Source organism: Pseudomonas sp. TE24901 (genome assembly GCF_054058375.1).
This window is the reverse complement of the sequence record NZ_JBSSAF010000004.1, coordinates 1-55,052: the sequence shown is the minus strand read 5'-3', so window position 1 is coordinate 55,052 and position 55,052 is coordinate 1. Positions and strand designations below refer to the sequence as shown.

The 55,052-nt window shown below is 61.2% G+C and carries 52 protein-coding genes and 4 tRNA genes (1 of these 56 running past the window's edge); 22 read left to right on the top strand and 34 right to left on the bottom strand.

The genetic code is table 11. The features are described 5' to 3' along the window. Positions 1–805: the 5' portion of a recombination-associated protein RdgC gene (gene rdgC, locus ACVWVP_RS08915; RefSeq protein WP_010211632.1), read on the bottom strand. 116 nt of this gene lie to the left of the window's left edge; the window shows 805 of its 921 coding nt (coding positions 1–805); its start codon is at positions 803–805; its stop codon lies off the left edge, out of view. Positions 806–964: 159 nt separating this feature from the next. Between rdgC and ACVWVP_RS08910 the strand changes: the two genes are divergently transcribed. The 4 genes from ACVWVP_RS08910 (at position 965) to ACVWVP_RS08895 (ending at position 1,484) form a co-directional block, all read left to right on the top strand. Further along, positions 965–1,040 (top strand) — tRNA-Val (locus tag ACVWVP_RS08910). A gap of 19 nt (positions 1,041–1,059) precedes the next feature. Further along, positions 1,060–1,136: transfer RNA gene (locus ACVWVP_RS08905), tRNA-Asp, on the top strand. 176 nt (positions 1,137–1,312) lie between these two features. Next, positions 1,313–1,388, top strand: a tRNA-Val gene (locus ACVWVP_RS08900). 19 nt (positions 1,389–1,407) lie between these two features. Continuing rightward, positions 1,408–1,484: transfer RNA gene (locus ACVWVP_RS08895), tRNA-Asp, on the top strand. Positions 1,485–1,997: 513 nt separating this feature from the next. Here the strand turns inward: ACVWVP_RS08895 and ACVWVP_RS08890 are convergent. Together ACVWVP_RS08890 and ACVWVP_RS08885 are read right to left on the bottom strand one after the other, a co-directional pair. After that, positions 1,998–3,161, bottom strand: a complete 1,164-nt coding sequence (locus ACVWVP_RS08890; protein ID WP_178922116.1) for a catalase family protein — start codon at positions 3,159–3,161, stop codon at positions 1,998–2,000. Next, on the bottom strand, positions 3,158–4,969 hold the full coding sequence (locus tag ACVWVP_RS08885; protein WP_457405332.1) for a di-heme-cytochrome C peroxidase: 1,812 nt from the start codon (positions 4,967–4,969) through the stop codon (positions 3,158–3,160). The genes ACVWVP_RS08890 and ACVWVP_RS08885 overlap by 4 nt, the downstream gene beginning before the upstream one ends. 247 nt (positions 4,970–5,216) lie before the next feature. On the opposite strand from ACVWVP_RS08885, the gene ACVWVP_RS08880 reads away from it, so the two are divergent. The 4 genes from ACVWVP_RS08880 (at position 5,217) to ACVWVP_RS08865 (ending at position 7,620) form a co-directional block, all read left to right on the top strand. Then, entirely contained in the window at positions 5,217–5,957 is a 741-nt protein-coding gene (locus ACVWVP_RS08880) for an FKBP-type peptidyl-prolyl cis-trans isomerase (protein WP_176996429.1), read from the top strand. A gap of 404 nt (positions 5,958–6,361) precedes the next feature. Further along, positions 6,362–6,817 carry a YkvA family protein gene (locus ACVWVP_RS08875; RefSeq protein WP_178922112.1) on the top strand — a complete coding sequence of 152 codons (456 nt, stop codon included), beginning with the start codon at positions 6,362–6,364 and terminating at the stop codon, positions 6,815–6,817. 96 nt (positions 6,818–6,913) lie between these two features. After that, entirely contained in the window at positions 6,914–7,252 is a 339-nt protein-coding gene (locus ACVWVP_RS08870) for a helix-turn-helix domain-containing protein (RefSeq protein ID WP_457405330.1), read from the top strand. After that, on the top strand, positions 7,249–7,620 hold the full coding sequence (locus ACVWVP_RS08865) for a hypothetical protein (RefSeq protein ID WP_005786715.1): 372 nt from the start codon (positions 7,249–7,251) through the stop codon (positions 7,618–7,620). The genes ACVWVP_RS08870 and ACVWVP_RS08865 overlap by 4 nt, the downstream gene beginning before the upstream one ends. Here the strand turns inward: ACVWVP_RS08865 and ACVWVP_RS08860 are convergent. Both ACVWVP_RS08860 and ACVWVP_RS08855 read right to left on the bottom strand, forming a co-directional pair. Then, positions 7,617–9,386, bottom strand: coding sequence for a bifunctional diguanylate cyclase/phosphodiesterase (locus ACVWVP_RS08860; protein ID WP_457405328.1), 1,770 nt, complete (start codon positions 9,384–9,386; stop codon positions 7,617–7,619). The genes ACVWVP_RS08865 and ACVWVP_RS08860 overlap by 4 nt on opposite strands. A 118-nt stretch (positions 9,387–9,504) precedes the next feature. Further along, positions 9,505–11,586 carry a carboxy terminal-processing peptidase gene (locus ACVWVP_RS08855; protein WP_178922106.1) on the bottom strand — a complete coding sequence of 694 codons (2,082 nt, stop codon included), beginning with the start codon at positions 11,584–11,586 and terminating at the stop codon, positions 9,505–9,507. 138 nt (positions 11,587–11,724) lie between these two features. On the opposite strand from ACVWVP_RS08855, the gene ACVWVP_RS08850 reads away from it, so the two are divergent. Next, the gene (locus tag ACVWVP_RS08850; protein ID WP_178922104.1) at positions 11,725–12,687 is read left to right on the top strand and encodes a zinc-binding dehydrogenase; all 963 of its coding nucleotides are present in this window, start codon (positions 11,725–11,727) and stop codon (positions 12,685–12,687) included. Positions 12,688–12,831: 144 nt separating this feature from the next. Here ACVWVP_RS08850 and ACVWVP_RS08845 read toward each other — a convergent pair whose 3' ends face one another. The 6 genes from ACVWVP_RS08845 to ACVWVP_RS08820 all read right to left on the bottom strand — a co-directional run bounded on the left by ACVWVP_RS08845 (position 12,832) and on the right by ACVWVP_RS08820 (position 18,183). Further along, positions 12,832–13,485 (bottom strand): HAD family hydrolase, encoded by a 654-nt coding sequence (locus tag ACVWVP_RS08845; RefSeq protein ID WP_178922100.1) that lies wholly within the window; start codon positions 13,483–13,485, stop codon positions 12,832–12,834. A gap of 29 nt (positions 13,486–13,514) precedes the next feature. Then, positions 13,515–14,504 carry an ABC transporter ATP-binding protein gene (locus ACVWVP_RS08840; RefSeq protein WP_178922098.1) on the bottom strand — a complete coding sequence of 330 codons (990 nt, stop codon included), beginning with the start codon at positions 14,502–14,504 and terminating at the stop codon, positions 13,515–13,517. Then, on the bottom strand, positions 14,501–15,301 hold the full coding sequence (locus ACVWVP_RS08835; protein WP_259173207.1) for an ABC transporter permease: 801 nt from the start codon (positions 15,299–15,301) through the stop codon (positions 14,501–14,503). Before ACVWVP_RS08835 ends, ACVWVP_RS08840 begins: the two co-directional genes overlap by 4 nt. Next, positions 15,288–16,124, bottom strand: a complete 837-nt coding sequence (locus ACVWVP_RS08830) for an ABC transporter permease (RefSeq protein ID WP_371319350.1) — start codon at positions 16,122–16,124, stop codon at positions 15,288–15,290. The genes ACVWVP_RS08835 and ACVWVP_RS08830 overlap by 14 nt, the downstream gene beginning before the upstream one ends. Beyond that, a complete protein-coding gene (locus ACVWVP_RS08825; RefSeq protein ID WP_457405322.1) occupies positions 16,121–16,927 on the bottom strand; it encodes an alkaline phosphatase family protein in 807 nt (268 codons plus the stop codon). The genes ACVWVP_RS08830 and ACVWVP_RS08825 overlap by 4 nt, the downstream gene beginning before the upstream one ends. Before the next feature lie 179 nt (positions 16,928–17,106). After that, positions 17,107–18,183, bottom strand: coding sequence for an ABC transporter substrate-binding protein (locus ACVWVP_RS08820; RefSeq protein WP_178920134.1), 1,077 nt, complete (start codon positions 18,181–18,183; stop codon positions 17,107–17,109). Positions 18,184–18,798: 615 nt separating this feature from the next. On the opposite strand from ACVWVP_RS08820, the gene ACVWVP_RS08815 reads away from it, so the two are divergent. Next, positions 18,799–19,512, top strand: coding sequence for a UTRA domain-containing protein (locus ACVWVP_RS08815; protein WP_176996418.1), 714 nt, complete (start codon positions 18,799–18,801; stop codon positions 19,510–19,512). 135 nt (positions 19,513–19,647) lie between these two features. Here ACVWVP_RS08815 and ACVWVP_RS08810 read toward each other — a convergent pair whose 3' ends face one another. The 8 genes from ACVWVP_RS08810 to ACVWVP_RS08775 are packed head-to-tail and all read right to left on the bottom strand — an operon-like array spanning position 19,648 to position 25,756. After that, on the bottom strand, positions 19,648–20,562 hold the full coding sequence (locus ACVWVP_RS08810) for a metal ABC transporter substrate-binding protein (protein ID WP_457405320.1): 915 nt from the start codon (positions 20,560–20,562) through the stop codon (positions 19,648–19,650). Further along, a complete protein-coding gene (locus ACVWVP_RS08805; RefSeq protein WP_178920132.1) occupies positions 20,562–21,461 on the bottom strand; it encodes a metal ABC transporter permease in 900 nt (299 codons plus the stop codon). The genes ACVWVP_RS08810 and ACVWVP_RS08805 overlap by 1 nt, the downstream gene beginning before the upstream one ends. Then, positions 21,458–22,204, bottom strand: a complete 747-nt coding sequence (locus tag ACVWVP_RS08800) for a metal ABC transporter ATP-binding protein (RefSeq protein ID WP_259173202.1) — start codon at positions 22,202–22,204, stop codon at positions 21,458–21,460. The genes ACVWVP_RS08805 and ACVWVP_RS08800 overlap by 4 nt, the downstream gene beginning before the upstream one ends. Beyond that, complete coding sequence (locus ACVWVP_RS08795; RefSeq protein ID WP_176996414.1) at positions 22,201–23,121, bottom strand: metal ABC transporter substrate-binding protein; 921 nt, start codon at positions 23,119–23,121, stop codon at positions 22,201–22,203. The genes ACVWVP_RS08800 and ACVWVP_RS08795 overlap by 4 nt, the downstream gene beginning before the upstream one ends. 19 nt (positions 23,122–23,140) lie before the next feature. Next, on the bottom strand, positions 23,141–23,701 hold the full coding sequence (locus ACVWVP_RS08790; RefSeq protein WP_457405317.1) for a DUF6162 family protein: 561 nt from the start codon (positions 23,699–23,701) through the stop codon (positions 23,141–23,143). Continuing rightward, a complete protein-coding gene (locus ACVWVP_RS08785) occupies positions 23,698–24,021 on the bottom strand; it encodes a hypothetical protein (protein WP_178920128.1) in 324 nt (107 codons plus the stop codon). The genes ACVWVP_RS08790 and ACVWVP_RS08785 overlap by 4 nt, the downstream gene beginning before the upstream one ends. After that, positions 24,018–24,557: a thiamine pyrophosphate-binding protein gene (locus ACVWVP_RS08780; RefSeq protein ID WP_178920127.1), complete on the bottom strand. Its 540-nt coding sequence runs from the start codon at positions 24,555–24,557 to the stop codon at positions 24,018–24,020. Before ACVWVP_RS08780 ends, ACVWVP_RS08785 begins: the two co-directional genes overlap by 4 nt. Further along, complete coding sequence (locus tag ACVWVP_RS08775; protein ID WP_178920126.1) at positions 24,557–25,756, bottom strand: PepSY-associated TM helix domain-containing protein; 1,200 nt, start codon at positions 25,754–25,756, stop codon at positions 24,557–24,559. The genes ACVWVP_RS08780 and ACVWVP_RS08775 overlap by 1 nt, the downstream gene beginning before the upstream one ends. 288 nt (positions 25,757–26,044) lie before the next feature. Here ACVWVP_RS08775 and leuC point away from each other — a divergent pair, with 288 nt between their 5' ends. Both leuC and leuD read left to right on the top strand, forming a co-directional pair. Then, positions 26,045–27,463: a 3-isopropylmalate dehydratase large subunit gene (leuC, locus tag ACVWVP_RS08770; protein WP_178920125.1), complete on the top strand. Its 1,419-nt coding sequence runs from the start codon at positions 26,045–26,047 to the stop codon at positions 27,461–27,463. Next, the gene (gene leuD, locus ACVWVP_RS08765; protein ID WP_457405313.1) at positions 27,460–28,074 is read left to right on the top strand and encodes a 3-isopropylmalate dehydratase small subunit; all 615 of its coding nucleotides are present in this window, start codon (positions 27,460–27,462) and stop codon (positions 28,072–28,074) included. Before leuC ends, leuD begins: the two co-directional genes overlap by 4 nt. Before the next feature lie 134 nt (positions 28,075–28,208). Here leuD and ACVWVP_RS08760 read toward each other — a convergent pair whose 3' ends face one another. From ACVWVP_RS08760 to ACVWVP_RS08745, 4 genes are all read right to left on the bottom strand, one after another. Continuing rightward, on the bottom strand, positions 28,209–29,123 hold the full coding sequence (locus tag ACVWVP_RS08760) for a LysR substrate-binding domain-containing protein (protein ID WP_457405311.1): 915 nt from the start codon (positions 29,121–29,123) through the stop codon (positions 28,209–28,211). Positions 29,124–29,201: 78 nt separating this feature from the next. Next, on the bottom strand, positions 29,202–30,506 hold the full coding sequence (locus ACVWVP_RS08755; RefSeq protein WP_178920122.1) for a dicarboxylate/amino acid:cation symporter: 1,305 nt from the start codon (positions 30,504–30,506) through the stop codon (positions 29,202–29,204). A 94-nt stretch (positions 30,507–30,600) separates the two neighbouring features. Further along, a complete protein-coding gene (locus tag ACVWVP_RS08750) occupies positions 30,601–31,476 on the bottom strand; it encodes an alpha/beta fold hydrolase (RefSeq protein WP_178920121.1) in 876 nt (291 codons plus the stop codon). A gap of 256 nt (positions 31,477–31,732) precedes the next feature. Further along, entirely contained in the window at positions 31,733–32,191 is a 459-nt protein-coding gene (locus ACVWVP_RS08745) for a VOC family protein (RefSeq protein WP_178920120.1), read from the bottom strand. 225 nt (positions 32,192–32,416) lie between these two features. On the opposite strand from ACVWVP_RS08745, the gene ACVWVP_RS08740 reads away from it, so the two are divergent. Genes ACVWVP_RS08740 through ACVWVP_RS08730 form a run of 3 tightly spaced genes read left to right on the top strand, consistent with a single transcriptional unit; the run spans position 32,417 to position 35,111 of the window. After that, entirely contained in the window at positions 32,417–33,640 is a 1,224-nt protein-coding gene (locus ACVWVP_RS08740) for an SfnB family sulfur acquisition oxidoreductase (RefSeq protein ID WP_457405308.1), read from the top strand. 3 nt (positions 33,641–33,643) lie between these two features. After that, positions 33,644–34,309: a methionine ABC transporter permease gene (locus ACVWVP_RS08735; protein ID WP_176996402.1), complete on the top strand. Its 666-nt coding sequence runs from the start codon at positions 33,644–33,646 to the stop codon at positions 34,307–34,309. 31 nt (positions 34,310–34,340) lie between these two features. Continuing rightward, complete coding sequence (locus ACVWVP_RS08730) at positions 34,341–35,111, top strand: MetQ/NlpA family ABC transporter substrate-binding protein (protein WP_178920118.1); 771 nt, start codon at positions 34,341–34,343, stop codon at positions 35,109–35,111. 101 nt (positions 35,112–35,212) lie between these two features. Here the strand turns inward: ACVWVP_RS08730 and soxR are convergent, their stop codons facing one another. Then, entirely contained in the window at positions 35,213–35,662 is a 450-nt protein-coding gene (soxR, locus tag ACVWVP_RS08725; RefSeq protein ID WP_178920117.1) for a redox-sensitive transcriptional activator SoxR, read from the bottom strand. Positions 35,663–35,762: 100 nt separating this feature from the next. On the opposite strand from soxR, the gene ACVWVP_RS08720 reads away from it, so the two are divergent. Then, positions 35,763–36,128: an antibiotic biosynthesis monooxygenase gene (locus tag ACVWVP_RS08720; RefSeq protein ID WP_178920116.1), complete on the top strand. Its 366-nt coding sequence runs from the start codon at positions 35,763–35,765 to the stop codon at positions 36,126–36,128. Here the strand turns inward: ACVWVP_RS08720 and ACVWVP_RS08715 are convergent. From ACVWVP_RS08715 to msuE, 4 genes are all read right to left on the bottom strand, one after another. Then, on the bottom strand, positions 36,117–37,220 hold the full coding sequence (locus ACVWVP_RS08715) for a sigma-54 interaction domain-containing protein (protein ID WP_176996398.1): 1,104 nt from the start codon (positions 37,218–37,220) through the stop codon (positions 36,117–36,119). The genes ACVWVP_RS08720 and ACVWVP_RS08715 overlap by 12 nt on opposite strands. 11 nt (positions 37,221–37,231) lie before the next feature. Then, positions 37,232–38,419: an acyl-CoA dehydrogenase family protein gene (locus ACVWVP_RS08710; protein ID WP_178920115.1), complete on the bottom strand. Its 1,188-nt coding sequence runs from the start codon at positions 38,417–38,419 to the stop codon at positions 37,232–37,234. Between the two features lie 87 nt (positions 38,420–38,506). Then, positions 38,507–39,649, bottom strand: coding sequence for an FMNH2-dependent alkanesulfonate monooxygenase (gene ssuD, locus ACVWVP_RS08705; RefSeq protein ID WP_178920114.1), 1,143 nt, complete (start codon positions 39,647–39,649; stop codon positions 38,507–38,509). Positions 39,650–39,658: 9 nt separating this feature from the next. Beyond that, positions 39,659–40,222 (bottom strand): FMN reductase, encoded by a 564-nt coding sequence (gene msuE / locus ACVWVP_RS08700; RefSeq protein ID WP_178920113.1) that lies wholly within the window; start codon positions 40,220–40,222, stop codon positions 39,659–39,661. 399 nt (positions 40,223–40,621) lie between these two features. Here msuE and ACVWVP_RS08695 point away from each other — a divergent pair, with 399 nt between their 5' ends. The 5 genes from ACVWVP_RS08695 to ACVWVP_RS08675 all read left to right on the top strand — a co-directional run bounded on the left by ACVWVP_RS08695 (position 40,622) and on the right by ACVWVP_RS08675 (position 49,996). Then, the gene (locus ACVWVP_RS08695; protein WP_457405302.1) at positions 40,622–40,891 is read left to right on the top strand and encodes a hypothetical protein; all 270 of its coding nucleotides are present in this window, start codon (positions 40,622–40,624) and stop codon (positions 40,889–40,891) included. 314 nt (positions 40,892–41,205) lie between these two features. Beyond that, a complete protein-coding gene (locus ACVWVP_RS08690; RefSeq protein WP_457405301.1) occupies positions 41,206–45,351 on the top strand; it encodes a DUF1592 domain-containing protein in 4,146 nt (1,381 codons plus the stop codon). Positions 45,352–45,401: 50 nt separating this feature from the next. Beyond that, on the top strand, positions 45,402–46,724 hold the full coding sequence (locus tag ACVWVP_RS08685) for a DUF1552 domain-containing protein (protein WP_457405299.1): 1,323 nt from the start codon (positions 45,402–45,404) through the stop codon (positions 46,722–46,724). 253 nt (positions 46,725–46,977) lie between these two features. After that, entirely contained in the window at positions 46,978–48,138 is a 1,161-nt protein-coding gene (locus ACVWVP_RS08680; protein ID WP_178920109.1) for a cysteine desulfurase family protein, read from the top strand. A gap of 49 nt (positions 48,139–48,187) precedes the next feature. Beyond that, positions 48,188–49,996, top strand: a complete 1,809-nt coding sequence (locus tag ACVWVP_RS08675; protein WP_457405296.1) for an aminopeptidase P family protein — start codon at positions 48,188–48,190, stop codon at positions 49,994–49,996. Here the strand turns inward: ACVWVP_RS08675 and ACVWVP_RS08670 are convergent. Then, entirely contained in the window at positions 49,989–50,897 is a 909-nt protein-coding gene (locus tag ACVWVP_RS08670; protein WP_457405293.1) for a LysR family transcriptional regulator, read from the bottom strand. The two genes, ACVWVP_RS08675 and ACVWVP_RS08670, sit on opposite strands and share 8 nt — an antisense overlap. 114 nt (positions 50,898–51,011) lie before the next feature. On the opposite strand from ACVWVP_RS08670, the gene ACVWVP_RS08665 reads away from it, so the two are divergent. Then, positions 51,012–52,007 (top strand): zinc-dependent alcohol dehydrogenase family protein, encoded by a 996-nt coding sequence (locus ACVWVP_RS08665; protein ID WP_457405291.1) that lies wholly within the window; start codon positions 51,012–51,014, stop codon positions 52,005–52,007. On the opposite strand, the gene ACVWVP_RS08660 is transcribed toward ACVWVP_RS08665, so the two are convergent. The 5 genes from ACVWVP_RS08660 to ACVWVP_RS08640 form a co-directional block, all read right to left on the bottom strand. Then, positions 52,004–52,594 (bottom strand): DsbA family protein, encoded by a 591-nt coding sequence (locus tag ACVWVP_RS08660; protein WP_457405288.1) that lies wholly within the window; start codon positions 52,592–52,594, stop codon positions 52,004–52,006. The two genes, ACVWVP_RS08665 and ACVWVP_RS08660, sit on opposite strands and share 4 nt — an antisense overlap. Positions 52,595–52,627: 33 nt before the next feature. Continuing rightward, positions 52,628–53,359, bottom strand: a complete 732-nt coding sequence (locus tag ACVWVP_RS08655; RefSeq protein WP_259173190.1) for an SDR family oxidoreductase — start codon at positions 53,357–53,359, stop codon at positions 52,628–52,630. A gap of 111 nt (positions 53,360–53,470) precedes the next feature. After that, positions 53,471–53,752, bottom strand: coding sequence for a hypothetical protein (locus ACVWVP_RS08650; RefSeq protein ID WP_176996385.1), 282 nt, complete (start codon positions 53,750–53,752; stop codon positions 53,471–53,473). Positions 53,753–53,919: 167 nt separating this feature from the next. Further along, entirely contained in the window at positions 53,920–54,807 is an 888-nt protein-coding gene (gene rhtA / locus ACVWVP_RS08645; protein WP_178920103.1) for a threonine/homoserine exporter RhtA, read from the bottom strand. Continuing rightward, a partial coding sequence (locus ACVWVP_RS08640; RefSeq protein ID WP_457405284.1) for a hypothetical protein occupies positions 54,804–55,052 on the bottom strand: 249 nt, incomplete at its 5' end. The genes rhtA and ACVWVP_RS08640, both read right to left, overlap by 4 nt.

The window sequence follows — 55,052 nt, the reverse complement described above, 5'->3', positions numbered from 1 at the left end:
CGCCGCCGTCCTGTTCGGCCTGGTCTTGCAGCAGGTCTTCGAACTTCAGGCGCTTGACGGTCATCTTGTCGTCGAGCATGAAGGACAGCTTGTCCTGCCACGCCAGGGACAGCTGGGTCACGACCTTGCCGGTGGTCAGGTGCAGCTGGATCTCTTCGCCGGTCAGGTCCTGGCGCTTGCAGCGCACGATGCCGCCGTCTTCGTGGGTGTCGCGCAGTTCGCATTCGTCGAGGACGAAGAAGTCATCGGCCGGCTTCTGGGTGGTGACCCAGTCGGTCATGATCGCGGTTGGCGCGGTTTTGACGGTGAGTGGGCGAACCGGCAGGGTGCCGATTACTTCACGCAGGGTCGACAGCAGGTCTTCGGCGCGCTTGGGGCTGGCCGAGTTCACCAGGATCAGGCCCTGTTTCGGCGCGATGGCGGCGAAGGTTGACGAGCGACGGATAAAGGCGCGCGGCAGGAAGGCCTGGATGATCTCGTCCTTGATCTGGTCGCGTTCCTTCTTGTAGACCTTGCGCATCTGCTCGGCCTCGATTTCTTCGACTTTCTCTTTCAGTGCATCACGCACCACGCTACCCGGCAGGATGCGTTCTTCCTTGCGGGCGGCGATCAGCAGGAAGTCACCGCTGACGTGAACCAGGGGAGCGTCTTCACCTTTACCAAACGGTGCGACGAAACCGTAAGTGGTCAACTCCTGGCTGGCACAGGGGCGCGCCAGCTTGGTGGCCATGGCCGCTTCCAACGCCTCGGCATCAACAGGCAGATCTTGGGTCAGGCGATAGATAAGCAGGTTCTTGAACCACATGGGGTGAGTCTCTCCTTTATACAAAGGAGGGCATTATTCTCTTGATAGCGCCCCAGGCCAACCCTGCCTAAGCCATTGGAAGGCCTCAAAAAAAAGATTTAAGAAAGTGCTTGCCAGACCCAAGGTCGCTCCGTAGAATGCGCGCCACACCGAAACGAAGGGTGATTAGCTCAGCTGGGAGAGCATCTGCCTTACAAGCAGAGGGTCGGCGGTTCGATCCCGTCATCACCCACCATTCGCTTCATGTGTTACGCGCAGCGGTAGTTCAGTCGGTTAGAATACCGGCCTGTCACGCCGGGGGTCGCGGGTTCGAGTCCCGTCCGCTGCGCCATATTCGGTAACCTGGAACACTGAACGCCAGGTCACCACAGAAAGCCCGCTTAATCGCGGGCTTTTCTTTGTCCGAAATATGGCAAAAAATCGCGATTTAAACTTTTTTTAAATAAATTGCATTTAAATCAAGACATTACGATTTTTTGGTGTATGATGCGCCCACACCGAAACGAAGGGTGATTAGCTCAGCTGGGAGAGCATCTGCCTTACAAGCAGAGGGTCGGCGGTTCGATCCCGTCATCACCCACCATTCGCTTCACGTGTTACGCGCAGCGGTAGTTCAGTCGGTTAGAATACCGGCCTGTCACGCCGGGGGTCGCGGGTTCGAGTCCCGTCCGCTGCGCCATATTCGGCAACCTGGAACACTGAACGCCAGGTCGCTACAAGAAGCCCGCTCATTGAGCGGGCTTTTTTTTGCCCGGATTTTCTGCCTACGGGGCCGCCTCCCGTTTCCGTTGCACCTGCACCATGCGCACCCACACTTCCCGGTGCCCGGGTATCCCTTTGAAAGCTGGGGTTGTGCAGATTGGAACGGTCCGCTTATTTGCTCTTCTTTTTCTTTTCGGCGCGCGTGGCCAGGTGCTCGAAGCAAAATGCGGCGGTGCCGAAGAGCGCAATCATTGTCAGGACGACCATGCCTAAAGTTGAACTTTCCACGATGATTTCCTACGGGTGTTGGGGTAGGAAGTGACGGTAGAGTGCGCGGGCTGGGTTGCTCAAGCGAGACGACGTAATCGTTATGCGAGTGGAGCGATCCATACGCATTCTTTACGGGATGAGCGCAGACGGCCTGTGTAGGCGCTGGTTTGCCAGCGATGGCGGTGTCTCTGACTGACCGCCATCGCCGGCAAACCGGCTCCTACAGATTACGGCTGTGACGGTAGTCGCTGACCGCTTCGTAGACCGCTTTACGCAGGCGGTTGATCCCGCCGATGGGGCGGTGCGCTTGCAGGCCAAACCACGGGTTGAACGACTGGTTGTCACACGCCAGGTTCAGCGCTGGCGTATCAAAATCCTGCGGCGGGATCTTCACCTTGGCCACGGTTTCATACGCCGCGTCGCTTTCCTTCCATTCGATGCTGGTGTCTTCGATCGGCATGAATTTCTGCGGATTCTGCCGTTGGATCTGCAGCACGAAACACGCCGGCACGCGGTCGGTGGAAAGCTGTTGATTCAGGGCGCTGCGCAGGAAGTTCGGCAGATCCTGGTTCTGTTTGGGCAGGACGTACTCCGGGCAGCTTTGTGGGTCGGGCGCGACACGGAACTTGGCATTGGCCGTGCCGAACTTGTAGGGCGAAACCGAAAAGTACGTGGTCTGCGTCGGGCTGGCCGGCGCGGGGGCCAGGGTTGCCAAGGCGATGAACAAGTGCCGCACCTGCCAGCTGCGTGGATCGAGCTTGGGGAAGAACGCCAAGACCTTCTTGCCGTCGGCCTGGGCGCCGATGTTTTGCGCGTACTCCGCCACGTCGCTGACAAAGAAGTTCGGGTGGCTGAACATCACGAAGTCCTGCTCCGTGCGCGCTTGCTGGTCGGCCATCAGTTGTTTGCCCGGTACATCGAGCAACTTGATCGCCATGCCCCGTGCATCGCGGATGCTGTCGAATTGCGGGTAGGCGTTACCGTTGGACAGCCGCATCATCGCTTGCCAGGTCTTGCCTGGCTCGGCGAACACACCCTGGCGCAATGCGGGGTCGAGGTCTGCCAGCACACTGACTTCTGCCTTCACGCAACCATGGGCCTTGGCGTGGGCATCACGCAGGTAGCGCGTGCCCTCGCGGTGCTGGTCGACGATGCGCACAGCGGTCTGGATGATGCCTTGGGTCATCGCCGCTTCGCCGGCCGGGATCTGCTCGTTGGGCGACACCGGGCCGCTGTGTTGCCAGGCAAACCAGGCCGTGGCGGCCAGCCAGCCAAGCAACCCGAGGCCGACCAGCCACAGCAGGGTTTTACCGAGAAACCGGCCCAGGCGCAGCCAGAGGCGGGCCAGAAGAGAGCGTTCGTTGTATTGCGATCGGATAATCATGGCAGTTGTTGCTCCAGCGGGCCGCCCAGCACTTTGAGGTATTCCAGCAGCGCCCAGCGCTCCTGCGGTAGCAGGCCACGGCCGATGACGCCGTTGCCCCGTTGGCCGGCGCGGAATTCATGGCCGCTGTTGTGGTTGCCGGTGATTTTGGTGTCGAACAGGAAGGCGTTCTTGAACGCGGCGGTCTGGAAGCCCAGGTGGCGCGGGTCGTAGTCGAACGTGCCTTTATAGAAGGTGGTGCTGCGCTCGTCCTGGGGCGAGAGCAATTGGTAGATCGTCGGCACCGAACCGTTGTGCAGGAACGGCGGGGTCGCCCAGACACCCGCCAACGGGCGGGCCTTGTAGGCGCGCAGTTCACGCACGCCGATGGGCAGGCCATAGCCGTCCAGGCGCGGGCGTTCGGCCGGGGTCACGCCGGCGGCGCGGTAGGCGTGGTCTTCGACGAACGCGGTGACGTAGGCGAGGCCCTTGGCCACCGACATTTTCTTCAGGTCCAACGGCTCGGTCGGGGTGGGGTGCAGCTCGACATTGAGCTTGGCCAATTCGGCCGGGTCCCACTGCAATGCGCTCAGGTCATAGCGTTGGTCGGCAATGTTGCTGGCGGTGCCGGGGTCGGTGCCGATGTAGTCCACTGGCAGCATTTTCAGTTGCTGCACCGGGCGGCCATTTTCCTGGGTAACGGTAGGCACGTGGCAACCGGCGCAGTTCTCGGCGAACAGGGCGCGACCCTGAGCGGCCAGCGGCTTGTCGATGGCACCGAACAAGTCTTCGGGCCAGGTCGGCGGCTTGAGGCGTTGCAGGGTTTCTTCGATCAGGTTGAGGTCACGTACCCGAACGCTGGAGGGGTAGCGCGCATCGCCTTGCAACGGTTGGCCGGCGCCGTCGAAGAACTGCAGCGTGGCGCCCACGCCGAGGGCTTCACCGATATTGCGCGCCATGGGCTGCTGGGCCGAGCCGTTCCACTGCACCCAGTCGAAGGTCCAGATGTCCCACAAATGCGGGTAGTCCACTGGCGCGTTGGCGACACGGTAGTTGTCCGGGGAAATGGCGTCGCCGAAGCTGGCGTTGGCGATGCGGCCAAACGCGTCGGTGCGGCCCGGGCCTTCTTCGGTGGGGTACAGGCCGCGGTGGGTGTCGTTCCAGGCGACTTTGAGGAACTGGTTCAGCGATTGCTTGAAGTCCTGGCGCAGCTGTTTTTTGCTGTCATCGTCGTAACCTGCGCCGAGCACCGTGCGTGCAAAACGCTCGAACTTCCACGGGTTGTAATAGGTGGCTGCAAGGCTGGCCACCAGCGCCTGGCCAAAACTGCCGCCGCGCAGGGTCGGCACGCTGGAAGGCAGCACATGCTGGGCCGAGCCGCCGTCGATGCGCAGGGCCTGGTCTTTGTAGTGCAGCTCACCGGTATGGCAGGCGGCGCAGGTGATATCAAGGTACTCGGCGGGGCTGCCGGCGTTCTGGTGCCGGGCGAAGCCGACGGGCAGGTTGCCGGGGTTCTGCGTGGTAGGGACTTGCTTGGGGTCGACCAAAAAACCGAAGCGTGCGAGGTATTCCGGCGTGGCAAAACGCGCGTCGGAAAACGGCAGTTCGAGGGCGGTGAACCAGTCGTAATGCAGGCCTTTTACCTGGGTGCCCTGGGGCGTGAAGTAGTAGGTCTGGCGGTCGGCGGCGCTCCATTGATCCTGGTAGTGCACCTGCTTCACGGGCACGTAGTCGGGGAGCCTGGGGTTCACGGTGTAATAGAGCACCACGGCCAGGGCGATGCCCACCAGGATGAATATCAGGAGTAAAACACGGGAAAAAATGCGCAAGATAACTATCCTTGTCGAGTTGTAGCGTTGTTATGCCATCACGTCACAGGTGCGGCAAGTGGCCATGAGCCTGGTGGCGTGTGGTCCCGCGATCCGTCGCGGGCCTCCATAATGAATGAAAATGCTTTTAAACACGTGAACTTATCGGAAGTTTCCTGCTCACATGCCGGTAGCCATTGGTCGTGGCCGCCTGATAAGCTCGCGACTTTATTCGAATGCCCTATTGGCGCATGAACAAGGAAATAGCATGAAACAGCATCGGTTGGCGGCGGCGGTGGCCCTGGTTAGCCTGGTACTTGCGGGTTGTGATTCGCAGACCAGCGTAGAGCTGAAAACCCCGGCGCAGAAAGCTTCCTACGGCATCGGCCTGAACATGGGCAAAAGCCTTGCTCAAGAAGGCATGGATGACCTGGACTCCAAAGCGGTAGCCCAAGGCATCGAAGATGCCGTCGGCAAGAAAGAACAGAAGCTGAAAGACGAAGAACTGGTTGAAGCGTTTGCCGCACTGCAAAAGCGTGCTGAAGAACGCATGACCAAGATGAGCGAAGAGTCGGCAGCGGCCGGCAAGAAATTCCTCGAAGACAACGCCAAGAAAGACGGCGTCGTCACCACTGCTTCCGGTCTGCAGTACAAGATCGTGAAGAAATCCGATGGCGCGCAGCCTAAGCCAACCGACGTCGTGACTGTTCACTACACCGGCAAGCTCACCAACGGCACCACCTTTGACAGCTCCGAAGACCGTGGCAGCCCGATTGACCTGCCGGTCAGCGGTGTGATCCCAGGTTGGGTCGAAGGCCTGCAATTGATGCACGTTGGTGAAGAAGCCGAACTGTACATCCCGTCTGACCTGGCCTACGGTGCCCAGAGCCCGAGCCCGGCGATCCCTGCCAACTCGGTACTGGTGTTCAACCTGAAGCTGCTGGCCATCAAGGACCCAGCCAAGGCTGACGCTCCTGAAGCACCTGCTGCCCCGGCCGCCAAGAAGTAATAGGCGCCTTGAGCACCCGCAACGCCCCGTTTCGACGGGGCGTTGTCGTTTCTGTAGTGAGCGGGCTTGCCCCGCGCCAGAGGCGACTCTGCCCTAATGTGACCGCCGCGGTGCAGTCCCTGGATTTGGATCGGAGTCGCCCCTGGCGCGGGGCAAGCCCGCTCACTACAGATCCAAACGAACGTCCGTGGCCGGTAACAGTCTGATATAAGACTCGAGCACGGGTAGTCGTAGATCAGCGCCAAGTCAATGAAATCTTGGGTTTTTTTATGTGCGCAAAAAATGCCCGATCTGACTGCAAGCCTTGTAGATCGTGGCTTTCAGCCGAAAAAACCGGCTCTGTTCACAAGGTTATCCACAATTTGTGTGGATAACATTTTATGTCGCCTGGAACGGGAGTGACGATGAAAGCACCCTTCAATTTCACCCGCTTTTTGCCCATGGCCGCGCGCCTGCTCGGGCGTGGGCGTCTGCCGACCCTGCTGTTCGCGGTCGCCGCCAAAGGCTCAAGCCAGGGTAACCGGCTGGGCAAGCTCAAGGACGATCTCAAGCTGCTCCAGGCCTTGTGCCTGGCCTACTGGCGCGGCGAGTACCGGGCGATCAGCCCCAAGGCGCTGATCTCGGTGGTGGCGGCGCTGATGTATTTCTTGAGCCCGATTGATGCGATCCCGGACTTCATCCCGGTGTTCGGCATGCTCGACGACATCGCGGTGCTGGCCTGGGTCATGAAGACCCTGGACGGCGAACTGAGCGCGTTTCGCGCCTGGCGCGATGCCCTGCGTCCGGAAAAACTGGCGGTGGTTGAACGCTTGCCGGCGACCCCGGCACTGCTGGCAAAGGAGAACCCGCAAAAAAACTGACAACGCGGCTATCCCCCTGCGACCTTTGTGGCTGTTAGGATTACACTTCTAAGGAAAGAACTTACTTAGTAAGTGTTGTTATCCTACGGGGCAGTCATGGATATTCAGATAATTTCACGCAATGGCGAACCCGAATACGCGGTGTTGCCATGGGATCAGTACCAGGCGCTACTAAAAGCCGCCGGTCAACCGATACCCACCCAGGCTTCTTCCCCCGCTGTAACCCCCGCTCCCGACAGGGATTTGCGCCCGCTCGCAGACCTGCGCGGCCTGCGTGAAGCCAAGGGGCTGGCCATCGAAGCCTTGGCCCGTACCGTGGGCATCAGCCCCTCCTATCTAGGATTGATTGAAAGTGGTGAGCGCCAGCCGGATGCCGCTATTCGCCGCAGCCTGGCCTGGGAATTGGGCGTTGCAGGTTGGAGGGATGAATCTTGAGCCTACGTATCAGCCGTCAACACTGGGATGGGCTACTCAACGAACTGGACCAGGCGCGCCGCCAGCGCCATCTGCTGACCTACCGTGCACTGCTGGAGCGCCTGCAATTTCCCACGCCGGCCATGCAAACCCTGGCGGCCGCCCTGGAGCATCTGGCGGCGCTGGATGCCAAGGCCGAGCAGCCGCTGCGCAGCTCGCTGGTGATCAGCCAGGGCGCCAGCCGCCTGCCGCGTACTGGCTTCTTTGAGTGTGTGGAGCGCCTGGGGCGCTTCAGCGGGCCTTCCGATGGCGTGGCCGCTGCGTCCTGGCACGCCTCGGAGGTGGTGCGGGTGTTCGAGTACGAGTATCCGGAATCGGCCGAGGCTTAAAGTGCCTGGGGCAGCATGTTCAGGCTGTCGATCACATGGATGCTGTAGCCGGCCACGTCCTTGGCATGGTGCTTGGCCTGGGAGGCCAACTCCGCCAATTGGCTGGCATCAAGTTGTCCACAGGCCTGTGGATAGAGGTGCACCACGCCAATCGATAGCGACAACAGGGCAAACTCCTGCCGCACGCCCTGGCGGTTCAATGCCACGAAGCAACCGGCATCGAGGTGTTCGGCGCGGTAGAACCGCCGGCATTGGGTGTGGAAGTCATCCAGCAACTGGTTGAGTCGCTTACGCCAGTCCTGCGGGCCCAGCACCAGCAGAAAGTCATCACCGCCAATGTGCCCGACAAAGTCGCGGCTGGGGTCTACCCGGTCGTTCAGGCACTGCGCCAGGCACAGCAACACTTCATCCCCACGCCCATAGCCGTAGATATCGTTGAACGGCTTGAAGCTGTCGATATCCACGTAGCAGATCACCGACTCGCGCTGTTGTTGCAGCAAACGCGTGAGGCATTGTTGGATCGGTACGTTGCCGGGCAACAAGGTCAGCGGGTTGGCGTAGCGCGCCTGCTGGATCTTCAGTTCGGTGATCAGCTTGAGCACGTCAATCACCCGGCCCAGGCCCAGGTAATCGCCGTTCAAGGTGATGATGAAGTCTTCTTCGATGCGTTGCCGTGCACGGCTGGTGAGCAGGCGGCTGACTTGTTGCAGCGACTGGCTCAACTCCACGGCAAGAAAGTCATCGCTCATCAGGCGGCTGATCGGCTTGCGCGCGAACAGGTCGGTGGCAAAAGGCTTGAGCAGGGCGTCAGACAGCGAATGGCGGTGCACGATACCTACGGGGTGGCCACGCCCATCCAGCACCGCCAGCGAGTTTAGGTTGGCCTGGCGGCGGAACGATTCCAGTACCTGGGCGGTGGCGGTGTCCTGGTCAACCGCCGGTTGCTCGTTGAGCAGGGCGCTGAGGTCGCTGCCTTCTTCGCTGAGGGCGATGTTGGCGTTATCCGGCTTGGGCAGCATCGCCCGCACTTCCTGCGGAGGGTGTTCCTGGGGACGGCAGAGCAAGTAGCCCTGAACGAGGTCGACGCCCATTTCCGTCAACACCGCCAACTCCTCCGGCAACTCGATACCCTCGGCAATCACCTGGGCGCGAGACGCCTTGGCGATCTGCAGGATAGAGCCGACAAACTCGCGCTTGAGCGCATCCTGATGGATGCCGTCGATAAAGTGCCGGTCGATCTTCACGTAATCCGGGCGCAGTTCCGACCACAAGCGCAGGCTGGAATACCCGGCGCCCAAGTCATCCAGTGCGATCGCAAAGCCCATGTCACGGTAGTGGTGCAGGGCGGTCTGCAGCAGCTCGAAATCGTCGGTCGGTGTCTGTTCGGTGAGCTCGATCACCACCTGGCTGGGTGGAATGCCGAAGTCACGCAGCAATTGCAGCGTGCGGCCCGGTTGATGGGCCGTTTCCATCAGGGATTCCGGCGAGATGTTCAAGAACAGCTTGCCCGGCAGTTTCTGCTCGCTGAAGCGTCGACACGCGCTCTCGCGGCAGGCGATTTCCAGCTCGCTGAGGCGCCCGGCATGGCTGGCCACGGAGAACAGCGCGACGGGGGAGTGCAGTGGGCTGTTGGACGGGCCACGGCTCAAGGCTTCGTAGCCGAGGATGCGCCGTTCGGACAGGCAGATGATCGGTTGGAACAGGCTGTGCAAACTGCCTTGAGCCAGGATTGAGCTCAGGGCCTTCAGCTGTTCGGTCATGGTCATGGCGATCTCGATCGAAAAAAAAGGACCGCAGGCTTAACGCCTGCGGTCCTTCATTTCACGACAGAATGATGTCTATATGATGACACTCCGGGGAGCGTTCACATTAAATTGCCATCATTTACTGCTTGGCAACCTGCTTGGAGATTTTGAGGTAGTCCAGCAGGATGCGACCGGTCTCCGCCAGGTAGGCGTCATCTTCCGGCTTGGTTTTTTCCGGCTCGGCCGGCAGTGCATCTTCGTCTTCTTTCTTCAGCTCTTTGAGCGGGTCTTCACCCTTGGCCTTGCGGCGGGTGTTTTCCAGCACAAGCTGCTGATTCTCGATGGAGGTGTGCTGCGCACGACGGTCCGCTTCGTTGAGGCTGACGGTTTTCTCTTCCATCAGCTTTTTGGCCAGCGCCAGTTTGTCGCGGATAAACACGAACTCGGCATCCTTGGCGGAGCGCGCATCATGGTCAGCCTTCAACTGCGCCAGGAACGGTTTGAACGGGTCCGACGCCGGCTTGATCGCAGGACGGATAGTGTCCCACGGCATGGCTTCGGGCAGGGCGCTCTCGCCGATTTCCTTGGTGTCGATGATCGACGGGAAGTCGATGTCCGGCAGTACGCCCTGATGCTGGGTGCTCTGCCCGGAAACGCGGTAGAACTTGGCCAGTGTCAGCTTGAGCTCGCCATGGTTCAGCGGCTGGATGGTCTGCACGGTGCCTTTGCCGAAGGTCTGGCCACCGATGATCAGCGCACGGTGATAGTCCTGCATGGCGCCGGCGAAAATCTCCGAGGCCGAGGCCGAAAGGCGGTTGACCAGCAACGCCATCGGCCCTTTGTAGAAGGCGCCCGGGTTCTCGTCTTCGAGCACGTCGACACGGCCGTCAGCATTGCGTACCAACACGGTCGGGCCCTTGTCGATAAACAGGCTGGTCAGCTCGGTGGCTTCTTGCAGGGAACCGCCGCCGTTGTTGCGCAGGTCGATGACCACGCCGTCGACTTTTTCCTTCTGCAGCTCAGTCAGGATTTTCTTCACGTCGCGGGTGGTGGACTTGTAGTCCGGGTCGCCAGCGCGGAAGGCCTTGAAGTCCAGGTAGAAGGCCGGGATTTCAATCACGCCCAGCTTGTAGTCCTTGCCATCCTGCTTGAGGTTGAGGACTTTCTTCTGCACGGCCTGGTCTTCGAGCTTCACCGCTTCACGGGTGATCGACACGATCTTGCTGGTCTGGTCGTTCGGCGCATTGGTGTGCGGAATCACTTCCAGGCGCACCACGCTGCCTTTCGGCCCACGGATCAGCTTGACCACTTCGTCCAGGCGCCAGCCGACCACGTCGACCATCTCTTTGTCGGCCTGGGCCACGCCGATGATCTTGTCAGCCGGCGCGACTTGCTTGGTCTTGTCTGCCGGACCTGCCGGCACCAGGCGCACAATCTTCACTTGGTCGTTGTCGCTTTGCAGGACGGCACCGATGCCTTCCAGCGACAGACTCATATTGATATCGAAATTTTCCGCGTTATCTGGCGACAGATAATTGGTGTGCGGGTCGTAGGACATCGCGAAGGTGTTGATGTAGGCCTGGAAGATGTCTTCGGCACGGGTCTGGTCCAGGCGCGCCAGCTGGTTCTTGTAGCGCTTGGTCAGCAGTTCCTGGATGGCCTTGGGCTCTTTGCCGGCGATCTTCAGGCGCAGCACTTCGTCCTTGACGCGTTTGCGCCACAGGTCGTCGAGGGCGGCGGTGCTGGTCAGCCAGGGGGCGTCCTTGCGGTCCACCAGAAGGGTTTCCTTCTGGGTGAAGTCGAGCTTGTCGACGCCTTTGTCCAGCTCGGCCAGCGCGAAGTCCAGACGCGCTTTCACGCGGTCCAGGTAGCGCTTGTAGATGGTAAAGCCGGGCTGCAGGTCGCCGCTCTTGAGGAAGTCGTCGAACTGCGTCTTCCACTTGTCGAACTCAGCGATATCGCTGGCCAGGAAGTAGCTGCGCGACGGGTCCAGCAGCTTGAGGTAGCTGTCGTAGATGATCACCGAGCGAGCGTCGTCCAGCGGCGGCTTGCTGTAGTGATGGCGCTTGAGCAACTCGACGACGTTAAGGCTGGCAATCACCTCATCGCGATCCGGCTGAAGGTTGTCCCAGCTGTTGGCTGCGAACGTATTGGTCGACATCGACGCGAAGCCGAGACCAATGAAAAGAGCGAGGGCGGTGCTTGGGAACAAATGCTTCATGCTGATTCGACGCGGGGGCAATTGATAACGCATATTAGGCCGTCTTTGAGGGAGCCGGTTCCATATGGTCCGGTCGCATAATGCAAAAAGCCCGGCGCTACAGCTACGGGCTCAGTCCAGACTCACTATGGAGGCACTGTGAAAGCATTGCAAGGCGTTGACGGTCACGTGGAGTGGTTGGATGAACCCCGTCCTACCTGCGATGTAGGCCAAGTTCGCATTCGTGTGGCGGCTGCGGGCCTCAATCGCGCCGATTTATTACAGCGTGCGGGGCTCTATCCGCCGCCCCCGGGCGCGAGCCACGTGTTGGGCCTGGAGTGTTCCGGGGTGATCAGCGAAGTCGGCCCGGGTTCGTCCTGGCAGGTCGGCGACCGCGTGTGCGCGCTGTTGGCGGGGGGTGGCATGGCCGAAGAGGTGGTGGTGGACGCACGCCACGTACTGCCGGTGCCGGAGGGCTTGTCGCTGGTCGAAGCGGCGGCGCTGCCTGAGGTGTATAGCACCGCGTGGCTCAACCTGTTCCAGCTGGCGGGGCTCAAGCCTGGTGAGAAGGTGTTGTTGCATGCCGGCGCCAGTGGCGTGGGTTCGGCGGCGATCCAGCTGTGCAAGGTGTTTGGCAGCCCGTGCTGGGTCAGTGTCGGCTCGGCAGACCGGCTGGCTTACTGCGAAGCGCTGGGCGCCCAGGGCGGTGTGGTGCGTACCGACGGCATCGAAAGTTTGCGGGATTTCGGGCCGTTCGATGTGATCCTCGACCCGGTCGGCGGTGACTATGCGGCGCTGGACCTCAAGCTGCTGGCCCTCGACGGTCGTTGGGTGCTGATCGGCCTGATGGGCGGCCGCGAGGCCAAGCTGGACCTGGCCCAGGTGCTGGGCAAGCGTGTGCAACTGCTGGGCTCGACCCTGCGCAGCCGCAGCGATCAGTTCAAGGCCGACTTGTTCAGTGACCTCAGCCAGCACGTGTGGCCGCTGTTTGTCGAAGGACGCCTGAGCCCGCAATTGGCCAAGACCTTCCCGATCAAGGACGCCGAGGCGGCGTTTGCGGAGCTGGCGACCAACCAGATTTCAGGGAAACTGGTGTTGGTGATCGATGAGACGCTGACCTGATCTTTAAATTGGAATGCGATCAATGTGGGAGCTGGCTTGCCCGCGATAGCGGTCTGTCAGATGAAGAATTCTTCACTGATAGACCGCTATCGCGGGCAAGCCAGCTCCCACAGTTGATTGGGTTTTCAATTCAGCAGGGTGTGATCAGATCCAGTGGTGGATTGGCCAGCCTTCTTGTTCGGCATGGGCACGCAGTACCGGATCCGGGTTCACCACCTGTGGGTACTCCACCTTGCTCAGCAATGGCAGGTCATTGCGCGAATCCGAATAGAAATACGCGCCCTCCAACGTCTCACCTTCCTGTTCCAGCCATTCCAGCAAGCGGGTGATCTTGCCTTCACGGTAAGTCAGCACGCCCACGGTCTGGCCGCTGTACACGCCATGGCTTATTTCCAGGTCAATCCCCAGTACTTCATCGATGCCGATGCGCGCGGCAATCGGCTTGACCAAATGCGTGCCCGACGCCGAAATCACCAGGATCCGGTCGCCATTGGCCCGGTGGCGGGCGATGGTCTTGGTGGCGTCGCTGTAGATCAGCGGCTCGATCACGTCCTCGACCCACGGCTCCACCAGGTGTTCGATTTCTTCCGGTGTGCGGCCAATCATCGGCTCCAGGCTGAAGGTCATGAAATCTTCCATCAGCAGCTTGCCCTGGCTGTAGGCGTCCATCAGTTCGTTGTTCTTGCGCATGAACGACTCGCGGTCGACCCAGCCCAGGCGGCCCATCTGCTCGCTCCACAGGGTGGCGCAGTCACCGTGGATGAGGGTGTCGTCCAGATCAAAAATTACCAATGCCATCGGTCACGCTCTCTCAATCAATCGTTGCATCAGGCTACTTCACACAGGGCACTTGGGTCGATGGACAGTGCCAGGCGTTGCCCGTCCGGGTGCAGGTCGTCGGCCGAACGGTTGAGCACGTCCACCACCAGTTCCACGCCGCGTGCCTCGATGCGGTAGCGGATCACGTTGCCCAGCAGGCTGTGGCTGCGCACCAGCGCGTCGAGTTCGCCGCTGCGGCTCAGCTCGATGGCTTCCGGGCGAATGGCGATGCGGCTGTTGATCGGGCGTTGCAGCAGTTGGGTGGCCTTGTCGGCGTCCAGCAGGTTGTAGTTGCCGATAAAGCCCGCCGCGAACACATCGACCGGCGCGGTGTAGAGGGTTTCGGCGTCGCCGCTCTGCACGATCTTGCCCTGGTTCATCAGGAAGATGCGGTCGGACATGGTCAGGGCTTCTTCCTGGTCATGGGTCACGAAGATGGTGGTCAGCCCCAGCTCGCGCTGGATGTGGCGGATCTGTTCGCGCAGGTGCTTGCGAATCCGTGCATCGAGTGCCGACAGTGGTTCATCGAGCAGCAGCAGGCGTGGGCGGGTGACCAGCGAGCGGGCCAGGGCCACGCGCTGGCATTGGCCACCGGACATCTGGTGCGGGTAGCGGCCGGCCAGGTCCTTGAGTTCGACCAGTTGCAGCACTTCCTGCACGCGCTTGTGGCTGTCGTCGGCGTTGACCTTCTGCATGCGCAGGCCGAAGGCGACGTTCTGTTCCACGGTCATGTTGGGGAACAGCGCGTAGCTCTGGAACACCATGCCGATGTGTCGTTTCTGCGGGCTCAGCGGGACGATGTCCTGGCCATCCAGCAGGATTTTGCCGCTGTCCACCGGCGTGAGGCCGGCGATGCAGCGCAGCAGGGTGGACTTGCCGCAACCGGACGGGCCGAGCAGCGTGACGAATTCGCCCTTGCCGATTTCGCAGTTGATGTCGCTGAACACCGGGGTGCCGGCGTAGCCTTTTTGCAAATGTTGGACGCTGACGAAGCTCATTGGCTTTTGTCCTTGTTCAAGATATTGGCGGCCCAGGTCAGCACCAGCACAAAGAAGAAATAGGAAATGACGACGGCACTGGTGAAGTGGCCGCTGCTGTTGCGCATGTTGTTGAGGTACACCTGCAGGGTTTCGTAGCGGGTGCCTACCAGGATGTTGGCGAACACGAACTCGCCGAACAGGAACGAGAATGAGAGCAGCAGTGCAACCATCAGGCCTTTGCGCAGGTTCGGCAGTACCACCAGGATCGCGGCCTGCCAGGTGCTAGCGCCGAGCAGTTGGGAGGCGTCCATCAGGTCGCGCAGGTTGATGGCTTGCAGGTTGTTGGTGATCGCGCGGTACATGAACGGCAGTGCCACGGTGAAGTAGCAACCGATCAATATCCACGGCGTGCCCACCATCGCCAGTGGCCCGGAGCCGTAGAGTTGCAGCAGGCCTACCGACGACACCACCGGCGGCACCGCGAAGGGCAGCAGGATCAGGATGTTCATCAGGGCGTCGAGCCGGGGGAAGTGGTAATGCACCACGAACAGCAACGGCAGGATCAGCACCACCGACAGGATCAGCGCGCCGACGCACACCAGCAGAGACTGGCCGAAGGCGGCCAGGAAGCGCGGGTCGCTCCACAGTTGCACATACCATTTCACGGTAAAGCCGGCCGGCAGCACGGTGGCCGACCAACTGCTGGCAATGGAGTAAACGAAGGTACCCAACAGCGGCAGTACCAGGATCAGGAACAACAGATACACCACTACCCGATGGTAGAGGGTGGCCGGGCCGGCTTCAGCGCGAGACATGGTAGCTCCTCTTGAGCAGCAGTTGATGGACCACGGTGACCACGGTCATCAGCGCCACCAGCACCACGGCCAGGGCGCTGGCCATGTTCGGGTCAAGGGACACGTCGCCGGAGACCAGGCCCGCGATGCGGATCGGCAGTACGTTGAAATTGCCGGTGGTCAGTGCATACACCGTGGCGTAGGCGCCCAGCGCGTTGGCCAGCAGGATCACGAAGGTGCCCAGCAGCGCCGGCGTGAGCACCGGCAAGCCGATATGCCGCCAGAACTGCCAGCCATTGGCACCCAGCAGGGCAGCCGACTCGCGCCAGTCTTCACGCAGTGCGTCGAAGGCGGGGTAGAGCAGCAGCACGCCGAGGGGAATCTGGAAATAGGTGTAGAGGATGATCAATCCGGTTTTGGAATACAGGTTGAAGTCCTGGATGATCCCGGCCTGCTTGAGCATCAGGGTGATGCTGCCGTTGAAACCCAGCAGGATGATGAACGCAAACGCCAAGGGCACGCCGGCAAAGTTGCTGGTCATGTTGGCGAAGGCGGTGACGAAATTGCGCAGCGGCGAATCCACCCGACGCAAGGAGTAGCTGCCCAGCGTGGCGATGATGATGCCGAAGACGCTGGAGTAGAAGCTGATCTCCAGGCTGAACTGGATGGCTTGCAGGTAGAACTTCGAGCTGAAGATACGCGTGAAGTTTTCCAGGCCCCAACCGGCTTCCTCGGTTTGCAGGCTGTTGATCAGCACCCACACCAGCGGGGCAATTTCGAACACGATGAAGAACAGCGCGAACGGCACCAGGCACAGCAGTGCCAGCCATTTACCACGGGTCATTTCAACAGCTCCCGGCATACAGGTTTGTCGTGGGGCACACCCAGCAGTTCGCAGACGGTGCCGCACAACTCGGTCTGTTTGGGCGCGGCATTCGCATCCAGACTGAAGGCATCGCCAAGGAGGAACAACGGCACTTCGCGCTCTTCCGGCAGCAGGCCGTTGTGGGAGCGGTCGTTGTTCATGCCGTGGTCGGCCGTCACCAGCACCTGGTAGCCGGCGTCGAGCCAGCCTTGCAGGTAGTCGGCCAGGATGATGTCGGCCGAGCGTGCGCTGTTGCGGTACTGCGGTGTGTCGAGGCCGTGCTTGTGCCCGGCGTCGTCGATGTTCATCGGGTGCACCACCAGAAAGTTCGGCGCGTGTTTGAGGCGCAGGCTTTCGGCGTCGGCGAACAGGTGGGAATCGGGGTAGTGGTCATTCCAGTAGAAATGCCCGTGCTGGATCGCCAGCGTCTTGTCGTCGGTATGACGATCACGGGCGGCGATAAAGGGCGTGCGGTTATACAACTCGCTGACCCAGTGGTAAGCCGCGGCCGCTGTGGTGAGGCCGGCGTCGGTGGCGTAATGGAAAATGCTGCGTTGGTTGGACAGGCGCGAAACATGGTTGTGCACGATACCGCTCTGGATCGGTGGTACGCCGGTCAGGATGCATTCATACAACGGGCGGGACAGGGCGGGCAGTTCACATTCCAGCTTGTAGAGCGCTGCGCGTCCTGCGCCGACATAGGCCTGCAAGTGCCCCATGGCGTGCCGCGCAACCTCGAAGTTCAGGCCGTCGAGCACGACAAGGATGACATTGTGCTTCATGGGGGCTGGAGCTCCGCAACAGGTGGTTTGACTCAAATTCTCTGGCGTAACCGGGTCAAAATGTGGGGGCTGGCTTGCCTGCGATAGCGGAGTATCAGTCGACATAGAGGCTGAATGTCATACCGCTATCGCAGGCAAGCCAGCTCCCACACCGGCCGCATTTCAGGCAGTGAGCCCGATTACTTCATTTCTACGATGACTTGCTCGTTCCACAGCTGAGGCAGCTTCTTGGAAGTCGCTTCCCAGGCATCGGCATCTTTGATTGGCTGCGGATTGGCCTTGGTGTACTGCTCGCCCGGGATCAGGTTCTTGGCGATATCGGCCGGCAGTTTCAGGTCGGTTTCAGCACGGATTGGACGCGCATTGCCTTTTGCCAGGTTGAGTTGGCCGGCATCGCTGAAGATGTATTCGCGGGTCAGCTTGGCGGCGTTCGGGTGCTTGGCGTATTTGTTGATGATGGTGGTGTAGCCGGATTTCACCGAACCGTCCGATGGGATCAGCACCACGTAGTCATCCGGGTTGGCCATCTTGGCCTTGTAGCTCAGGCCGTTGAAGTCCCAGACCACGCCCACTTCGACTTCGCCTTTTTCCATGGTGGCGATGGTCGGGTTGGACAGCGAAAGACGGCCTTGCTGGGCGATCTTGGTGAAGAACTGCAGGCCAGGGGCGATGTTCTTTTCGTCGCCTTTATTGGCGATGGCGGCGGCCAGTACGCCGTTGGCCGCCTGGGCCGCGGTGCTCACGTCACCGATGGAGACCTTGTACTTGCCTTTTTGCAGGTCAGCCCAGCTGGTGGGCACTTCCGAGCCGTGCAGCAGCTTCTTGTTGACGATAAAGGCGATGGTACCGGTGTAGGCCAGCGCCCAGTGACCGTCCTTGTCTTTTGCCCAATCCGGCACCTGGGCCCAGGTGGACGGTTTGTACGGCTGGGTGACTTCCTGCTTCACCGCAATCGGACCGAACGCTGCGCCCACGTCGCCGATGTCGGCGCTGGCGTTGTCTTTCTCGGCCTTGAACTTGGCGATTTCCTGGGCCGAGCTCATGTCGGTGTCGATGTGCTTGAGGCCGTAGGTCTTGGCCAGGTCTTCCCAGGTGCCTTTCCAGTTGGCCCAGTCATCGGGCATGCCGACGCTGTTGACGGCGCCTTCCGCTTTCGCGGCAGCTTCCAGGGTTTTCAAATCGGTATCAGCAGCCATGGCGGCGGTGCACATGGCAATGGTCGAGCCTAACAGTGATGCCAGGAAAAGCTGTTTCATCCGAAGCTCCTTTGGGCGTGTTCAACGCTGCGTTTTTATGAACGATTGCGGGGGGCGATTCATCACTGATTTCTTGGGGCGCGTTGCGCCTGAAAGCCGGCCAGGCAAGGCGCAGTCCGCAGGTAAGGGTTGTTTCCTTGCCAAGGACTGCAACACAGCATGGCCGGCTTTCAGGCACAACCCGAAGGGCCGGGCCTGATTTTGCGCAGGGCTGCGTTTCTCGTCGCTTATTTGGAACAACCAAACCACGCTCCTCGCGCCTTGCCCTGCACAAAATCAGGTCCGGCGCGCCCCAATAAATCAGTGATGAATCGCCCCAGTTGGTCTAGGTCAGCAATACCTGAGCCAATCTAGGCGTGCCTGATGACAGTTTCATGTCGATGTCGTTTTTAAATCGCGGATGTCGCTGGTCGCAGAGTGAGCGTAGACCATGCCCAAATGCCCGCAGGCGTTCGACTTGGCCGATGTATTGCAGAGTGTGGGGCAGGGGCGTGAGAGGGGCTGTCATCTGTCGGTCATCTGTAATGCCTAGGCTGGCAGGCAACAGCTCAAGCCCTGATAGAGCGCGGTTTGTGCACCGAAGCGGTGCTGGTCTAGTCCAGATAGGTAACATTGATGCGTGATGAGGCAATCAAGGCGGTGACATCCATCGGCCTGGCGCTGCAAGAGCAGATCGACCACGGCCTGTTGCCGCCTGCGAGTAAATTGCCCGCCGAGCGCAAGCTCAGCGAGTTGTTTGGTACCACTCGCATTACGGTGCGGGAAGCCTTGTTACAACTGGAGGCCCAGGGGCAGATCTATCGCGAGGAGCGTCGCGGCTGGTTTGTCTCGCCACCCCGGCTGGCCTACAACCTGATGCAGCGCAGCCACTTTCACGCGATGGTCAGCGACCAGGGGCGGGTACCTTCCACCGAGGTGATTTCCGCGCGGCTGCAGCCGGCGTCGGCGGCGGTGTGTGCGTGGTTGCAGTTGCCGGCCTTGTCCAGTGTGATCCAGGTGTGCCGAGGCCGGCGCATTGACGGGCGCCTGGTGTTGTACGTGGAGCATTACCTGAACCCGCAGTATTTCCCGGGGATCCTGGAGTGTGACCTGAATCAGTCGATGACCGAGCTGTATGCCCGTCAATATGACTTGCACTATGGGCGGGTGCGTTTTGAAATTGTGCCGACTTCATTGCCTGTGGAAGCCGCCGCCGCGTTGCGCGTGTCGGTGGGCAGCCCGGGCTTGCGCATTGCCCGGGTCAATTACGATCAGCATCAGCGCTTGATCGACTGCGACCTGGAGTTCTGGCGACACGACGCCATCCACGTCGGCGTCGATGTCGCCTGACACCCACGTCCGCTGTAGAGCCCACTTGTTGTGGCGAGGGAGCTTGCTCCCGTTCGACAGCGTAGCTGGAGCCTGCTTTTTGGGGGCGCTTCGCCCCCCAGCGGGAGCAAGCTCCCTCGCCACAAAAGCCGGCTCCTACAGGGTCAGGGCTTTGATCAGTGAATCCGTGTTGGTGGTGAGCTCTGCCACCGGATCCGCACTGTCCACCTCCAGCACCAGCAGTTGCGAGCCGCCTGCCGCGATGGCCGCTTTCACCGCCTCACTCGGCTGACGATGGTGCAACACCACCGCCACGTCGTTCTCCTTCAATTCGGCACTGAGTTTCTGTAAGGCCTCGGGCGTCCAGTCGGCGTCCGGTCGTGCATCTGTGCTCACTACTTCCAGGTTCAGGCTGCTGACCAGGTAGGCGAAGTGATCGCTCAAACTGACCACCGTGAGGTTGTCCGCCTTGGCCAGCCGCGCTTCGCTGTCGGCGGTGAGCTTGAGCAGGCGTTGCTTGAGGGCGGCGAGGTTGGCGTCGATTGTGGGCTTGGCGTCCGGCGCCAGGCGGCTCAGGTCGGCGGCGAGCACGTCGGCCATGCGCCCGAGGTTGTTGCTCGATTGCCACGGCTGACTGTTCAGGCCATCGGTGCTGCCGGGTTGCACGGCAATGCCGGGCAAACCGCCGTCCACCGGGCGTGCGGCATCCACTTCGACGATGCGGATATTGCTACGCCGCGCCACCGGGTACAGCGGGTCATCCGCCCACAGCGAGCGCAGGCCGATGGCGGCGTCGGCGTCTTGCGCCAGCTTGCTCAGCGCCGGTGCGCCACGGCCGGTGAAATAGGACACCTGCCGCGAACCCGGCAGGTTGGCCGGGGCGGCGCGTTCGAGCTGTACGGCGGTGCCTTTGAGCAGCAGTTCAGCCAGGCCATAGGTGATCGGCAACGAGGCCAGTACCTTGACCGGTTTTGCCGCGTGGGCAACCGGTTTGGGCGCTTCAGCCGCCATCAGTGGCGTGGTGAACAAGCAAGCGATGGCCAGGGCCAGAGGATGAAGAACGGAGCGCATTATCCAAGATTCCCTTTGAGGCTGGGCACGGTGCCGCGCGCAATGGCGGCAAAGGCGAAGGCGATACCGGCCACGAGGATGATCGCGGCACCGGACGGGATGGGCAGGTCGAAGATGATCGGCAACAGGATCCCGCACAGCGTGCTGACCGTGGCGATGATCACCGAGACCCAGAAGAAGCCCTTGAGCGATTGGCTCAGCAGGCGCGCTGCGGCGGCGGGGATCACCAGCAGGGCGCCCACCAGGATCGCGCCGATCACCTTCACCGCCGCCACGGTGATCAGCGTCACCAGGATCACGAACAGATAATCCAGGGTTTTCACCGCCACCCCGCGCACTGCCGCCAGTTGCGGATTGAAGCTGGCAAGCATGATGCGGTTGTACAGCGGCAACGCCAGCGCCATGACCAGCGAGCCGACAATCGCCAGCACCAGCAGGTCATTGCCATTCACCGTCAGCACTGAACCGAACAGTACGTTCTCCAGAATATGCACGTTGATCTTGCCCGCCAGGATCAGCAGCAGGCTGGCGCCCAGGGCCAGGGACACCGAGAGGAACACACCGATCAAGGTGTCGGGCGCCAACCCGGTGCGGTTGCGCAGGTAGTTGAGCAGGATGCCGAACAGCAGGCAGTACCCGAACAGGGCGCCGTAGGGCCCGGTGTAGGGTTCACCCAGCAGGATGCCGACAGCCACGCCGGTGAGTGCCGCGTGGCCGACCGCCTCGGAGAAGAACGCAAAGCGCTTGACCACCACCAGCGTACCCAGGCCGCCCAGCACCGGGCCGATCAGCAGGCCGGCGAGCAGGGCGTTGACCACAAAACCATAGGCCAGTGCTTCCGGCAGGTACCCGGAAGAGGCCCAGCCCTGGACCATCAGGCGAAACGCTTCATAACTCATTGCACCGGGCTCCGAGGGTGGGTGGAGAACAGGGTCAGCAGGCGGTCCGGGGTCAACGCTTCTTTCGGCGTAGCGTCGAACAGTACGCGACGGTTCAGGCCGGTGACGCGATCGGCCAGGCGGCCCACGGCTTCCAGGTCATGCTCGATCCACAACACGGTGATGCCGGCCAGGCGCCAGTCGTTGAGCAAGCGCTCAAACACCTGGATTCCGGCCTCGTCGAGCGCCGACATCGGCTCATCCAGCACCAGCAGTTGCGGCGCCGGGATCAAGCCCTGGGCCAGCAGCACGCGCTGGCGCTCACCCCCAGACAGCGCACCCATGCGGCGTTTGCGCTTGTCCTGCATGCCGACACGCTCCAGCGCATCGCCAATCGCCCCGGCGTAATGCCGCGACAGCCCGAGAAACGCCGGGCGGCGCTGGCACATGGCAGCCATAAAGTCGTCGACAGTCATGGGCAGGCCCCGGTCGAACTCCAGTGCCTGAGGCACATAACCAATGGTGCCGGGTGTGCTCTGCCAATGCAGGCGCAGTTGGCCCTGGTGTGGCGTCTGCCCCAACAGCGTCTTGATCAGCGAGCTTTTGCCGCCGCCGTTCGGGCCCACCAGCGCATGGATACTGCCGGGCTGTACCTGGAATTTCACACCGTCCAGGATGGTGGTGCGGCCCAGGGTCAGCGACACCGCGTCGAAGTCGAGGGTCGGGCCAATGCTGGCCACACTCAATTGTTCGGCCGCGGTCATGAGCCTGACTCCTGGATGGCCCGCACCACCGTGTTGAGGTTGCCGGTCATTTCCACTTCGTACTTTTCAGGGGTGTATTCGCCGTAGGAGATATGCGACAGCGGGTACAGCTTGACCCCCGACTCACGCTGGATGGTGTCGACATAAGTGGACGGGAAATCCATCTCCGAGAAGATCACCTTCACATCCAGGGCACGCAGTTCGTCGATGGTCTTTTTCAGCTGGCTGGGGCTGGGCTCGATGCCGTGGGCCGGTTCGACCACGGCGGTCACTTCCAGGCCGAATTCGCGCAGCAGGTAATCGTAGGCCGCGTGCACGGTGGCCACGCGCAGGTCCGGGTTCGGTGCGCTGGTCAACTTGGCCAGTGCATCGGCGCGCATCTGGCGCAGGCGCTTGCCGTAGGCGCGGGCGTTCTGGGTGTAGGTCTTGGCGTTGTCCGGGTCGAGCTTGCCCAGTTCGCGGGCGATGTTGTTGACCTGGGCAATCGAGGCACTGATCGACAGGAAGGTGTGTGGGTTCACCACCTTGCCCGCGCCACGCGCCGCGTTGCCGGTGGCCGCCAGCAACGGCACGTTGGCGTTGGCTTCGATCACCGGGATGTCCGGGCGCTCGCTGGTGGCGATCATGCGGTCGGCGAAGTCGTCATGGCCGACGCCGTTGAGCACGATCACGTCCAGGGTGCCGATGCGCTTGATGTCTTCGGCGCGCGGTTCGTAGGCATGGGGGTTGAAGCCGGCCGGGATCAGCGGCACCACATCGGCCTTGTCGCCGACGATATTGGCCACGTAGCTGTAATACGGGTGCAGGGTGATGCCGATTCGCAGGCGCTTGGCCGCCTCGGCGTTCGCCAGGGGAGTGAGCATCAGGCTGATAAGGCCGACCAGCAACAGACGCAACAATGGGGATGAAATGGACATGGGCACTCGGTCTTCTCGTTCAGTGACGGTGCTGGCGGGTTACGCCGGCATCGAATTGCGTGACCACCTGCTTCCAGCCGGCCGCGATCAGCACCGGGTCAGTCAGGTCGGAAGGGGGCGCGAGGTTGGCCTGGCGGTTGAGCCACACATCCGGCTCGCCATCGTGCACGCGCATCAGTAGCGAGCCGCTGGTGGCGGGCGCCTGGCTCAAACCCAGGTAGGCCGACGGCGCGAGCAGTTGCCAGCGGTGGTCGCCACGGCTGACCGAACTGGCGTCCTTGGCAAACGGTGCAAAGCCTTCCTCGGCCAATTGCTGTGGCGTGGGCAGGGCGTTCTGCTCCTGTTGCAGCAGCTGGATCTCGTCCAGGGTCACCCGCAGGTCGGCGTAGATCCCTTGCTCGGCCGCGCTCAGGTCGCGGCGTGCGTCCAACTGGTGGCTGGGCACGGCGGCGACCTCCTGGCTTTCACCATGCAGGGCAATCACCGAGCCGGCCACGGCGAGGATGATCAGGCACAACAGCAGCACATAGAGGGTTTCGTGGCCGGCCCCGGCGGGGCGTACAACCTGTGTCGTACTCATTGCGGCTGGATATCCGCTTGGTCGATTTCAACGACGTGGCCGGGGCCGGCGTCGAACAGCACGTAGAATTCGGCCGAGGGCTTCTTGAAGGTCAGGGTCGAGTCCTGGCCAAGCTTGCCGGGCAGCAGGACGGTTTCGTCGTAGCCGATCACGTCCAGGGTCACGCCGGGTGCGCCGCTGCCGTCGGAGAAACCGCCGGTGCACTGGATCTGCCCACCGGCAATTTCCTTGCACTCGCACATCGGGTTGTGGGCCAGGGCCACGGTACTGAACCCGGCGCACAGCACTAGCAATACGCGGGATAGGCGCTTCAACGTCATGGTTTGACTCCTTGCTTGTTCAGCCAGGCGATAGTGGCAGGCGAGGCCTGGCTCAGCGGGATAGAACCCTGGTGCATCGTGCCGTCCCAGCCTTCCATGGTGACCCACAGTTCGGCGTCGGCCGGGGTGCGCTCCGGCACCGGCAGCAATGCGCCCATGCGGTACGGCGTACCAAAGAAGATCACCCCGGCAGCCCGCAGGCTGCGCGGCTTGCCGATGCGCAGGTAGGTGGCCTTGACCTGTTCGGCGCAGGTGGCGCACAGGGCGGCGTTGAAAAACTTCATCGGGCCGGCCGGGTCGGGGCGCGGGCCTTCATTGCGAAACTCGGCGAGGGTCAGGCTCCAGGGCCCGACCTGCACGTCACCGGCCACTCGCTCGCCAATGCCGGTATCGCCCCGGAACAAGGCCGCTTCGGAGAAATACCGGGGCATGAAGCCCAGTGGCACCAGGATCAGCAGAATATTGATGTGGAAGCGCCATTTGAGCCAGAAGGCCCGCAGTGGCGAAGGTGCTGGCGCCGCGATGACTTTGCTCATCAGTTGGCCTCCGTGGTTTCAGCCTGCATGGCCGGGACAGGCGCCGGTTGGCGCGGCGCCTTGTTGCTGCGCTTGAGGGCATTGAGGGTGGCCAGGGCTGTCCGCTTGGTCCAGATCAGCAAGCCGCTCAACACCATCATACTCAGCACCAGGCCGAAGAATGCCCAGATCAGCTTGATCCACAGGCCGCCGAAGTCGCCGGTGTGCAGCGGGCGCATGGACTCGGTGACGAACTCCAGGGTGGTGCGATCGGACAGCAGGTGGGAGACGGCGATTTCGCCGTCATACGGGTTCAGTTGGGCAGTCTGGAACATCAACGGGTACCAACCGCGCCCGCCGATCTGCAGGTGGCTGTAGGCATTGCTCGGGAGGAACACGAACGTGGCGTCCAACCCGGGGATGCGTTCGCCGGCAATCTTGATCGCTTCGTCCAGGGCAATCATCGGGGCGGGCACGCCGGGCGCTGACAACGGCACTTTCTCCCGGGCGATCACCGGCACGATGGGCTCGCTGGAGATGGAAATCTGGTTGTCGCCCAGGATCGCCTGGATCAGGAACCAGGTGCCGGTGATGGAAATGACCGCGATGAACCAGATCGACCAGATCCCACTCAGGCGGTGGAAGTCACCCCAGAAGATCCGCGCGCCGTGGCGGATGCGCAGGGTAGGGCGCAGGAAACCCTTCCAGAAGCGCTTGTACACCACCAGCCCGGTGACCAGTGAGGCCAGCAACGGCAGGCCAAGGAACGACACCAGGTACCAGCCCCAGCTGTAGCCATTGGTGAACGGCACCAGCCACCAGCCGTGCAGGGCGCGGGTGAATTGCTTGAAGTTGAACGACGGGCTCACGCCCTGGATAGCGCCGGTGTACGGGTTGACGTAGACCTCCACGGAGCGCCCGTCGGGGTAGCTGAGGTCGACGCTGAGGGCAAAGTGGGTTTCGTCGGGGCGAATGATCGACTGCACGATCACCTGGGGTTCGGCGCGTTTGATCGCGCTGATCACCTGGTCGAAGCTCAGCGGTTCGGCGTCGTCCGACGGTTTGCTGGCGCGGATGTCCGGGTTGGCCAGCCAGACGATTTCCTGGCTGACCACCGCCAGGGTGCCGGTGACGCAGACGATCAGTACAAAGAACCAGATGGGCAATGCCAGCCAACTGTGTACGAGAAACCAGAGTTTTGAGCGTGACTTCTTCGACATGTGAATGAGGGTCTTGATCGGAGGGGGGCAAAGAAGGCCCGGAAAAGGCCGGTCGTAGCTTTTGCTGACGCGACGGGCTGTATCTAAGTTAAGACGGATGAGAGGAGCAAATCCCTAAGCCGGATATGAAAGAAATTGTTTCAGGATCACATTCGGCGTGGTTTGCCGCCGCGATCGAACACGAAACATGTTCCAAGCCATCACCCAGGCGCCATTGATGGGGCGGGTTGGCTGGGTAGGATGGGCTCATACCGTTGAGTGAGCGCCTAGATAAGTGAGTCCACAAAAATGACTGCCAGAACCCTCTACGACAAACACATCGATTCCCACACGGTGTGCCCCCTGGATGATCAGGGCCATGTCCTGCTGTATATCGACCGCCAAGTGATCAACGAATACACCAGCCCCCAGGCCTTCAGCGGCCTGCGCGAGGCTGGCCGTGAGGTATGGCGCCCCGGCACGGCGCTGGCGGTGGTCGACCATGTGAACCCCACCACGCCCCAGCGCATTGCGGCCATGCCCGATGCTGGCGGTGCGCGGCAGGTGTCGTACCTGGCGGAGAACTGCCGGGATTTCGGCATCGAACTGTTGGACATCCTCGACAAACGCCAAGGCATCGAGCATGTGATTGCCCCGGAACAGGGCTTTATCCTGCCGGGCATGGTGATTGCCGCCGGTGACAGCCACACCACCACCTACGGCGCCCTGGGGGCTTTTGGGTTCGGCATCGGCACCTCGGAAATCGAACACCTGCTAGCCTCCCAGACCTTGGTCTACAAACGCCTGAAAACCATGCGCGTGACCGTCGACGGCGTATTGGCCAAAGGGTTGACCTCCAAGGACGTGATCATGGCGCTGATCGGCAAGATCGGCGCCTCCGGTGCCACGGGCTATGCCATTGAGTTTCGCGGCGCCACCATCGATGCGCTGAGCGTCGAAGCGCGCATGACCATCTGCAACATGGCGGTGGAAGCCGGGGCGCGCGGTGCGTTCATGGCGCCGGACGAAAAAGTCTTCGCCTACCTCAAGGGCAAGCCGCGCGCGCCAAAGGGCGAGCTGTGGGAACAGGCCCTGGTGGGCTGGCGTCAACTGCATTCGGACGCCGACGCGCTGTTCGACCAGGAAGTGCATCTGGACGCCAGCACCCTGGAGCCCATGGTCACCTGGGGCACCAGCCCCGACCAGGCTGCGCCGATTGGTGCCCGCGTCCCGGACCCGCAGGACGTCAGCGACCTGATCCTGCGCCAGGACATGCGCCGCGCCCTCAACTATATGGGCCTGGAAGCCGGCATGCCGCTGAGCGACATCGTCATCAGCCATGCGTTTATCGGCTCCTGCACCAACGCCCGTATCGAAGACCTGCGCGACGCTGCGAGCGTGGTGCGTGGCAAACACGTGGCCGACCATGTGCGGGCGATGATCGTGCCGGGTTCCACCGAAGTGCGTGACCAGGCCGAGGCCGAAGGCTTGGCGGCGATCTTTATCGACGCCGGGTTCGAATGGCGCCAGTCGGGCTGCTCGATGTGCCTGGCGATGAACGACGACGTGCTGGCCCCGGGCGACCGCTGCGCCTCCAGCACCAATCGCAACTTTGAGGGTCGCCAGGGCGCCGGTGCGCGTACTCACCTGATGAGCCCGGCGATGGTCGCTGCCGCTGCGATCACCGGCCGCCTCACCGATATCCGCCACTTTGGAGACCGCCCATGAGTCTGCAACCGTTCACTACAATCACCGGCAAGGCCGCACCCATGCTGGCGGCCAACATCGACACCGACGTGATCATGCCCAAGCAGTTTCTCAAGGGCATCGATCGCAGTGGGCTGGACCAGGGTTTGTTTTTCGACTTGCGCTTCCTGCCTTCCGGCGAGCCCAACCCCGCATTCGTGCTGAACCAACCGGCCTGGCAAGGGGCGAGCTTTCTGGTGGTGGGGCCGAACTTCGGGTGCGGCTCCAGCCGTGAACACGCGGTGTGGGGGTTGAAGCAGACCGGGATTCGCGCGCTGATCGGCAGCAGTTTTGCCGGGATTTTCTATGACAACTGCCAGCGTAATGGGGTGTTGTTGATCACGTTGGATGAGGCGGTGTTGCAGAAGCTGGGGCAGGTTGTCAGCCAACCCGAGCAGGCGCAGATCAGTGTGGACCTGGAGGCCCAGGCCATTCATTTGGCTGACGGCCAGGTGATTCCCTTCCAGATCGACACGTTGCGCAAAACCGCGCTGTTGCTGGGGCTGGATGCAATTGGCAGCACCTTGCAGCGCAGTGACGAGATCAAGGCCTTCGAGCGCCGCCACCTCGCGGCCAACCCCTGGCTCAACTGACACCCCCTGAATCCAAATGTGGGAGCGGGCTTGCTCGCGAATACGGTGGGTCAGTCGGCTTATCTATGGCTGACTTACCGCATTCGCGAGCAAGCCCGCTCCCACATTGGAATCCATTCCAATTCGGAATCGGGCTAGATAGACAGCCCCTTGAAGTGCTCCTGCAAAAACTCCACACACGCCCGCAACTTTCCTGAATACGCCAGCCGCGTCGGGTACACCGCCCACACGTTGGCGCTTTGGGTGTAGTTGTGCAGCACCTGCACCAGCTTGCCTTGCTCCAGCAGCGGTTTCACATCCCACATTGAGCGCAGCAACACGCCGCGCCCATCCAATGCCCACTGCAACACGATCTCGCCATTGTTCGATGACAGCGGCCCGCGCACGCGTACGCTTTCGGGGGCGCCGTTGTGTTCCAGGTTCCAGATGCCAAACGCATTGTCGCGCTCTTTGAGCACCAGGCAGTCATGCTGCTCCAGGTCGCTCAACTGTTGCGGTGTGCCCTTGCGTTGCAGATAGGCCGGCGCGGCGCACAGCACGCGGCGGTTGCTCACCAGCCTCCGGCCGATGTGCTGCCCGGGGATGTCGTCGCCCACGCGGATCTCCAGGTCAAACCCTTCGCTGACGATGTCCACCACGCGGTCGAACAGGTCCAGGCGAATTTCCAGGTCCGGGTACTGCTCGGCGAGCAATGACAGGGCAGGGGCCACATGGTTGCGGCCAAAGCCGAAACTGCTGCACAAATGCAGGTGCCCACGCGGGCTGTCATGGGCGTCGGAGAGCTCATCGGACAGTTGCTGGAAGTCTTCCAGGATACGCACCGCCCAGCGCTGCACCCGTTCGCCGTCTTCGGTCAGGGCGATGCGCCGGCTGGTACGGTGCAGCAGGCGGGTGGCCAGGGTGGTTTCGAGGATCTGGATGCGCTTGCTGACATACGCCGGCGACAGCCCCAGCTCATCGGCGGCGGCAGCGAAGCCGGCCTTGCGGATCACGGTCAGGAACACCCGCAGGTCTTCGGGTAGGGGCACGGTATCTTTCTTATTTGTCATCAGAAACAAGGCTGGCGGCATGAGCCGCCAGAATAGCACCGGATCGGCGCGCCTTCCGGCACACCGGGCGGTCTTCGGTTATTCGGCCGCGATTTTGGCCTGGGCAGCCGCCCGAGCATGGCGGCCGCGCTTGAGGGCGATGGGGGCCATTTTCTCGCGGTCCAGTTCACCTTCCCACGCGGCGACCACCAGCGCGGCCACGGCGTTGCCGATGATATTGGTCAGCGAGCGGCATTCGGCCATGAAGCGGTCCACACCGAGGATCAACACCATCGCCGCCACCGGCACCGTCGGCACCACGGCCAAGCTCGCCGCCAAGGCCACAAACCCTGCACCCACCACCGCCCCGGCTCCCTTGGACGTCAGCATGGCCACTGCCAGCAGCGTCAACTGCTGCTCAAGCGGCAAGTGGATATTGGTGGCCTGGGCCAGGAACAGCACCGCCAGGGTCATATAGATGTTGGTGCCGTCCAGGTTAAAGGTGTAGCCGGTGGGAACCACGATGCCCACCACGCCTTTGGAGGCGCCCAGGCTTTCGAGTTTCTGGATCAGCTGTGGCAACGCCGATTCGGAAGAACTGGTGCCCAATACGATCAACAGCTCCGACTTGATGTAGCCCATCAACTTGAAAATGCTGAAGCCGGCGTAGCGGGCGATGCTGCCCAGCACCACCGCTATGAAAAAGAACGCCGTGATGTAGAACGTGCCCACCAACTTCAACAGCGGCAGCAACGAACCCACGCCGTACTTGCCGATGGTGAACGCAATCGCACCAAAGGCACCGATGGGCGCAACGCGGCTGATGATGCCGACGATGCGGAAGAACACCTCGCTGGCCTGGTTGATCACGCCCACCAGCGGCCGACCCTTTTCACCGACCATCACCAGGCCGACGCCGAACAGCACGGAGACGAACAGCACCGGCAGGATTTCACCTTTGGAAAACGCATCGAAAAACGTGGTGGGGATCACATGCAGCAGGAACCCGGTGATGCCTTCGCCATGTTCGGCCTGGCCGACAAAACCGGCGATGGCCGAGCTGTCGAGGGTCTTCACATCGATGTTGAAGCCCACGCCCGGGTGCAGCAGGTGCGCGGCGAGGATGCCGATCAACAGGGCGATGGTCGACACCACCTCGAAGTACAACAGCGCCTTGCCGCCGACCCGGCCCACCTGCTTCACGTCATGCATGCTGGTGATGCCGGACACCACCGTACAGAAGATGATCGGGCCGATGATCATCTTGATCAGCTTGATGAAACCGTCGCCCAAGGGCTTGAGGTCAATACCGATTTGCGGCCAAAAATGGCCGATCAACACACCCAGCGCGATAGCGATGAGCACCTGCACATACAGGGTTCCCAGCAGTTTTTTGAGTGTCATTGTTATTATCTCAATCGTTTTTTGGGCAAAGCGAACCCGTCGCAGGCCAACAGCAGCCTGCGAGGCGGGTCCATCAGGTCACGGGGTTACAGCATCATCGGAGGAAGGCCAGGACTTCGCCCAGCAACAGGTCGGGGGCTTCTTCTGCAATGTAATGGCCGGCCGGCAGGGCCTTGCCACGTACATCGGTGGCGACTTTCTGCCACTCCTTGAGTGGTTCGAAACAGCGCCCGACCGTGCCCTCGGCGCCCCACATCACCAGCAATGGCAGGTTCAGGTGATTGCCGGCGTCGATGTCTGCCTGGTCGTGCTCAAGGTCGATACCGGCGGCAGCCCGGTAATCCTCGCAGATGCCGGTGGCGCTGCCCGGCAGTTTCAGGCAACGCAGGTATTCGGCGAAGGCTTCGTCGGTGAACGGCTTGAGCCCTGCACTGCGGCTGCCCATCACACTGCGCAGGTACAGCTCGGGGTTACTCTCGATCAAGGCCTCCGGCAACGGCGCCGGGCGGATCAGGAAGAACCAGTGCCAGTAGGCGCGGGCGAAGGCTTCGTCGGTCTGGGCGTACATCGACAGGGTGGGAGCGATGTCCAGCAACACCATGCGTTGCACGCTGGCCGGATGGTCCAGGGCCAGGCGATGGGCGACGCGGGCGCCACGGTCGTGGGCCAGCACCGAGAACGTGTCGAAGCCCAAGGCTTGCATCAGCTCGACGCCGTCGCGGGCCATTTCGCGTTTTGAATAGTTGGTGTGACGCTCGTTGGCCGGCGGCTTGCTGCTGTCGCCGTACCCACGCAGGTCGGCGGCCACCACGGTGAAGTGCTCGGCCAGTTGTTCGGCGACTTTGTGCCAGATGACGTGGGTTTGCGGGTGCCCGTGCAGCAGGAGCAGGCCGGGACCTGTACCGCCTTTGCGGTAGCTGATGTCCACGCCGTTGACGTGGCAGCTGTCTTTTTGGAATCCGGCAAACATGGAATGACTCCTTGTGATGATTGCCTGCATCCTGAAATCACGCCGCCTTTGGGGCAAGGGGGAAAGCGTGGAGGGGTTGTTCATGAAGTGTGTAGCTGCTGTGGGTCATGCGACCCAATCCATCAAACAAATGAGATCACCTGTGGGAGCGGGCTTGCTCGCGAAAGCGGAGTGTCAGCCACCTTATGGGTTGGCTCATACACCGTATTCGCGAGCAAGCCCGCTCCCACAGGTGATAGAGGGTGTTTATGCGATCTCAGCTTTGCTGGAACATCTCCATGGCACGCTGGCGGATTTGCGCTTCGGTCAGGTCCTCCTTGTGGGTGGCCAGGAACCACAGATGCCCGAAAGGATCCTTCACACTTGCCGAGCGGTCGCCATAAAACTGGTCTTTGGGCTCTGACACCACGCTGGCACCTGCTGCGACCGCTTGTTTGAATTGCGCATCCACATCCTCCACGTACAGATGCAGGCCGACGCTGGTGTGTTCGGCGGGGTTGCGCAGGGCCATTTCATCGCAGGGCGTGCCCAGCATGATCGCCGAGTCGCCAATACGCAGTTCGGCGTGGCCGACTTTGCCGTCGGGCATGTCCAGACGCATGACTTGTATGGCGCCGAAGGCTTTTTTGTAGAACTCGATGGCTTCGGCGGCTTTGTTGATGCCCATGTAAGGCGTGACGCGGTGATAGCCCTCTGGAATGGGTTTGACGCTCATATCGTTCTCCTGGGTGGTGGTGATGGAGTCACGGCCTTTTCACTATAGGCCACGTGTCGCGAGGGCTGCGGCCAGCCGACGAGGTGTTCGCCAGGCAACAGTGAACGGGCAGATTGCTGCGCCATCAGCGCTCCTGGATCCGATTTATGCAGCCAAACCCCTGGTTTCAGGGCTCGGCACAGAAGCTGCAATAGCTCAGGCAAACCATTCGCCCGAGAGCGTTGTATGTCTGTACTGCCTGTATCTGCCGATTACCCGATCCACACCCCCGATGCCGAAATCATTCGCGACGAAGCCCACGCCCTTGCCGTTGCCCACCGCGTTGCCGCGGTATTGCTGGAGCAGGACGCTGAGCGCGACCGCACGCGCCACGTGCCCGCCGACGTGGTGGACCTGTATTCCAACAGCGGTCTGTGGGGCATCAGCGTGCCGCGTGAGTTTGGTGGGGCGCAGGTGTCCTACGCGGTACTGGCCCAGGTGATTGCGATTATCTCGGCGGCTGACCCGTCGCTGGGGCAGATCCCGCAGAACCATTACTGCCTGCTGGAAGACATCCGCCTGCAAGGCACGCCTGAACAGCAGGCGCATTTCTTCGGCCTGGCGCTGCAAGGCCATCGGTTTGCCAATGCGCTGTCGGAAACCGTCGGCAAACATGTGCAGGACATCCAGGCGACGATTCGCCGCGAAGGCGATGGCTATGTGATCAACGGGCGCAAGGGCTATTGCACCGGCTCGTTGTACGCCCATTGGCTGGCGGTGCTGGCGCTGGATGAACAGCAAAACGCGCAACTGGCCTTTGTAAAACGCGGCACCGAGGGCCTGGTGGTGGTGGACGACTGGGACAGCATGGGCCAGCGCACCACCTCCAGCGGCACGGTGCTGGCCGAGCAGTTGCGGGTGCCGGCGTTCAACCTGTTCCCGACGCATAAGTCCTACGATTCGCCGACATTGGCCGGCCCGTTCGCCCAACTGACCACCGCCGCCATCGACGCCGGTATTGCCCGCGCCGCGCTGCGTGACACGGTACAGTTCGTGCGGCAGTTCGCCCGGCCGTGGATCGATGCCGGTGTGGAAAAAGCCAGCGAAGACCCGTTGACCATCATCCAGGTTGGTGCGCTCGACATTCGCCTGGAAGCCGCTGAAGCCTTGCTGGAACGCGCAGGTGTAGCCCTGGATGCGGCACGCCCCGCGCCGGACGAAGACAACGTCGCCCATGCCTCCCTGGCGGTGGCCCGGGCCAAGGTGCTCACCACCGAAATCGCCATCGAAGCCAGCAACAAGCTGTTCGAACTCGGCGGCACCCGCTCGACCTTGAAGAAGCACAACTTCGATCGCCATTGGCGCAACGCCCGGGTGCACACCCTGCATGACCCGGTGCGCTGGAAGTACCACGTGGTGGGCAACTGGCTGCTCAACGGCGCCAAGCCGCCGCGCCACGATTGGTCGTAAGCCATGGCCGAATTGTTTAAACACATTTACTGGGCCGACATCGGCCAGGCGTGCCTGGAAACCCTGAGCATGCTCGCTGCCGCCCTCGGTTTTACCGTGCTGCTGGGGCTGCCGTTGGGCGTGGTGTTGTTTCTCACCGGTAAACGCCAGTTGCATGAAGCGCTGGGGGTGTACCGCGTGTTGTCGGTGGTGGTCAACGTGCTGCGCTCGCTGCCGTTCATCATCCTGCTGATTGTGTTGATCCCGCTCACCACCTTACTGGTGGGGACTTCCCTGGGCGTGCCGGGCACCATCCCGCCGCTGGTGGTGGGGTGCACACCGTTCTTTGCACGGCTGGTGGAAACCGCGCTGCGTGAAGTCGATCGTGGTGTGGTGGAGGCTACCCAGTCCATGGGCGCCAGTACTTGGCAGGTGATTCGCCACACGCTGCTGCCGGAGGCCCGGGGCGGGCTGCTGGCGGCGGTGACCGTGACCTCGATTGTGCTGGTGGACTACACCGCCATGGCCGGGGTGATCGGGGGTGGAGGCCTGGGTGACCTGGCGATTCGCTACGGCTACCAACGGTTCCAGACCGACGTGATGGTGGTCACCGTGGTGCTTCTGCTGGTGCTGGTGCAGGCCCTGCAGATGACCGGTGACCGTTTGGTGGCGCGTTACAGCCGCCGTTGAAACCTATAAAACTACTGCCTTCGGAGCCTTCATGAAAAAGTCCCTGGCCATTTTGGCCGCTGTCCTGTCGTTCAATGCGTTTGCCAACGAGACACTGGTGGTGGGCGCCACCCCCGTGCCCCATGCGGAAATCCTCGAGTTTGTGAAACCGGTGCTGGCCAAGGAAGGCGTGGACCTGCAGATCAAGGTCTTCACCGACTTCATCCAGCCCAACCAGCAGTTGGCCCTGAAGAACCTCGATGCCAACTACTACCAGTACCGCCCGTTCCTCGATGACTACAACAAGACCCGTCACACCGACCTGGTGCCGGTGGTGGGCGTGCACATCGAGCCCTTTGGCGCTTATTCGACGCGCATCAAAAACATCTCAGAGTTGAAGGACGGCGCCACCGTGTCGATCCCCAACGACCCGGTCAACACCGGCCGCGCCTTGGTGCTGTTGGATGAAGCCGGCCTGATCAAGCTCAAGGACCCGAGCAACACCCTGAGCACGCAGCGTGATATTGCGCAAAACCCCAAGCACCTGAAGATCCGTGAACTGGAAGGCGCCTTGCTGGCCCGTTCGGTGAGCCAGGTGGACCTGGCGTTCGTGTTTGCCAACTACGCGTTGGAAGCGGGGATCGACACCAACAGTGCGTTGATCGTGGAGAAGGGCAAGTCGCTGTACGTCGAGTACCTGGTGGCTCGGCCGGATAACATCAACGACCCGCGCATCCAGAAACTGGCCAAGGCGTTGAACTCCGATGAAGTGCGTCAGTTCATCCTGACCCGCTACAAGGGCCAGATTGCGCCGGGGTTCTAACCCGAGCGCAGATCAACTGTGGGAGCTGGCTTGCCTGCGATGGCGTCCGCAAAATCTCCATCGCCGGCAAGCCGGGCTCCTACAGGGATCGGGTTTTCAGGTCAGGTTTCGGGTGTGGGTTCCAATAGCTGCGCCCCCGGCCCACGCTCACCCAGTTGATCATCCTGGTTGCGCAACGGGCATGCCTCCATCGACAAACACCCGCAACCAATACAGCCATTGAGCTTGTCCCGCAGCAACATCAGCTTGTTGATGCGTTCATCCAGGTCTTCCCGCCACAGCGCCGACAAACGCTCCCAATCCTGGGCGGTGGGCGTGCGGCCATCCGGCAGCGTCTGCAACGCCTCGCCAATCGTCGCCAGCGGAATCCCCAAGCGCTGGGCGATCTTGATCACCACCACCCGCCGCAGCACGTCCCGTGGATAACGCCGCTGGTTGCCGGCGTTGCGGTTGCTTTTGATCAGCCCCTTGGTTTCGTAGAAGTGCAGCGCCGTGACCGCCACGCCGCTGCGGGCCGCCAACTGGCCGACGGTGAGTTCTTTGTTCAGCATGACAATCTCCGAAACAACGCTTGACCTTGACTTAACTAGAGGTTTTACCCTGCGTGGCATCGAATCGCAAGATTCTGCCTACGGAGAGAGGGGAGTGTTCATGCAGGTATCAGAGAAGAATCGCAGTTTCACTCAGCTGATCGAATTCCAGATCGAACCCCATCAGCAAGGGGCCCTGGTGGCGGCGTTGTCCACCCAGAGCGAGCGCCTGGCCGAGGGCCATGGCGGTTTTTTGAGTGCGAGCGTGCAGGTCAGTGATGACGGGCGGCGGGTGCTCAATTACCTGCAGTGGCAGTCCCGCGAGGATGGCGAGGCCGCGTTCCAGCGCTTTGAGCAGGGCGAGGAAGATTTCTGGACGCTGATTCGCGCCCACCAGGCCACGGCCGTGACCTTCGGTTCGTTCCAGGTGCTGCGCAGTTTTGAGCGTAGCCATGACAACGCGTTGCACTGCCGCCTAAATGGATAAGTGCAACATGCGTTCGCCTTGTACGTTTTCGCCGGGGCGACGTTTGTTCACCGCCAGCTCGCCGATCTTGATCAGGCGGGTGCGCGTCACGTTGCGGCTCAGGCCCAGCAAGTTGGCGGTGTGCACCTGGTTGTAATGGCTGAAGCGGTAGGCGGCCCGTAGCAGCGCGTCCTCGACCTTTTCGTGCAGGGCTCCGGCCTGTTCCTCGAACAGTTTCTGAAAGGCGCGCTCCAGCAGGGCTTCGGCACTGTTGTCGGCGCTGTGCTGACTGTCGTCCTGGCGCTCAATGCGCATGTTCGACAGGCGCAGGTCATCCCGCTCGATCACGCCATTACGGCAGATCAACAGGGTGTGGTGAATCACGTTTTCCAGCTCGCGGATATTGCCCGGCCAGCTGTAGCTCTTGAGCTTGTGCTCGGCCTCACGGCTGATGGTGATCGGGCCGTAACCCAGGCGCTGGCTGTAGGCTTCGATGAAATGCCGAGTCAGCGGCAGGATGTCGCCGGGACGCTCGCGCAGCGGGCTGAGTTCCAGGCTGACCACATCGAGGCGGTAATAGAGGTCTTCGCGGAAGTGCCCGGCGTTGATGGCCTTTTCCAGCTGCACATTCGTCGCGGCCAAGACGCGCACATCAATCGGAATGCTCTTGCGTGAACCCAGGCGCACTACCTCACGTTCCTGCAGGACGCGCAGCAACTTGACCTGGATCGCCATGGGCAAGTCGCCGATTTCATCGAGGAACAAGGTGCCGCCGTCCGCTTCTTCAAACCAGCCGGCCTTGGCGCTGAGGGCGCCGGTGAAGGCGCCTTTTTCATGGCCGAACAGTTCGGCTTCCACCAGGGATTCGGAGAACGCGCCGCAGTTCACCGCCACGAACGGCCGATTGCGGCGTGCGCTGAGGTTGTGGATATGCCGCGCCACCAGCTCTTTACCGGTGCCGGTTTCGCCGATGATCAGCACGCTGGCTTCGCTGGGCGCCACTTGCTGGATGTGATCGAGCAGCGCCTGGGATTTGGGGTCTTCGAAGACCTGGGCCGTGGCGCGGATCGAGGTCGCGAGGGCGGGCGAGGGCGGTAGGGTCAAAAGCTGCATGGGCACCTCTCTCAGGAGTAGAACGTGGGAATCGGCAGGGACTGGTTCAAGGCCCAGTCGCCGAGTTCGTGGAGTTTGTAGTCCACCGGGTCGTGCAACGTCTGGGTGCGCAGGTTGCGCCAGTGGCGGTCCAGGCGCAGTGACGCGTGGGTGGAGCGTGCGCCGGTCACTTCAAACAGCCGGCTGCACAAATCCAGGCCCTGGCGAGTGGCGGCGACCTTGGCAGTGGCGATGGCGATGGCCAGTTGGCCGCGCTCGGCTTCGCTGAGGTTCGGGCCCTTGGCCCAGGCTTGATCGAGCAGCTCGGCGGCGCTTTCGACCAGCAGGCGTATACCCTCCAGGGCGACCCAGAAGTCGCCGTAGTGATGCAGCACGTAGGGGTCGTGGCGCACGTCATCGGCCGAGGATTTGTGCCACGAGCGGGTTTCGGTGAGGGTGTAGTGCCGTGCTTCTTCAAAGGCGCCTTCGGCAATGCCGAGAAACATATGGGTGAAGGTCAACTGTGCAATCAACGGGCGCAGGCAGGCAAAGGGCGTGCTCAGCGGGCCCGGGTCGAGCAGCAGTTCCGACTCTTCTACGCGCACCCGTTCGAAGCTGGCGCTGCCGCTGTCGGTCTGGCGTTGGCCGATGTTGTTCCAGTCATTGTGCAAGGTGATGCCGCTGCGCCCGCTGGGGATGGCGGCGATCAACAGTTTGCCGCCGGCATTTTCATCGACGGCGGAGGCAATCAGCATTTCCGAATCGCTGGCGCCGGAGCAGAAACTCTTCTTGCCGGAAAACTCGCGCCAGCCGCCGAAGTCCTTGACCACCGTGCGCGTGTCCAACGGGTTGAGGGCGTTGCCCCAGAACCAGTTTTTGCGGGCAGTCTGTTCGAACCAGGGTTGCCATTGGTCCGGGCGCGCAAACAGCCGCACGGTGGCGAGCATCAAGTGATGAAAACCGAAGACATGGGCGATGGAGCTGTCGACCTTGGCGAACTCACGCACGATGCCCAGGGTTTCACTCCAGCGTGCGCCGAGGCCGCCGTATTGGGTGGGGATGCTCAGGGCCAGCAGGCCGCTTTGGCGCAGGGCATCGCGCTCGGCTTTGGGCGTGCCGCCGCGCTCATCGCGCTCGACGGCGGTGAGGGCGAATTCGGCGGCCAGCAATTTGGCGGTCTGCACAGGCGATGGCAGGACGCTGTGGGGTTTGGCTGTCACACGGTGTTCCTCATTTTTTATCTGGCAATGAAGGCCAAATGTGGGAGCGAGCAAGCCCGCTCCCACATAAAGCCGATCTCACTGCCCTCAGGCCTTTGTGGTGGGCAGCACATCGTTGGCAATCATTTCGCCGAACGGGCCCGTGAGGTTGGTCACGCCGCGCCCGGCCAGGCTCGCGTATGGCTCGGGCAGCAGCGGAAACACCAGTTCGGCAAAGCGGTAGGCTTCTTCCAGGTGCGGGTAGCCGGAGAAAATGAAGCTCTCGATCCCCAGGTCCGCGTATTCCTTGATGCGCTCGGCCACTTGCTGCGGGTTGCCCACTAGGGCCGTGCCGGCACCGCCACGCACCAGGCCGACGCCGGCCCACAGGTTGGGCGCGATTTGCAGGTTGTCGCGACGCCCGTCGTGCAGCGCGGCCATGCGGCGCTGGCCTTCGGAGTCAAAGCGCGAGAACGATTTTTGCGCGGCGGCGATGGTGTCGTCGCTGATGTGTTCGATCAGTTTGTCGGCGGCTTTCCAGGCCTCTGCTTCGGTTTCACGCACGATCACGTGCAGGCGAATGCCGAACTTCACGGTGCGCCCGTGGCGTGCGGCGCGCTCACGCACATCCGCGAGTTTTTGTGCGACGGCGGCAGGTGGCTCGCCCCAGGTCAGGTACACGTCCACCTGCTCGGCGGCGAGGTCGTGGGCGGCGTCGGAAGAACCGCCGAAGTACAGTGGCGGATAAGGCTTCTGCACCGGTGGGTAAAGCGCCTTGGCGTTCTGCACACGCAGGTGTTTGCCTTCGAAGTCCACCGATTCACCCTGCAACACACGGCGCCAGATGCGCAGGAATTCGTCGGTGACTTCATAGCGTTCGCTGTGGTCGAGAAAGCTGCCATCACCGCGGTTTTCGTCGGGATCGCCACCGGTGACCACGTTGATCAGCAGGCGACCGTTGGACAGGCGGTCCAAGGTCGCTGCCATGCGTGCGGACACGGTGGGCGAGATGATGCCCGGACGGATCGCCACCAGGTAGCGCAGGCGTTCGGTCAGCGGCACCAGCGCCGAGGCGATGACCCAGGAGTCTTCGCACGAGCGCCCGGTAGGAATCAACACGCCGTGGTAACCCAGGCTGTCAGCCGCTTGGGCGACTTGCTTGAGGTAATTGAGAGTGACCGGCCGTGCGCCTTGGGTGGTGCCCAGGTAATGCCCGTCGCCGTGAGTCGGCAGAAACCAGAAAACATCCATGACAAATCCTTAGGCGATTTTCAGCAGGGAAGGTGCGTGTGCTGCAAACAACGGCGCCGCGCGTTCGGCCGCCAGTTGAATGCGGGCTTTGAGCAACTCGCTGGTGATTTGGTAGTCGGTGAAATCGGCCTCCGTGGCGTACACGCCAATCGGCAAGGTCAAGGCCTGGAAGAAGCTGAACAGCGGACGCAACTGGTGATCGAGCACCAGCGCGTGGCGCTCGCTGCCACCGGTGGCGGCGAGTAGCACGGGGGTGTTGATCAGCGCGTTGAGGCCAACCAGGTCGAACAAGTGCTTGAGCAGGCCCGGGTAGGAACCGCGATAGACCGGCGCGGCAACGATCAACAGGTCGGCCTGTTCGATGGCCAACAGTTGCGCTTCGACATCGGCCGGCAATTCATCACGTGACAGTGCGCCGCCCAGCGGCCGAGCGATGTCGCCCAGTTCGATCACGGTAGCCTCGATCGGCAGCAGGGTGGCCAGCTCGGCCAGCACCGCGTGGGTCAGGACGAGGGTGCGGGACGGGCGCCAGGTTCCGCCGGAGAGGGCAACGACATTCAGGGGACGGGTCATGAACAGTTCCTTTTTCAACAGTGGTTCATAGCAGGTGAGGTCAAACGCTTTGAGCAAGAGCTGTACCAAAGGCGCAAAGCCTTGGTGGACGGGGGCTGCAGGCTTACTGCTGAAAAATGAAGCTGTTGTCTGCCTGGTGTTTTGTTGAATGGCTGTTGCCGGGGCAACAGTTGCGTGGCGAACAGTGTTGATCGGGCGTGAGGCAGTTATAGAGGGTTACTTTTATTCCGTAAATGAACGTATTTCCATATTTATAGATCGTAAAGAAATATGAAGGGTGTGCTATCGAGGGTGCCTGAACGGTTGATAGCGACTATCACGGCGGTTGATTTTTCGTTGCCAAGGGCCGGGAGTAGCCTGTGTTCATTGACTTAAAACCTCTTTCGCAGGGCCTTCGCCATGAACCGTTTCCTCGCCGTTTGCTTGTTAGTTGTCAGCGCTGTTCTCGCCGGGTGTGCGGCCCATTCTTCCCCTGAGTTGCGCCCCTACACCGCTGAAGAGAGCAAGCAGTTGGCGTTGGAAGCGCTGAGCCGGCGCGGCCTGTCGTTTGACGAGTACCAACAGCAGCGCGCTGCGCTGACCGGCCAGCCGCAGAAAGCCTTTGGTTTTGATCAGCAGGCCGAGATGAATGCACAGCAATCTGCTCACCACGGTGGTCGCGCGAGCTGATGTCTATCCGACGGTAGGTAACGGCGAGGGTTTGACGGCGAGTTGCGCCCCAACTAGAACTTAGCTGTAGCAAATCATCACGCCTGAGCTGCAGGTGGATGGTTGGGTTGAGTGTCTGTTGGCTCCTGTCTCTATGGGTTTACGCCATGTCGTGGTCACGCAGTGGAATAGCCTTGCAAGACATTCAGAATTGGAGCTCTGAAGCCCAGTAGCGTTTTGGATGGGTTTCCTGCCGGGTGTTTCGCAGCAGGACGGTGAATGTGTAGTCCTTCCTGGATGGAAGAACCACTTGGCTTGCCAATGGATCGCAAGTCATGAAGCTATTTCCGCGTTTTTCCCGCGTGTTGTCGATCGGACTCATCGGCTTGGCTGTATTGGCCGTTCTGCTTTATTTCTTTTACACGCCCGCTCGGACGCCAGCGCCTGACTTGCCTTCTCAGGCCTGTACGGCGCCGGCTTATGAAGCGGGCAAGGCTTACGCGCAGGGCGACCAGGTGCAGAATGTCGGCCGACAATTTGAATGCTGGAAGGATGAAGAGGCACCGCTTGGCATCGGCAGTTGGCAATGGTGCAAGCAGCCCGACTACAACCCGGGCCTGCCCGCCGGCAATGGGGCGGTCATCTGGCCGGACGCCTGGAAAGACTTGGGCGAATGTGGAGGTTTCCAGGGCAACCGACTGACCTTGAGTTTCGCCACGTTGAGCGGCCGTGGACCCATCGGCAACCCGGTGCCGGGTGTGGCGCGTGCCGATCAAATCGTCACAGGCGTGTTGCGTTGCAAGGCCGACGAAATCCCCATCAGCGCCAAATCCGGCGAGACGATCCATCTAGACAACTTGAAGGCCTGCGATTATCAATTGGTGATGAACGTGGCGGATGGCTTTGTGCCGTTGAACACGCCGCGAATTGTTTCTTTCCTGCGCGAGGAGGGCGAGGAACACGCCGTTACCCTCAAGTATCGGCCACCGGTACGCGCGGACAAACTCAGTGGCCTGCCGGGTATCAAAATCGAATTGTTTGCCCAGGGCCTGATTCAGCCGCGGCAAATGGCGATGGGCAAGAACGTGCTGTACGTCGGCTCCAGTGCGATTCCTTCTTACGTCTATGACGGAAAAATCGCCGATATGATCTACGCCTTGCCACTCGACAGCGCGGGCAAACCGACCGGTATCCATGTGGTTGCCAGCGGTCTCGAAGAGCCCCATGGCGTGGTGTATCGCGACGGTGACTTGTACTACTCGACCACCGGCGGCCTTTATCGCGTGCGCGACGCCGATGCGCACTACAAGGACCCTTCTCCAGAGTTGGTGTTCAAGTTCCCAGCCGATGACTCGGTGTTCCCGTTGCCTCCTGTCAGTTCGGGTTCGAGCACGCGCTTCTGGCATATGAAGCACCCTCTGCATTTCAATCCGCTGGACCCCGCCGACAAGGGCCTGTACACCGCGGTCGGCATACCGTGCAACCTGTGCATGATTCCCGCCGACCCGCGCTACGGTACGTTGTTGCGCTATGACACGGTGACCGGCAAGGCCGAGATACTGGCTAAGGGCGTGCGCAATTCCGTGGGGTTTGACTGGAACCCCAAGACCGGTGAAATCTGGTTTACCGATAACAATCGCCAGGGGTACCCCAACCCCGATGAGCTCAATCGCATCAGCGGCGCCCACCAGCACTTTGGCGTGCCTTATCTGTTTGGCAAAGGGACGCCCGGCTTTACCGAGGAAGAGTTTCGCAACCCGGGCGTCATTCAGCCGCCCTTGGTGCAGGGGGCGATTGTTTCCGACAAATCCTTGCAGCAGATCGACCCGAAAGACTATGTGCCAGCCGCCTTTGAGCTGGGCACCAATACGGCGCCCCTGGGGCTTAAGTTCTGGGAGGGCTTCCCGGCGCGCGCGGGCACCCAGAATATGTTGGTGGCTGTGCACGGTGCGGGTACGGCAGAGCGGCCGGGCATGGACGTGCGGATTGTGTCGATCCAGAACGGCACGCGAGTGGTCAATCAAATCCCGCTGATCAACGGGTTTATCCAGGACCCTCAACGTTTTGATGTGTATTGCCTGGACGATTCCTGCGTCGGCCGGCCAGCAGATTTCCTGGAGTTGGCGGACAAAAGCCTGTTGGTGTCAGACGATGTCGCCGGGGTGATCTACCGCGTCAGCTATGACCCTGCGGGCCTGCCGGACACGCAACTGACCTTGCGTCCCATGCTGGCTCCCGCCCCTGAGTTGGAAGACGAAATGCTCAGTGGCACGCTGGTTTCACCGGGCGGCAATACCCGGCAGTTCCATACGTCGTTCAACCCTGCGGACAGTGAGGCTGCCTTGATTCTAAACGGCTTGCCCTACGGCACCTATCAGGTGCGACTCAACGACGTGAAAAACTGGATTCCCCAAGTGCGAAACACACAGGTCATCTTGTCAGCCGAGAACAGCAAACCGACGGTGAACCTGCAGTACCGTGAACGGCCGATCAAGCTGGATATCAAGATTACGCTGTTGGCGCCTCCCAAACCCGCCTCGGTGACGGCTGCCAAGTGGCACTTCACCGTGCAGAAAAAAGACCCGGTAGGGGCTGCACCGGAAGTGGTCGAGGTGCCTTGGGGGGAGAGCGTCACGCGGCTGTTCGACTACGGAGAGTTCGACATCCTTTATCCCTATTATGCGCAAGAGAAACCGCAGCCTGAGCGTGTGTCCCTGCGGATCAACGAAGAAAGCCAGGACGAACAATTGACACCGATTGCCTATCGCCACGAGCCGAAGCTGGGCGAAACGGTGCTGGCCGAGGCGTGCACCAAATGTCATGCGGTGGAGTTCTTCAAGAACCTGCGCATGGCTGTGGCGTGGAGCGCTGCGGGCCAGGATGCGCTGGTCAGGCAGATTCAGAGCATGCCGGTCGCCGGGCATTGTGATACCACCTGTGCCACCGAGATCAGCAAGCACTTGTTTGACGTGGTGTGGGCGCCCTACCTGAGCCCGAACGATGCGTATGGCTTGCGGCAGGTGCGGCTGTTGACCCGTGATGAATACGCCAACAGCGTGTGGGATATTTTGGCGGTGGCAGTTAACACCGAAAAATTGCCTGCAGACAAATCGGAAAAAGACTTCAAGTATCCAGGCGAAGCCAGCATGGGATTCCTGCAGGCTGAAGACATCAAGCAACTGTATGAGATGGCTGTCTCCATCGCCGAGCGGGTGTCGCCCGAGCAACTCAAACGGCTTGAATCCGCGACCGACAGCCAGTCAGTGGGGGCACTGGGCTACAGGCTGTTTCGGCGTCATCTGACCGAAGCCGAACTGGCGCGTTATCAGGCCGTACTTGATGAGCACGGGGAGCGGGCGCTGGTCACGGCATTGTTGCTGTCCCCTCACTTTCTGTATCGCTCGGAACTGGGGCAGGCAGTGGCAGGGCAAGGTGGCGTCTACAAGCTGACGCCTTACGAGGTGGCGACGGCGTTGTCCTACACCTACCAAGGCACTACTCCAGACGCGCTGCTGCTGGCCAAGGCTGAGCGCAATGAATTGCAGACACCAGAGCAAATAACGGCCGAGATCGACCGGATGATGCACACCGACCGTGGTCTGGAGCATTTCAATCGGTTCATCAGCTACTACATCAAGACGCAGCGCGGCGTGCAGGAAAAACCGGGATTGGATGCGCCGATGATCCAACTGATGACTCAGGAACAAGCATTGTTGACCCGCCATGTCATGCTTGACGGCAGGGGCACGCTGGACGAGTTGTTCAACCCCGGCGTGACTTTCCTTAACCGGGCGCTGGCCGAGCACTACGGTATCAGTGGGGTCACGGGCGATGCGATGCAGAAGGTGGCCGTGGATGAAAAACGCGGTGGCCTGCTGCACTTGGGGCTCTTCCAGGCGGCGACTTCCGACTACAAGGTCACCTCGCTGGTCAAACGCGGCATAGCGATTCGCGAAAACCAGTTCTGCCGAGAGTTCGGTGCGCCTGTCGAGGCAGAGCCGACGGAACCCACTTATCCGCCGCGTGCCATCACGACCCGTGAACGCTGGGACCTGGTCAACGGTGAGCAGGCTTCGGGCGGGCGTTGCTGGCAGTGCCATCAATATATGAACGACACCGGCTCGTCGATGGAGCATTACGACGCTACCGGGCGTTACCGCCAGCAGGAACCGGCCTACAACTACACGGAGTTTCCTGTGCAGTTGCCGATCAAGTCGTCTGGTCCGTTCATTGGCGTTGACGGGACGGTGCCCATCGAGGATGTGCGGGACATCTCCAAGTTGATTGCACACAACTCTGCATCGTTGTTTTGCATGGCAGACAGCTACTTTCGTTTTGCCTCGGGTAACAAATCCGACGAGTCCACGTCCGCAACGGTCAAGGCGATCACCGACGGGTTGAAGGGAACCGGCTCGTTGCCGGCGATGCTGCGAACGCTGGGCACCTCCAACGCGTTCCAATTCAAGACGCAGAGGGATTGATCATGGATATCTTGAAGAGCCGTCGTCGTTTCCTGGCCGGGCTGGCCGCCATGGGCGTGTTTGCACCGCTCACGCAGTGTGGACTGGCCCGCATGGCCTTGGCGGGGCAAACCGAGCAAGCCAAGCTCAAGGTCGTATTTTTTGTGGTGCCTGACGGTTTGGCCGTGGACTCTGCGTCGGCTTATTCCAGCGATGGACGAGGCTTTTGGCATCCCAGTGCCAGTGCTCTGGATACGTCTGACTTTCAGCTCAACGAAGTCAGCCAGGAGCTGGCGGCGTATAAAAGTCAGTCCCTTTATGTGCGTGGCACCATCCTGGGGCCGGGCAATGAAGGTCACAACGGCTGGACGTGGGCCTTGCGCGACAGTGCGAAGAAAATGGCCTCGATTGATGTGTTGCTGGGGCGGCACATGCCGGGCACTGACCCGTCCCAGCGCAGCCTTTTTTCGGGGCCGCACTCGGGGATTGATGGCACCGCCTGGCAGGTCTCGTGGGAAGGGCCGGAAAGTGGTGGCGCCATGCGCAGGCCTGAGCAGGATCCGGTGTTGATGTACGAAAAGATCTTCGGCTCTGTCAGTCGTGATCTGCGCGAGCAACTGACGCGCAACAAGCATGTGTTCGACCCGGTACTGGCTGACATCAACGAGCTTCGAGGCAGGCTCGCCGGGGCGCAAAAACAGAAACTCGACACACAGCTTGATTCTGTGGAGCAAACCATGAAGGACATGGAGGAAACGCTCCCACCGATTGGTGAGTGTTCACCGCTGGCGTTGGAGGAGGTGCCGTTCAAGTCTGCGCAGTTTCGTAACCAAGTACAAAGCAGTCATCATCAAGTGGTTGCGACTGCATTGGCGTGTGGCATTACCCGTGTGGCCACGATTCAAGTGGGGCGCTCGGCGGAGTCGCTCAATATCCTGGATGTCAGCGACGTGACCAACCCCCATGATTGCGCGCACCGTCTTGGAGGATTGGACGTGTGGAAAAAATCCCGGCAGTGGTACACCCAACGGGCAAAGCTGTTTATGGATGAGCTGGCGCGCCAGGCAGACCCCGATGTTCCCGGCGATAGTTTGCTCAAGCACACGTTGGTGGTGTTGACCAGTGAGATGGCGGATGGTGCGCCTGAACACACCAAGGATATGCCGTTGGTATTGATGGGCGGGGCCAGCGGTTTGCTCAAGAGTGGTGACGGCGCAGGGCGTTATTTCAATATCACGGCACAGGGCGACCGGCATCAGGAGGGTAACCCGGTGATCGGCAATACCATGGTCGATATGCAGCACATTTGGGCCACTATCGCCAGGGCCGCTGGAACGACTGTGCCGTACGGTGGGAATGTGGATCCGGTAACCGGGATATTCACCAACGTTTAAATCGCCGCAAACACGACAAAATGCCGGAAAGTCCGTGGGAACGACTTTTCGGCTTTTTTTATTTAGGCCCAATCGTTCTAACGGCCCCAGCGTTCAGGCTGTTAAGCTGAAAATCAGGAACGTTCCTACGCCTATCCGCGATAACCTGGTCTTTCTTTTATGGCATCCAGTCGGGTAAACCTGACGGCCCTTGTTCTGGTCGATGCCCCTGGGAGCGTTACTCTCGGGACATGCTCTGCGAGTCTTTAACGTCATGAATAAACGTCCGTTGTATTTCGACTACGCCGCCACCACCCCGGTGGATGAGCGGGTTATCCAGGTGATGGTCGAGTGCCTGGGTTTCAATGCCAATTTCGGCAACCCTGCGTCCAGCTCCCATGCGTTTGGCCAGGCGGCCCGGCAAACGGTCGAGCAGGCGCGTCGCCAGGTGGCCGAGCTGGTGGGGGCCCAGGCTGAGCAGATCGTCTGGACCTCCGGCGCGACCGAATCCAATAACCTTGCCATCAAGGGCGTGGCCCAGGCACGCGGTGTGGCGGGTGGGCATGTCATCACCAGCCAGATCGAGCACAAGGCAACCCTGGACACCGCGCGGCAGTTGCAGGAAGCCGGCGTGGCCGTGACCTACCTGGTGCCGGATGCCGAAGGCTTGATCAGTGCCGAGGCTGTGAGCGAAGCACTGCGTGAAGACACCTTCCTGGTGTCGCTGATGTTGGTCAACAATGAATTGGGCACCCTGAACGATATCCCGGCCATCGGTGCGCGGGTGCGTGAGCATGGCGCGCTGCTGCATGTGGATGCCGCGCAGGGGGCAGGCAAGGTGGCGATCGACCTGGCCGAGTGGCCGGTGGACCTGATGTCGTTTTCTGCACACAAGGTGTATGGCCCCAAAGGCATTGGCGCGCTGTACGTCGGGCCGCGGGCGCAGCAGAAGGTGCTGGCGCAGATTCACGGCGGTGGCCACGAAGGCGGTTTGCGTTCCGGCACCCTGGCGACGCATCAGATTGCCGGCATGGGCACCGCGTTTGCCCTGGCGGCACAGGCGTTTGTCGAGGAGAAGGTCGCGATTGTCGCCCTGCGTCAACGCTTGCTGGATCAGTTAGAGTCCGTCGCAGGCGTGCGCTTGAATGGCAGCCTCACCCAACGTATTCCCCATACCTTGAGCCTTACGTTCGACGAGGGTGAGTTCAACCCCGCTGCGTTGAGCGCAGGGATTGCCTTTTCGGCCACGTCGGCCTGCAATTCGGCCAGCAATGCGCCGTCCCACGTGCTTCTGGCCCTGGGCCACGATGCCCGCAGCGCTGGGCGCACCATTCGCCTGAGCCTGGGGCGGTTCACTACCGAGCAGGATATCGACCAGGCGGTACAACTGATCAAGGCGGCCCTCGCCACTGCTCCGGCGTTCTGGGCGGTCTGAATTTCCAATCGCAACACATAACAATTATTCGTGGTTAGCAGGAGACACAATGAGTACGCAGCCTTTGACCCATGGAACGGTTCCCCAGCGCTTGGCGCATACCCGCGAACTGATGAGCCGCGAGGGCGTCCACGCCCTGCTGGTGCCGTCGGCGGACCCGCATTTGTCGGAATACCTGCCGGGTTACTGGCAGGGGCGCCAATGGTTGTCGGGGTTCCACGGTTCGGTGGGGACATTGATTGTCACCGCCGATTTCGCCGGTGTCTGGGCCGATAGCCGGTATTGGGAGCAGGCGACCAAGGAACTTAAGGGCAGTGGCATCGAGCTGGTGAAATTGCAGCCGGGCCAACCTGGCCCGCTGGAATGGCTGGCAGAGCAGACCCCGGAAGGCGGTGTGGTGGCAGTGGATGGCGCAGTGATGGCGGTGGCGTCGGCACGTACCCTGGGGGCCAAACTGGCGGAACGTGGCGCGCGTTTACGCACTGATATCGACCTGCTTGATGAAGTGTGGCAGGACCGCCCGGCATTGCCGAACCAACCGATCTACCAGCACTTGCCGTCGCAGGCCACCGTCAGCCGCGGAGAAAAACTCGCTGCCTTGCGGGCGAGTTTGAAAGAGAAGGGCGCCGATTGGCATTTCATCGCCACCCTGGATGACATCGCCTGGCTGTTCAACCTGCGTGGCGGTGATGTGTCGTTCAACCCGGTGTTCGTGTCGTTCGCGTTGGTCAATCAACAGCAGGCCACGCTGTTTGTGGCGCTGAGCAAGGTCGATGCCGAACTGCGTGCCGTGCTTGAGCAAGACGGCGTCACCCTGCGCGATTACAGTGAAGTGGCCGATGCGCTGCGCGCTGTGCCGTCGGGCGTGAGCCTGCAGGTTGATCCCGCTCGCGTCACCACAGGCTTGCTGGAAAACCTTGACGCAGGGGTGAAACTGATTGAAGGGCTGAACCCGACCACGCTGGCCAAGTCGCGCAAGAGCCTGGCTGACGCGGAACACATCCGCCAGGCCATGGAGCAGGATGGCGCAGCCCTGTGCGAGTTCTTCGCCTGGCTGGACGGCGCGGTGGGCCGCGAACGTATCACCGAGCTGACCATTGATGAACACCTGACCGCAGCTCGTACCCGTCGCCCGGGTTATGTGTCGTTGAGTTTCAACACGATTGCGGCGTACAACGCCAATGGTGCGATGCCGCACTACCACGCAACCGAAGAAGAGCACGCGGTGATCGAAGGTGACGGCTTGTTGCTGATCGATTCGGGTGGCCAGTACTTGGGGGGCACCACCGACATCACGCGGATGGTGCCTATCGGTACGCCGAGCGAGGAGCAGAAACGCGACTGCACACGCGTGCTGAAAGGCGTGATTGCCTTGTCCCGTGCGCATTTCCCCAAAGGCATTCTGTCGCCCTTGCTCGATTCGATTGCGCGTGCACCGATCTGGGCCGAAGGCGTGGACTACGGTCACGGCACCGGGCACGGCGTAGGCTATTTCCTCAATGTGCATGAAGGTCCGCAAGTGATCGCCTATCAGGCAGCGACTGCGCCACAAACCGCGATGCAGGCGGGGATGATCACGTCGATCGAACCGGGGACTTATCGCCCAGGCCGGTGGGGTGTGCGTATCGAGAACCTGGTGCTGAACCGTGAAGCGGGCAAGACGGAGTTTGGCGAGTTCCTCAAGTTTGAAACCCTGACCTTGTGCCCGATTGATACCCGTTGCCTGGAGCCATCGTTGCTGACGGTGGAAGAGCGCGAGTGGTTCAACGCCTATCACGCAGAGGTGTGTGAGCGCCTGAGCCCGTTGCTCAGTGGCGCGGCGCTTGAGTGGTTGCAGGTGCGCACGGCGGCTATCTGATCGCTTGCAGCTCGGGGGCCTGAGCCAGGGCGTCGGCCAGGTAGTCGACGAACGCCTTGACCCGGGCCGACTGGCGGCGATTGGGTGCCGACACCGCATGGATCGGCAGCGACTGCGGGGTGTAGTCCTGCAACAGCGCCACCACGCGGCCGGCTTTCAAGTCATCGTAGAACAGCCACAGGGGCGAAAGCGCAACGCCTAGCCCCGTCAACACCATCTCCCGCACCGCTTCAGAGTTATTGCTCTGGGCGTTGCCGGTGATGCGCACGGTGTGTCGCTTACCCTCTTTTTCGTAGGTCCACTGGTTTTGGCTGCTCAACAGGTTGAAGAGCAGGCAATTGTGCTGGGCGAGATCCTGCGGTGTGTGCGGGGCCGGATGCCGGGCCAGGTAGGCCGGGCTGGCCAGGGTGACACGGTGGGTGGTGCCGATTTGCCGGGCGATCAAGCCGCTGTCGCGCAGCTCGCCAATGCGCAGGGTCACGTCCAGGCCTTCACTGACCAGGTCTTGCAGTTGATCGCTGAGTTGCAGGTCAACGTGTACATCGGGGTATTGCTGCAGGAAACCGCTCAACCGCGAGGCGATATGCAGGTGGCCAAAGCTCACGGACGAACCGATGCGCAGGGGGCCGGCGATGCTTTCCTTGCCGGTCTGGAAGCTGTGTTCGGCGGCGTCCACGGCGGCGAGGATTTCTCGGCAATGGCTGTAGTACCGCTGACCTTCGTCGGTCAGGGACAGGTGGCGGGTGCTGCGGGAGATCAGCTTGCCGCCCAGTTCCCGTTCCAGGGCACGCAGCACTTTGCTGATGGTGGGCTGGGTGGTCTGCAGTTCCCGGGCGACGGCGGAAAAGCTGCCGCGTTCGATCACTCGAACAAAAATCGCCATCGCGTTGAGTTTGTCCATGATGCGGTCCATTCATGCCATTTGCGCATGGGTACTATAGCGGGTTGGCGTCTTATCGGCATGAGTGGGCGGGTGGATCATTGGCTTCACTTTCAATGAACCGAGATTGCCGAAATGACCGATACGACTGAAATGCAGGCGCTGGTGGTGGACACCGTCGACGCACCTTTTCGCCTGACAGCCATCGCCAAGCCGGTGGCGGGCGCTGGGCAGGTGCTGGTGCGTATACACGCCGTCGGCCTCAACCCTTTGGACGCGAAAGTTCGCGCAGGCCAGGCGGCACATGCTCAACAACCGCTGCCGGCGATCCTCGGCATGGACCTGGCGGGGACTGTCGAAGCGATGGGTGCGTTGGCGGGTGAATGGCAGGTGGGCGATGAGGTTTACGCGTTAGGGGCAGGGATTGGCGGTGCGCAAGGCGCGTTGGCTGAATACGCGGTGGTCGATGCGCGTTTGTTGGCGCGAAAACCCGCGTCCCTGGGGATGCGTGAAGCCGCCGTATTGCCGCTGGTGCTGATTACTGCCTGGGAAGGCTTGGTTGACCGTGCTCATGTAGGCCCTGGGCAAAAAGTCTTGATTCAAGGTGGTGCGGGGGGTGTAGGGCATGTCGCGGTGCAATTGGCTCTGGCTTATGGCGCGGATGTTTATGCGACGGGGTCTGCGAAACACCGGGCGACCATTGAAGGGTTGGGCGCCACCTTTATCGACTATCAGCAACACACGGTGGAAGCGTATGTGGCGCTCTACACCGAGGGTGAGGGGTTCGACATTGTGTATGACACCGTTGGGGGCGCGACGCTGGATGCCTCGTTTCGAGCGGCCAAGACCTATCACGGCCATGTGGTGAGCTGCCTTGGTTGGGGGCAGCATAGCCTGGCACCGTTGTCGTTCCGTGGGGCGACCTACTCGGGTGTCTTTACGTTGTTGCCGTTGTTGACGGGCAAGGGCCGCGAGCACCATGGGCAGATACTGGCCAAGGCGGCCCGCTTGATCAACACCGGCAAGCTGAAGCCGATCATGGACCCTCATCATTTCGACCTGCTGACTGCCAATGCCGCTTACGACTTGCTCGCAAGCGGCGCTCAAGGACGCTTGGCGATCGAGATCTAGCGCAGGGCTTCGCGCACAAAATCCAGACGGTCCTGACCGAAGAACAGCCGGTTGCCTACAAACAGGCTGGGTGCGCCGAAGACGCCGCGCTGCACGGCTTGTTCGGTCTTGTCCTTGAGTGCGGCCTTTACGGTTTCATCGTTGGCCAGGGCTAGGACCTGCTCCGGATCAAAGCCCTGTTCGGTCAGTACTTGCGCGACCACTGCTGGGTCACCCAGGTGGCGGCCTTCTACCCACAGGGCTCTGAACAGGCAATCAATAAAGTCGAGGAAGCGTTCTGGTTGGTGCATCTGGGCGCCGGTGACGGCCCGCATCAGCACCAGGGTGTTGATGGGGAAGTGCGGGTTGAACTTGAGGGGCACGTTGTAGCGCTGGGCATAGCGCGCCAGGTCATCGAACATGTAGCGGCCCTTGGCGGGAACGGTGATGGGCGAGGCATTGCCGGTGGCTTTGAATACACCGCCCAATAACATGGGTTGATAGATCAGTTGCGCGCCGGTGTCGGCACACAGCGCAGGCAATTGGGTGTAGGCCAGGTAGGTGGCGGGGCTGCCGAGGTCGAAGAAGAATTCCAGGGTTTTACTCATGGTCGGTGCTCGCTGCTTATTGTTATGGGGTGTTTACCAGGGTTCGTTCCAGGGGCGCAGGTCCAATTCAAAGGTCCAGGCGTCGCGTGGCTGGCTGTGCAGGTACCAGTAGTTGTCGGCGATGTGGTCGGGGTTGAGGATGCCATCCTGATCTTTAAGGGCGTATTTCTGCGGGAAATTGTCGCGAATGAAGTCGGTGTCGATGGCGCCGTCGACCACCACGTGAGCGACGTGGATGTTCCTGGGCCCGAGTTCTCGCGCCATGCTTTGCGCCAAGGCGCGGATACCGTGCTTGGCGCCGGCGAACGCGGCGAAACCTGCAGCCCCGCGTAAACCTGCGGTGGCACCGGTGAACAGGATAGTGCCACGGTTACGGGTGACCATGCGCTTGGCCACTTCCCGCGCATTCAGGAAGCCTGAAAAACAGGCCATTTCCCAAATCTTGAAATACTTGCGGGCGGTTTCTTCGAGGATGCTGCACGGCACGTTGGCGCCGATGTTGAAGACGAAGGCTTCGATGGGGCCTAACTGGGTCTCGATCTGTTCGATGAGCGCGATGACATCGTCTTCCTTGCGCGCATCACAGGCAAAGCCGTGGGCTTCGCCGCCCGCTGACTGGATGCTGTCGACCAGGGGCTGCAATTTGTCAGCGCTGCGACGGGTGACGCAGGCCACATAACCCTCGCGCGCGAAGCGTTTGGCGATGGCGCCACCCGTGGCGTCACCGGCACCCACTACCAATACGATTTTCTTGTTGTGTGTCATGGGGACTCCTTTGGCTCGATTATCGAGCAGGAGTCTAGACGCCGCGCTGGGAATGCCGGGAATGGATTGAATAAATGAATGCGAGCAGTCAGCGAAAGACTGCTCGAGCGCTTATTTGCAGATGACGATCATGCTGCGGCTGGTATAGCCGGCTGGGTTGAGGCCGAAAGGGTAGTCCCCAGGCTCTTCCGAATTGTCACCGGACTTGGCGATAACGCGGTAGCCCTTGGCGCCACATGAATTGGTTGCACTGGTGTAGCACTGATCCCAGGAGGAGGACAGGCCGGAACAGTTGATATGCAGCCCTTTTTTGCCCCGTTTCACTTCTGTCTTGGTGGTCGCGGCACAGCCAGCCATGGCCACGACCATTAACAGTATCAAAATTCGCTTCATTCCTATCCTTAATAGCCGCTTCGCAAAAAACGCCGGAAGCAGGCTCTACTCGCTCTCGAGTGTAGCGTTCGTGCTGTCCTTGTCGAAATTCTCCATGAATGACATTCGTTTACGACATAAACATGGCCTAAATGAACGGCAAATACTAGAGCTACTTTTAAAGATGATTAATCTGCCGGCACCAGTGGTTTGGATTCGTTGCGCATTGTCAGGGTGGCACCTACGGATGCCAGAATGATGCAGGTGATGGCCATCCATTGTGCAAAGGACAAATGTTCTTGCAGGAAGAAAAGACCAGAGAGGGCGCCGAATGCGGGTTCGATGCTCATCAGGGTGCCGAAGGTGCGCGCAGGAAGACGGGTGAGGGCAACCATCTCCAGGGTGTAGGGCAGGGCGGTTGACAGAATGGCGACGCCAATGGCGATGGGAATAAGGGCGGGTGTGAGCAACGCTGAGCCGGCGTGCACGATTCCGATGGGCGCAACAAACAGGGCGGCGATCATGACGCCGAGGGCGGCGGTCTGTACGCCGTTGTCATTGCCGGCCTTCTGGCCGAACAGAATGTAGAGTGCCCAGCAGACACCGGCGCCCAACGCATAGGTGGCACCGATCAGGTCGATCCCACTGCTGGCTTCTCCCGTGGGTATCAATAGGAGTAGGCCGGCTACTGCGAGGGCAATCCATAGAAAGTCGACTGCTCGGCGGGAAGCGTAGATAGCGACGGCGAGGGGACCGGTGAATTCCAGTGCCACAGCGATACCCAGGGGGACCGTGCGCAAGGACATATAGAAGAGGAAGTTCATTCCACCCAACGCCATCCCATAGACGATCACTGTGCGCAGTGACTTGGCCGTCAATTTAGCGCGCCATGGGCGCAATAGAAGCAGCATGATCACGCTGGCGAATATCAGGCGCAGGGTGGTGGTGCCTTGGGCGCCGACGATGGGGAACATGCTCTTGGCCAGCGAGGCGCCGGACTGGATGGATGCCATGGCGATCAGTAGCAAGCCGACAGGAAACAGCGCAGAAGCCAGGCTGCGGGGGGAGGTGGTCATTGGAGGTGTTCGTCCGGAGTCTTGGTAGAGGAGCAGAAGCCGCTATGATGCTTAAGTGTGCAGGGTTGAGCAATATACTGCTCAATATTCCTGGGCGTGCTTTCTATATAGAGCGTTTCCGGGGCTTTTGGGCAAATTGATAGAAAGATTAAATTAAGGGTTGACGGCAGATTCTGGAAGCCTATAATTCGCCCCACTTCCGGCGCAGTCGAAACGGAAAACTCCTTGAGTTTCAATGAGTTAAG

What these genes read in the sequence shown, in the direction of transcription:
- ACVWVP_RS08650 (WP_176996385.1), bottom strand. Translation starts at nt 53,752, where the DNA reads ATGAAGCGAATTTTGATACTGTTAATGGTCGTGGCCATGGCTGGCTGT.
- ACVWVP_RS08675 (WP_457405296.1), top strand. Translation starts at nt 48,188, where the DNA reads ATGAGTACGCAGCCTTTGACCCATGGAACGGTTCCCCAGCGCTTGGCG.
- ACVWVP_RS08780 (WP_178920127.1), bottom strand. Translation starts at nt 24,557, where the DNA reads ATGAGCAAAGTCATCGCGGCGCCAGCACCTTCGCCACTGCGGGCCTTC.
- ACVWVP_RS08720 (WP_178920116.1), top strand. Translation starts at nt 35,763, where the DNA reads ATGCAGGTATCAGAGAAGAATCGCAGTTTCACTCAGCTGATCGAATTC.
- ACVWVP_RS08755 (WP_178920122.1), bottom strand. Translation starts at nt 30,506, where the DNA reads ATGACACTCAAAAAACTGCTGGGAACCCTGTATGTGCAGGTGCTCATC.
- ACVWVP_RS08820 (WP_178920134.1), bottom strand. Translation starts at nt 18,183, where the DNA reads ATGAAACAGCTTTTCCTGGCATCACTGTTAGGCTCGACCATTGCCATG.
- ACVWVP_RS08790 (WP_457405317.1), bottom strand. Translation starts at nt 23,701, where the DNA reads ATGAGTACGACACAGGTTGTACGCCCCGCCGGGGCCGGCCACGAAACC.
- ACVWVP_RS08670 (WP_457405293.1), bottom strand. Translation starts at nt 50,897, where the DNA reads ATGGACAAACTCAACGCGATGGCGATTTTTGTTCGAGTGATCGAACGC.
- ACVWVP_RS08800 (WP_259173202.1), bottom strand. Translation starts at nt 22,204, where the DNA reads ATGACCGCGGCCGAACAATTGAGTGTGGCCAGCATTGGCCCGACCCTC.
- rhtA (WP_178920103.1), bottom strand. Translation starts at nt 54,807, where the DNA reads ATGACCACCTCCCCCCGCAGCCTGGCTTCTGCGCTGTTTCCTGTCGGC.
- soxR (WP_178920117.1), bottom strand. Translation starts at nt 35,662, where the DNA reads ATGCTGAACAAAGAACTCACCGTCGGCCAGTTGGCGGCCCGCAGCGGC.
- ACVWVP_RS08845 (WP_178922100.1), bottom strand. Translation starts at nt 13,485, where the DNA reads ATGGCATTGGTAATTTTTGATCTGGACGACACCCTCATCCACGGTGAC.
- ACVWVP_RS08730 (WP_178920118.1), top strand. Translation starts at nt 34,341, where the DNA reads ATGAAAAAGTCCCTGGCCATTTTGGCCGCTGTCCTGTCGTTCAATGCG.
- ACVWVP_RS08660 (WP_457405288.1), bottom strand. Translation starts at nt 52,594, where the DNA reads ATGAGTAAAACCCTGGAATTCTTCTTCGACCTCGGCAGCCCCGCCACC.
- ACVWVP_RS08665 (WP_457405291.1), top strand. Translation starts at nt 51,012, where the DNA reads ATGACCGATACGACTGAAATGCAGGCGCTGGTGGTGGACACCGTCGAC.
- ACVWVP_RS08735 (WP_176996402.1), top strand. Translation starts at nt 33,644, where the DNA reads ATGGCCGAATTGTTTAAACACATTTACTGGGCCGACATCGGCCAGGCG.
- ACVWVP_RS08890 (WP_178922116.1), bottom strand. Translation starts at nt 3,161, where the DNA reads ATGATTATCCGATCGCAATACAACGAACGCTCTCTTCTGGCCCGCCTC.
- ACVWVP_RS08740 (WP_457405308.1), top strand. Translation starts at nt 32,417, where the DNA reads ATGTCTGTACTGCCTGTATCTGCCGATTACCCGATCCACACCCCCGAT.
- ACVWVP_RS08855 (WP_178922106.1), bottom strand. Translation starts at nt 11,586, where the DNA reads ATGAAGCATTTGTTCCCAAGCACCGCCCTCGCTCTTTTCATTGGTCTC.
- ACVWVP_RS08685 (WP_457405299.1), top strand. Translation starts at nt 45,402, where the DNA reads ATGGGCGTGTTTGCACCGCTCACGCAGTGTGGACTGGCCCGCATGGCC.
- ACVWVP_RS08795 (WP_176996414.1), bottom strand. Translation starts at nt 23,121, where the DNA reads ATGTCCATTTCATCCCCATTGTTGCGTCTGTTGCTGGTCGGCCTTATC.
- ACVWVP_RS08745 (WP_178920120.1), bottom strand. Translation starts at nt 32,191, where the DNA reads ATGAGCGTCAAACCCATTCCAGAGGGCTATCACCGCGTCACGCCTTAC.
- ACVWVP_RS08760 (WP_457405311.1), bottom strand. Translation starts at nt 29,123, where the DNA reads ATGACAAATAAGAAAGATACCGTGCCCCTACCCGAAGACCTGCGGGTG.
- ACVWVP_RS08810 (WP_457405320.1), bottom strand. Translation starts at nt 20,562, where the DNA reads ATGCGCTCCGTTCTTCATCCTCTGGCCCTGGCCATCGCTTGCTTGTTC.
- ACVWVP_RS08880 (WP_176996429.1), top strand. Translation starts at nt 5,217, where the DNA reads ATGAAACAGCATCGGTTGGCGGCGGCGGTGGCCCTGGTTAGCCTGGTA.
- leuC (WP_178920125.1), top strand. Translation starts at nt 26,045, where the DNA reads ATGACTGCCAGAACCCTCTACGACAAACACATCGATTCCCACACGGTG.
- ACVWVP_RS08860 (WP_457405328.1), bottom strand. Translation starts at nt 9,386, where the DNA reads ATGACCATGACCGAACAGCTGAAGGCCCTGAGCTCAATCCTGGCTCAA.
- ACVWVP_RS08840 (WP_178922098.1), bottom strand. Translation starts at nt 14,504, where the DNA reads ATGAGCTTCGTCAGCGTCCAACATTTGCAAAAAGGCTACGCCGGCACC.
- ACVWVP_RS08655 (WP_259173190.1), bottom strand. Translation starts at nt 53,359, where the DNA reads ATGACACACAACAAGAAAATCGTATTGGTAGTGGGTGCCGGTGACGCC.
- ACVWVP_RS08690 (WP_457405301.1), top strand. Translation starts at nt 41,206, where the DNA reads ATGAAGCTATTTCCGCGTTTTTCCCGCGTGTTGTCGATCGGACTCATC.
- ACVWVP_RS08815 (WP_176996418.1), top strand. Translation starts at nt 18,799, where the DNA reads ATGCGTGATGAGGCAATCAAGGCGGTGACATCCATCGGCCTGGCGCTG.
- ACVWVP_RS08830 (WP_371319350.1), bottom strand. Translation starts at nt 16,124, where the DNA reads ATGACCCGTGGTAAATGGCTGGCACTGCTGTGCCTGGTGCCGTTCGCG.
- ssuD (WP_178920114.1), bottom strand. Translation starts at nt 39,649, where the DNA reads ATGGATGTTTTCTGGTTTCTGCCGACTCACGGCGACGGGCATTACCTG.
- ACVWVP_RS08870 (WP_457405330.1), top strand. Translation starts at nt 6,914, where the DNA reads ATGGATATTCAGATAATTTCACGCAATGGCGAACCCGAATACGCGGTG.
- ACVWVP_RS08750 (WP_178920121.1), bottom strand. Translation starts at nt 31,476, where the DNA reads ATGTTTGCCGGATTCCAAAAAGACAGCTGCCACGTCAACGGCGTGGAC.
- ACVWVP_RS08785 (WP_178920128.1), bottom strand. Translation starts at nt 24,021, where the DNA reads ATGACGTTGAAGCGCCTATCCCGCGTATTGCTAGTGCTGTGCGCCGGG.
- ACVWVP_RS08825 (WP_457405322.1), bottom strand. Translation starts at nt 16,927, where the DNA reads ATGAAGCACAATGTCATCCTTGTCGTGCTCGACGGCCTGAACTTCGAG.
- ACVWVP_RS08715 (WP_176996398.1), bottom strand. Translation starts at nt 37,220, where the DNA reads ATGCAGCTTTTGACCCTACCGCCCTCGCCCGCCCTCGCGACCTCGATC.
- ACVWVP_RS08835 (WP_259173207.1), bottom strand. Translation starts at nt 15,301, where the DNA reads ATGTCTCGCGCTGAAGCCGGCCCGGCCACCCTCTACCATCGGGTAGTG.
- msuE (WP_178920113.1), bottom strand. Translation starts at nt 40,222, where the DNA reads ATGACCCGTCCCCTGAATGTCGTTGCCCTCTCCGGCGGAACCTGGCGC.
- ACVWVP_RS08805 (WP_178920132.1), bottom strand. Translation starts at nt 21,461, where the DNA reads ATGAGTTATGAAGCGTTTCGCCTGATGGTCCAGGGCTGGGCCTCTTCC.
- ACVWVP_RS08680 (WP_178920109.1), top strand. Translation starts at nt 46,978, where the DNA reads ATGAATAAACGTCCGTTGTATTTCGACTACGCCGCCACCACCCCGGTG.
- ACVWVP_RS08695 (WP_457405302.1), top strand. Translation starts at nt 40,622, where the DNA reads ATGAACCGTTTCCTCGCCGTTTGCTTGTTAGTTGTCAGCGCTGTTCTC.
- ACVWVP_RS08875 (WP_178922112.1), top strand. Translation starts at nt 6,362, where the DNA reads ATGAAAGCACCCTTCAATTTCACCCGCTTTTTGCCCATGGCCGCGCGC.
- leuD (WP_457405313.1), top strand. Translation starts at nt 27,460, where the DNA reads ATGAGTCTGCAACCGTTCACTACAATCACCGGCAAGGCCGCACCCATG.
- ACVWVP_RS08775 (WP_178920126.1), bottom strand. Translation starts at nt 25,756, where the DNA reads ATGTCGAAGAAGTCACGCTCAAAACTCTGGTTTCTCGTACACAGTTGG.